Genomic DNA, 43,687 nt, shown 5'->3' on the forward strand with positions numbered 1-43,687 from the left:
CCGTGCAGCGCGTTGCCTTCCGCCGGGCGGTTGATGGGCATGAAGTGGTCCACGCCACCGACGCGGATGCGCCCATCCTCCAGCCGGTTGGTCCACGGCGCCATGATGAAGGCGCCGTGGAAGCCGTTATTCGGATCGGCGCCGTCCGGGATGCGCCGCAGCACATCCCGCCCCGCCAGGGTCAGCGACCGGAAGGCGACGCCGCGCTCCGGCAGCAGTTCCGCCCGCCAGTCACCTGCCTGAAGGATCATCAGTCGAGGTCGAACTGGTCGCGGGGGGAGAAGCCGCCCTTCCGCGTATAGCCGTCGGAGGTATAGCTGCCGCCCTGGTAGCGTTCCTCCACCGGGTCGTCGGAGACGATGTGCCCGACCTCCGCGCGGTAATCCTCCGCGCTGTCCTGTGGCGCCCAGCCGATACGGTCGCGGTGATCCTTGCCCCAATAGGTCTCGGGGTTGCGGGAGGCGCCCCAGATCACGGCATGGCCCACACGCTCCGCCCCGATGATCGCCTTCATCATGCGCGCGAGGTCGGCATAGCTCAGCCAGGTGGAGAGCATCCGCCGGTTGACCGGCTTCGGGAAGCAGGAACCGATGCGGACATTGACGTTCTCCACGCCATGCTTGTCCCAGTACATCCGCCCCATCAGCTCCCCATAGGCCTTGGACAGGCCGTAGAAGCCATCCGGCCGGAAGGCGCAGTCGAGGTCGAGGCGCTCCGCATTGCCGGAGGGCCGGTTGTGGAAGCCGATGGAGTGGTTGGAGGAGGCGAACATCACCCGCGCCCCTTCCCGCCGCGCGGCTTCATAGATGTGGTGCAGGCCGCGCAGGTTCGGGCCCAGCACCACCTCATAGGGCTGCTCATTGGCGATGCCGCCGTAATGCAGGATGGTGCCGCAGCCCTCCGCGACCTGCAGGATGCGCAGCCCCTCATTCAGGTCGATGCGGGTGAAGGTGCAGTTGGCGGGCAGCGGGTCCGGGAAGGGCGCGATGTCCGTCAGGCGCAGCGTGTGCCCGGCATCGGAGAGTTCCTTCGCCAGCATGCGGCCAAGGTTGCCGGAAGCGCCGGTCAGCAGGATGGGCTTGGTCATCTGATCTGATTCCTCAGTCCGCGAAGTCGGTCACGGGCGCACCTTGATCCAGGCCGTCCCCCCGGAACAGCCCACCCAGCGTCGGATGCGCGGCGATGGTCGCCTCATCCTTCCCCCGGCTCAGGCTGGTGACGAAGACGGTGCGCAGATCGGGCCCGGTGAAGCAGGGCATGGTGGGCGCGGGCACGGGGAAGGGCATGTGGCGCAGGATGCGCCCCTCGGCGGAGATCACGTTGATCCGCCCGGCGGAGACGCCCGCGGACCAGTAGTTACCCGCCGCATCCATCGCCGCGCCATCCGGCCGGCCGGTCGCCTCATCGAGGGTCATCACCCGCCGCCATCCGCCGATGGCGCCCGTGGCGGCGTCGAAATCCGCGATGTCCAGCACCGCGCGGCGACTGTCGGAATGCCAGATGCGCGTGCCGTCCGGGCTCCAGGCGAGGCCGTTGGAGACCACCAGCCCATCCCGCCGACGCTCCACCACGCCATCGGGGCGGACACGCCAGAGGATGCCTGTCGCCTCCTTCTCCGGCCGGTCATCCATGCTGCCGACCCAGAAGCAGCCATCCGGCCCCACCTTGCCGTCATTCAGGCGGTTATGGGTGGGCTCATCGGGCATTGAGGCAAAGGGCGTGATGGCGCCTGTCTCGGGGTCCAGCCGGATGACGCCGGCGCGCTGCGCCACCAGAAGGGTGCCGGACCGGCACAGCGCCAGGCTGCCGCAGACCTCCGGCACCGGGATGCGGCGCGTGGCCCCATCCCGGGGGTCGAAGCGGATCACCGCGCGGGCGGTGATGTCCACCATCCAGATCACGCCGCGGCGGGCGTCCCAGACGGGGCTTTCGCCAACCTCCGCGCGGAGGTCGGCGGCCAAGGTGAAGGCCATGGCTATCCTTCGTAGCCCAGCAGCAGCCGCGGCAGGGTCAGCGACACGGCGGGCCAATAGGTGGTCAACATCAGCGCGGCGAGGATGGCGCCGTAGAAGGGCCAGATCGTCTTCATCACGGCCTCGATCGGGATCTTCCCGATGGCGCAGCCCACGAAGAGCACCGCGCCCACCGGCGGCGTGGTCAGGCCGAGGCCGAGATTCATCATCATGATCATGCCGAACTGGACCGGATCGATGCCGATCGCCACCACCACCGGCAGGAAGATCGGCGTCGTGATCAGGATCAGCGCCGCCATGTCCATCACGCAGCCCAGCAGCAGCAGGGCCAGGTTGATCATCAGCATGATGACGACGGGGTTGCTGCTGATCGCCAGCATCCCATCCGTCAGGATGTCCGGCAGGCGGTACAGCGCGAGCAGATAGGCGAAGGCCGTCGCGGTGCCGACCAGCAGGAACACCACGGCGGAGGTGCGGACGGCGGCAGCCACCGCGACCTTGAAATTCTCCCAGGTCAGGTTGCGATAGACGACGATGGTAACCAGCAGCGCCCAAATGGTGCCGAAGGCGGCACTCTCCGTCACCGTGAAGATGCCGGACAGCACGCCGCCCAGGATGATGATGGCGGTGAACAGGCCGGGCAGCGCGTCGATGAACTTCAGGAACAGGTGCTTGAAGCCCGCCCAGGGCTCCGCCGGATAGCCGCGCCGCACCGCCATCACATAGGCGGCGATGGCCAGGAAGCCGCACATCATCAGCCCCGGCACGATGCCCGCGATGAACAGCGCGGTGACGGAAATGCCGCCCCCCGCCGCCAGGCTGTAGAGGATCATGTTGTGGCTGGGCGGGATCAGGATGCCGGCGATGGATGACGTCACGGTCAGCGACACCGCGTAATCCACCCCATACCCCTTGGCCTTCATGGCCGGGATCAGGATGACGCCGGTGGCCGAGGTATCCGCGACCGCGGAGCCCGAGATGCCTCCGAACAGCATGGAAGTCGAGACATCGACCATGCCGAGCCCGCCCCGCATCCAGCCCACCGCCGCCGAAGCCAGCGCCACCAGCCGCCGCGCGATGCCGCCATGCAGCATCAATTCACCGGCGAAGACGAAGAAGGGAATGGCCAGCAGGGCGAAGATGCTCATCCCGCTCGCCATCTGCTGGAAGGCGACGGCGGGGTTGATGCCCTCATACATGAAGCCGACAAGCGCCGCGATGCCGAGCACGAAGGCCACCGGCACGCCGGCGATGACGCCGAGGACGAAGACCGCGAAGATCAGGAACAGGCCGAATTCCACGCGGGGCTACTCCAGGAAGGCCGCGGCAACGCCGCGCTGTTCGGGACCATCCTTGCTGAGGATGTCGAGCAGCACCTGCTCGATGGCGAAAAGGGTGACGAGCGCGCCGCAGACCTGCAGCGGCACATAGGTCCAGCCCTGGCTGATGCCGAGCAGCGGGATCTTGAAGGCCCAGACCATGTCGACGAGTTCCTGGGAATACCAGGCCATGGCGAAGCCGAAGACGCCGACCGCACTGTCGCAGGCAATGGCGATCACGCGCTGCGCGCCCATCGGCAGCGCCTCCCGGAACCCCAGAACCGAGAGGTGGAATCGCTCCCGCACCCCCACCGCCGCGACAGGCAGCGCGATGCAGAGGATGGCGAGCGTCGCGCCACGCTCGATCCAGGTCGGCGTATCATTCAGCACGTAGCGGCCGAAGACCATCCACCCCATCATCGCCACCAGGCCCACCAGCGCGATGCCGGCCACCACGACCACGATGCGGGAGAAGAAGTCGAGGGCGCGCGAGAACATCGCCATGGGCGCGTTTCCTGGCTGGGGGGAAGGCAACAAAAAGGGGCGCCCGAAGGCGCCCCTGGCAGGCGATCAGCGAAGCTCGCGGATCTGGCGCACCATGTTGGACAGGCGCGGATTGCTGCCCGTGTACTTCTCATACACCGGGGCCATCAGCGCCGACCACGGGGAACGATCCGTGATCTCGATCACCGTCGCGCCGGCGGCCACGACGCGCTGGCGGGACTGCACCTCGCGCTCCGCCCAGAGCTGCCGCTGAAGCGTCGCAGCCTCCCGCGCCGCGTCGCGCAGGATGTTGCGCTCCGCCTCGTTCAGCCGCTGCCAGCGCTGGCGGGACACGGCCAGCACCTCCGGCACGTTGCTGTGCTCGGTCGTGGAATAGAAGCGCGCGACCTCGAAGTGGCGGGTGCTTTCATAGGACGGCCAGTTGTTCTCCGCGCCGTCGATCACGCCGGATTGCAGGCTGGTGAAGACCTCGCCGAAGGGCAGCGGCGTCGGGTTCGCGCCCAGCGCGCGCATCAGGTCGATCCAGAGGTCGGAGGTCTGCACGCGGATCTTCATGCCGCGCAGATCGGCGGGCGTGCGCACCGGCCGCGTCGTATAGATACTGCGCGCCCCCGCATCGAACCAGGACAGCGCGATGATGCCGATCGCCTCCAGGTCCCGGGCGATCTCCTGCCCCGCCACGCCGTCGATCGCGGCATGGCTATGCGCCACATCACGGAACAGGAAGGGCAGCGTCACCACGTTGGTGGAGGGCGCCAGGTTGTTGAACGGGCTCAGGTTGAAATTGGCGAAGTCGATGGAGCCCAGCCGCATCTGCTGGATGGCCTCATCCTGCTGGCCCAGCTGCGCGCTGTGATAGGTGCGCATGCGGATGCGGTTGTTGGTCCGCTGTCCCACCAGCTCCCCGAACCGATCCAGGCCGCGGCCATTGGGATAATCGGCGGCATGGATGTTCCAGCCGCGCCATTCCTGGGCGCTGCCCGCGCTGGGGGCGAAGGGCAGCAGCACGGCGGCCGCCACGGCCACAGCGCGCAAAGCAGTCTTGAGGATCATTTCGTCCCGTCTCCTTCCCGTCCCCGGCGGATGCTCCAACGGCTTATATGACATCATACAACCAGCGGGCAGCGGCTTGTCAAATGCGGCACCTGCGGCCTGGCCGGGGAACGGAACCCGCCGCCGCGCGCTGTCCTGCGATGGGCGCCCGCGGTGGGCGGAGGATGGCAGCATGGACCGGGAAGACGAGATCGAGGAAGCGGAGGAGAACGAGGTGCCGCTGGTGCCCGCCGCCGCCGTGGGCTTTCTCCTGTACCCCTGGGCTGTCCAGCTCATCCTGGCCGTCCCGCCGGCGAATGACCAGGGCGAGGCCAAGCCGCCCCGCTGAGGGTTGCGCCGCGCCCCCGTCCTGCGCAGCATCCCGCGTCACTTCCGCGGGATTCCGTCAGCATGCCCTTCCCCACCATCGCCGAGGCCGCCACTTCCCTCGCCGCCGGGCGCACCACGTCGCGGGCCCTGGTGGAGGAGGCGCTGGCCCGAATCGCGGATCCCCAGGGGGAGGGCGAGCGGGCCTTCATGGTGGTCCAGGCCGACCGGGCCCTCGCCGCCGCCGATGCCATGGATGCGCTGCGCCAGGCCGGCCGCGCCCCCAGCCCCTATGCCGGCATCCCGATCAGCATCAAGGATCTGTATGACGAGGCCGGGCAGGTCACGCGTGGCGGCTCCGTCGCGCTGGATCGCGCGGCACCGGCCACTGCCACCGCGCCCTCCGTCGCCAGGCTGCAGCGCGCGGGCTTCGTGGTGCTGGGCCGTACCACCATGGTGGAATTCGCCTTCTCCGGCCTAGGCGTGAACCCGCATCACGGCACGCCGCGCAGCCCCTGGGACCGCGCGACGGGGCGACTGCCGGGCGGGTCGTCCTCCGGCGCCGCGGTCGCCACCGCGGATGGCATGGGCTTCGCGGGCCTGGGGTCCGATACCGGCGGGTCCTGCCGCATCCCGGCGGCCCTATGCGGCATCGTCGGCTGGAAGCCGACGGCGAAGCGCGTGACGCTGGAGGGGACGCTGCCGCTCTCCTTCTCCCTCGACAGCCTCGGGCCCCTCGCCCGCAGCGTCGAATGCTGCGCCATCATCGATGGCTTCATGGCGGGCGCGGAATCGGCGCCGCCCATCGCGCCGCTATCCGTCGCGGGGCTGCGCCTTGGCGTGCTGCAGGGCTATGTGACGGGGGATTGGGATGCGGGGGTGACGGCGGCGTTCGAACGCGCGCTCTCCGCCCTGTCGGCCGCCGGGGCGCATGTCTCGCCGCTCGATGTGCCGGAGCTTGCCGACATCCCGAAGGCCAATGCCCGCGGCACCTTCGCGGCCAGCGAGGCCTATGCCTGGCACCGCGACCTGATCGAGCAGGAGGGCCATCGCTACGACCCGCGCATCCTCGGTCGCATCAAGGGTGGTGCGAAGATGATCGCGGCGGACTACATCCTGCTGATGCAGGAACGCGCGCGCATCATCGCGGCCTTCGCGGCGCGGACCGCGGGCTTCGATGCAGTGGTGATGCCGACCTGCCCGCTGATCCCCCCCGCCATCGCGGCGGTGGAGGACGAGGCCGAGTATGGCCGCATCAACATGCTGCTGCTGCGGAACACCACGGTCGGCAACTTCCTCGATCGTTGCGGCATTTCCATTCCCTGTCACCGGCCAGGCGAGGCGCCGGTGGGCTTCATGCTGATGGGGGAACACATGGGTGATGCGAAGCTGTTCAGCGTGGCGAAGGCGGTGGAGGCGGTGTTGGGATCTTGAACCCGAACCCTCGTTTCGGCGCGCTTGGCGCCGGTGCCACGGCGCGTGAGGGTGGCGAGGCCGTTGCCACGCTGCTGGCGGAGAAGGGCGTGACGGTGGAGCGCATCGCCAGCCGCCGCGCCGCCAGCCCTGCCGGCTTCTGGTATGACCAGCCCGCGACGGAGTTCGTGCTGCTGGTGGCCGGGGAGGCTGCGCTGGCCTTCGATGATGGCAGCGAGCGGAAGATGGTGGCCGGCGACTGGGCCGTGCTGCCCGCCCATTGCCGCCACCGCGTCGCCTGGACCAGCGAGGCAGCGCTGTGGCTGGCCGTGCATCTGCCGGGTTGATTGAAGACGGTCCAGGGCTGGTTCGGCCCTGGCGGTAGGGGTCTGGGGAAGGCAGCACCTTCCCCAGCATCACTCGATCAACGTCGATGCCTGGCCTTCCAGCGCCGCCGGCTGCTCATCCTTCAGCCCCACCCCGGTCAGCCCCAGCCGCCTGGCCGCCGCCACCAGCCACAGCAGCTTCGCCGCCGCATTGGCTGGCGAAATCCCGCCCGGCCGGATGTTGCTGATGCAGTTGCGTTCCGCGTCGTTGCGCCCGGCCCGCGGCGCATGGGTCAGATAGATGCCCATGCTGTCGAGGGATGAGAGCCCCGGCCTTTCCCCGATCAGCACCGCGACCATGGCCGCCCCCAGTGCCTGGCCGATATCGTCGCCGATCGCGACCCGCGCCTGCGTCGCGATGACCGGCGGCGCCACATCCCACCCCGCGCGCTGCAACCCCGGCACCAGCGCTGCCAGCAGCGGCGCCGTTTGCGCCTGTACGCCGCTGGCGCAGAGCCCATCCGCCACCACGATCGCGAAGCATCCCGGCCGCGGTGCCAGTTGCGTGCCCTCCGCCAGGCACCGCCCGAGATCCGGCCGCAGCAGGTAGCTGCGCCGGTCCCGCGCCGCGGAGGCAACGACCTGGGCACCCGGCAGCGCCGTCTGCAAGGCTGGCACGTCCAGCGCCGACCACACCGCATCGCGCGCCTGGGCATGGGCTTCCTGGAAATCGAGATGCGCCGCCGTCGGCAGCGCGTGTCCCACCCGCCCGAGCCCCACCCGTGCGCTGGTGAAGCGCCGCAGGTCCCGCCACAGCGTCGGCGCCGTCACAGCAGCCCCGCCACGATCATCGGCGCGGGCAGCGCATCCGGCGTGCGCTCCGCCAGCCCCATGCGTTCCAGCCAGGCGGCGAATTCGGGCGCGGGCTTCTTGCCCAGCGCGGCGCGGGCATAGAGCCCGTCATGGAAGGAGGTGGATTGGTAGGCCAGCATCGTGTCGTCCGCCCCCGGCACGCCCATCACATAGGTCACGCCCGCGACGCCCAGCAGGGTCAGCAGCGCATCCATGTCGTCCTGGTCGGCCTCGGCATGGTTGGTGTAGCAGACGTCGACACCCATCGGCAGGCCGAGCAGTTTTCCGGCGCAGTGATCCTCCAGCCCGGCGCGGATGATCTGCTTGCCGTCATAGAGGTATTCGGGGCCGATGAAGCCCACGACCGAGTTCACCAGCAGCGGCCGGAATTCCCGCGCCACCGCATAGGCCCGCACTTCCAGCGTCTGCTGGTCCACGCCGTGATGGGCGTTGGCGGAGAGCGCGCTGCCCTGGCCGGTCTCGAAATACATCACGTTGTCGCCGACCGTGCCCCGCTTCAGCGCCAGCGCCGCCTCATGCGCTTCCCGCAGCAGGGACAGCGACACGCCGAAGGAGGTGTTGAGCCCCTGCGTCCCCCCGATGGACTGGAACACCAGATCCACCGGCGCACCGCGCTCCATCGCCAGCATGGTCGTCGTCACATGCGCCAGCACGCAGCTTTGCGTCGGGATGGCATAGCGGTCGCGCACCGCATCCAGCAGGCCCAGCACGCGGCGGAGATTGTCGACGTTGTCGGTGGCGGGGTTCACGCCGATCACAGCATCGCCGGCGCCGAGCAGCAGCCCGTCCAGCACCTGCGCGGCGATGCCCTTGGGGTCATCCACCGGGTCGTTCGGCTGCAACCGGATCGACAGCGTCCCCGGCAGCCCCAGCGTGTTCCGGAACCGCGTGGTGACACGGCACTTCGCCGCGATGGCAACCAAATCCTGCAGCCGGCAGATTTTCGTCAGCCCCGCCACCATCTCCGGCGTCAGGCCTGGCGCCAGGGCGCTGATCGCGGCCCCGTCCGCCTCCGCCAGCAGCCAGTCGCGGAAGCCGCCGACCGTCAGATGCGCGACCGGCGCGAAGGCCGCCGCGTCGTGCCGGTCCAGGATCAGCCGCGTGACCTCGTCATCCTCATACGGGACCACCTCTTCGCTGAGAAAATGCTTCAGCGGCAGATCGGCCAGCGCCCGTTGCGCCGCCACCCGCTGCGCCGATGACTCGGCCGCGACCCCGGCCAGCGCATCGCCGGACCGGAAGGGCGTTGCGCAGGCCAGCAGCGCCCGCAGATCGGGAAACACATGCCGCGTGCCGCCAACGATCTGCGCGAATCCCATGCCGCCCCCTGTGCCCTGAACCACGGCGATCACATGGCATCACCCCGCCCGACTTGCCAACATCTTTGCCGCGCCCGATCCTGCCCCCACGACGGAGGAACATCATGGATCGCGACGCGCTGGAAATGCGCCCCGATGCGGCGGCCGATTGGCCCGACCGCATCTACGCCGTGCTCAAGGCCCAGGGCATCACCCAGGTCGCCCTGGTGCCGGATGCCGGGCACTCCCGCCTCATCAAACGCTGCATCGCGGATAATGAGATCACTGTCGTCACCCTGACGACGGAGGAGGAAGGCATCGCGCTCCTCTCCGGCGCCTGGATGGGCGGCGTGAAGGGCGTGCTGCTGATGCAATCCTCCGGCGTCGGCAACTGCATCAACATGCTGTCCCTGCCCATCCTGCACCGCACGCCGATGCCGATGATCGTGACGATGCGTGGCGACTATGGGGAGTTCAACCCAGCCCAGATCCCCATGGGCAACGCCACCCAGACGGTGCTGGAAGCCATGGGCACGCTGGTGCGCCGCGCCGATGTGCCGGAGGATGTGGAAGCCTGCGTGGACGCCACCATCCGCATGGCCTTCAACACCTACCGCCCGACCGCGACACTGCTCGGCCAGCGCCTGATCGGCGCCAAGACCTTCGGGAAGGATTGAGGCCCATGCTCGCACCTTCCGGCAAGCTCGACCGCCGCGCCGTCGTCAACGCCCTGCTGGCGGATCGCGGCGACCTCCTCGTCATCGCCGGCCTCGGCGCCCCCGCCTGGGACATCACGGCGGCCGGCGACTGCCCCACCAACATGCCGCTCTGGGGCGGCATGGGCGGTGCGGCCGTGATGGGCCTCGGGCTCGCCCTCGCCCAGCCGACGCGCCGAGTGCTGGTCATCACCGGGGACGGGGAGGCGCTGATGGGCCTCGGCGCGCTCGCCACCATCGCGACGAAACAGCCGCCCAACCTCTCCATCGTCGTGCTCGACAACGAACACTACGGCGAGACCGGGGGGCAGGAGACGGCGACGAAACACGGCGTGGATTTGGCCGCCATCGCCCGCGGCGCGGGGATCGCCAACGCCAGCACCATCACGACCCCGGACGGCATCGCGCCACTGCGGGAGGCGATCCACACCGCCACAGGGCCGACGCTTGCGGTCATCAAGATCGATGCGGCGAACCTGCCGCTGAAACTGCCGCCGCGGGAGGGCGCCTACCTCGCGGCCAGGTTCCGGGAAGCGATCCTGGGGCCGGCGGCCCATCATCAACTGTAAGCGTCGACCCCCTCACCCAACCCTCTCCCCCGTCCGGGGGAGAGGGCTTTTCAAATGAGACCCATCAATGCCGCACGTCATTTGCGTACGACCCATCCACGAAGCGGCCATCGAGAAGATGCGCGCAACCGAAGGCGTCACCGTCGAGATCCTGATGGACATCTCCCCTGAAAGCCTGGCCCGCAACCTGCCGAAGGCGGATGCCCTGATCGTCCGCACCATCCGCATCGACCGGCCCTTCCTCGCCCACTGCACGAACCTCCGCCTCCTCGCCCGCCACGGCGTGGGCTACGACGCGGTGGATGTGCCGGCCCTCACCGAACGCGGCATCCCGCTCACCATCACGCCCGAAGCCAACGCGGTATCGGTGGCCGAGCACGCGCTGATGCTGATGCTGGCCTGCGCGCGGCAACTCTCCGGCTACGATGCGAACCTGCGCCAGGCGAAGCCCGTCTGGGGCGGGCAGGCGAACCTCCCCACCTTCGACCTGGCCGGCAAGACCGTGCTGGTGGTGGGCTTCGGGCGCATCGGCACGCGCGTCGCGAAACTCTGCGCGGCCTTCGGGATGAAGGTCCTGGTCCGCGACCCGAACATCGGCAAGGGCAGCATCCGCGGCCTCGGCTTCACGCCCGTGGACGACGTGATGGAAGCGGCGGCGGAAGCCGACATCGTCACCATCCACTGCCCCTCCGACGCCTCCACCCGCCACATGGTCAACGCGCCTTTCCTGGCCCGCATGAAGAAGGGTGCCGTCTTCATCAACACCGCCCGCGGCACGCTGGTCGATGAGACCGCGCTGGATGCCGCACTCCGCGCCGGCCATCTCGGCGCCGCGGGCATCGACGTCTTCCACGACGAACCCGTGGAGACCGCGATCCCGCTGCTGACCGCCCCCAATCTGATCTTCACGCCGCACGTCGCCGCCAGCACGGCGGAAGGTCTGGCGCGGATGGCGATGGACGCAGCGGAAGCCTGCCTGGCCTGCTTTGATGGCACGCTCGACCCCGATATCGTCGTGAACAAGGAAGTCCTCGCGCGCCGCAACTGAAACAGGGGAACTGACGCCATGCGCCGCCTGCTGATCGCCCTGCTGCTGGCTGCGACCCCGGCTCTCGCCGAACCGGCGCGCGCGCCGCGCCAGATGGTCGCCACCGCCAGCCCGCATGCAACGGAAGCGGCGCTCACGATCCTCCGCGCCGGCGGCACGGCAGTGGACGCCGCCATCGCCGCCCAGGCCGCGCTGTCAGTCGCGGAGCCGCACGCCAGCGGGCTGCTCGGCGGCGCCTTCGTCCTGGTCTGGGACGAGGGCCAGCGGCGGCTGCGCTATTACGAGGGCATCGCCAGCGCCCCCGCCGCCAGCGCGGATCGCCTGGCGGCCGGCGGCATCGGCCCCGCCACCGTCGCGCGATCCGGCCGCGCCGTTGCCGTCCCCGGCGCCATCGCCGCCCTCGCTTTGGCCCGCGAAGCCCATGGACGCCTGCACTGGGCCGAACTCATCGCCCCCGCAATCGCCCTGGCCGAGAACGGCTTCCCCCTGCCGCCCTACCTGGCCCAGGTCATCCGCACCCGCGCCCCCGAACTCCGCCGCATCCCCGCGCTGCGTGCGTTGTATTTCGATGCCGCCGGCGAACCCCTCGCGCCCGGCGCCCCTTTCCGCAATCCGGACCAGGCGGAGGCGCTGCGCCTCCTCGCCGTCCAGGGTCCGGCCGCCATCCATGGCGGGCCGATCGGGGAGGCGCTGGTCGCCGCCACACAGGCGCACCCCGTGCCAGGCTGGACCACGATGGAGGATCTCCGCGCCTATCGCGCGGTGGAACGCGATCCGGTCTGCATGGTGGCCTTCGCGCACCAGATCTGCACTGCCTCCCCGCCTTCCTCCGGCGGCGTCGCCGTATTGCAGACGCTGGGGATCGCGGAGCGCCTCGGCATCGCGCGTGCCGAGCGGAACAGCGCGGAGGCCGCGCATCTGTTCCTGGAGGCCAGCCGCCTGGCGACCGCCGATCGCCGCCGCTGGATCGGCGATCCCGATCGCGTCGCGGTGCCACTGCGCGGCCTGGTGGACGCAGGCTACCTCGATGACCGCGCGGCGCTGGCCAGCGCTGATCGCGCCATGACGAATGTCACGCCCGGCACGCCGGCAGATCAGCGCGGCACCCTGCCGGGGGAGAGCGATCCCTGGGCGGAGGCCGCGACGACGCAGATCGTGATCGTCGATGCGCGCGGCAACGCCGTCTCCCTCACCACCACCAACAACCTCAATTTCGGGGCGGAACTGGCGGCGATGGGTGTCACGCTGAACAACGGCATGACGAATTTCGCGACCAGTCCCGGCACGGCGGAGGCGCCCGCGCAGAATCGCCTGGAACCCGGCAAGCGTCCCGTCACGACGATGGCGCCGACCATGGTGATGGGCGCGGATGGCAGGCCGGTGATCGTGCTCGGCGCCGGGGGTGGTGCGCGCATCCCGGATGCCGTGGCGGCCGCGCTGATCGACCTTCTGGCCCATGGCGCGAATGCCGAGGCCGCCACCGCCCGCCCGCGCATCGGCGCGCAGAATGGCGTGGAGGAGTTGGAACGCGGCACGCCGCTTGAGGCTTTGGCACCGGCCCTCACGGCACTCGGCCATGCGCCGCGCGTGGTGGTGATGAACACGGGCATGCAGATCATCCGCCGCCTGGCCGACGGCACGCTGGAAGGCGCCGCCGACCCCCGCCGCGACGGCATCGCCGCAGGCGACTGATGACGGTCCAGGGCCGGTTCGGCCCTGGCAAAGGGGGTACGGGGGAAACGGCGTTTCCCCCGGGCAGCCTACTCGAACTTGATGTTAGCCTGCCGGATCAGCCCGGCGTACTTCGCCGCATCCCGCCGCAGCAGTGCCGCCGCATCGGCGCTGGTCCCCCCGCCCGGGATGAACCCCGCATCCATCACGCGCTGCCGCAGCGCGGGATCGGACAGTGCCTTGTTCACCGCCGCCACCCAACGCTGTGCGATCGCATCCGGCAGGTTGGGCGGCCCCATCACCATGTACCAGACGGCGGAATCGAAGCCCGGAAAACCGTGTTCCGCGACCGTCGGCACGTCCGGCAGCGTCGGCACCCGGTCCGGCAGCGTGGTCGCCAGCGCGCGCACGCGGCCGGCGCGGATATGCGGCAGGTAGGTCGGCAGCGTGTCGATGGCGATGTCGATGCGCCCGGCCAGGATCTCATTCACCGCCTGGCCCGTGCCGCGGAACGGGATGTGCTGCATCGAAAGCCCCGCCGCGAAGCTCAGCAGTTCACTCGCCAGGTGCTGCTGCGTCGCGATGCCGGAGGAAGCGTAGTTCAGCTTCCCCGGATTGGCCTTCGCGTGATCCAGGAACTGGCGGAAATTCTGCGCGGGCGAGGTCAACGGCACCACCGCCACCAGCGGCACCGTGCCCGCCAGCACCACCGCGGTCTGGTCGTTGATGATGTCGAAGGGCGGAGGGCTCATCGTCGGCGGCACCACGGCGCTGGCGCTGACCGTCGTCATCAGCATCTGGTAGCCATCGGGCCGCCCGCGGGCGTTCTGCGTGGCGGCGATGGTGCCCGATCCGCCCGCGCGGTTCTCGATCGCGATGGGCTGGCCGAATTCCTCGCTCAGGGCCGGTTGCAGCAGCCGCGCGATGATGTCCGTGCCGCCGCCGGGCGCGAAGCCCACCAGCATGGAGACGGGGCGCGCGGGATAGGGGGCCTGCGCGAATCCGGATATCGGCAGCGCGGGCGCGGCAGCCGCGCCCATGACCATGCGTCTGGTGAGCATCGGTTCCTCCAACTTTTGTTGGAGGAAGCATGCCGCCCGCCTAGTTCCCCGTCCAGTTCGGCGCGCGCTTGTTGAGGAAGGCGTCCATCCCCTCCCGGAAATCCTGGCTGCCGAAGCAGAGCTCCACCAGATCGTCCCCCTGGATCGTCCCCGCCGCCAGGCGCAGGCGCTTCAGGGCGAATTTCGTCGCCGTCAGCGTCCGCGGCGCCATGCCCGCCACCGTTTCCGCCAGCGCCATGGCGCGTTCCACCACGGCCTCGTGCGAGGGCAGGATTTCCGAGATCAGCCCCGCCGCCAGCGCCTCCGGCGCCTCCATCAACCTGGCCGTGAAGATCAGCTCCTTCAGCTTCGCCGGCCCGATCAGCGTCGCGAAGCGGGAGACGTTGGAGGTGCTCAGGCAATTCCCCAGCGTCCGCGCCACCGGCACCCCGAACTTGGCATTGGCGGAAGCGATGCGCAGGTCGCACACCGCCGCGATGCCGAGGCCCCCGCCCGTGCAGGCGCCCGCGATGGCGGCGATCACCGGCTTCGGGCAGTCCTCCACCGCCGACAGCACGCGGTCGATCCGCTTTTCGTATTCCAGCCCATCCTGGCCCGATTTGAACGCCTTGAACTGGCTGATGTCCGTGCCGGCCGCGAAGGCCTTGCCGCCGGCGCCGGTGATGACCCAGGCGCGGATGGCGGGGTCCTTGGTCACGACCTCCGCCTGTTCCACCAGGCCCTCATACATCGCGAAGGTCATGGCGTTGCGCTGGTCGGGCCGGTTCAGCGTGGTCCAGGCGATGCGGCCGCGGGTCTCGTGCAGGATGTCGGGCATGGTGGGTTTCCTCTCGCTTTGTGACCGTTTGAGAATGGCGGCGGCTGAGGGTTCGCGAGGGATTTTTCGTTCTGGGAAGAAAGCGGGCGCCGCCGATGCTGGTTGCATCGGCAAGCCCGCTGACGCCCCCAGGGCGGAAAAGCCCAGCGAAACCGACCCGCCGCTGTTCTCAAATGGTCACTCGCCCCTCTTGTGCCGGCAAGCGCCCCGGGGCGACAAGGTGGCGACCAGCACAAGGACCCCCACGCATGCGCATCGTCAGCGTGAAGCAGGGCACGGCGCCGATCGCGAGCGCCATCGCCAATGCCTATATCGACTTCTCCAAGATGACCGCCTCCATCGTCGCCGTGACGGTGGAGGGCGAGGGCGGCAAGATCGCCACCGGCTACGGCTTCAACAGCAATGGCCGCTATGCCCAGCCCGGCCTGCTGGCGGAACGCTTCATACCCCGGCTGCTGGAGGCGACGGAAGCGCAGATCACGCGCCCCGACGGCAAGCTTTCCCCCGCCGGCGCCTGGAACGCCGTGATGAAGAACGAGAAGCCCGGCGGCCATGGCGAACGCAGCGTGGCGGTCGGCGTGCTGGACATGGCCCTGTGGGATGCGGCGGCGAAGCTGGAAGGCGTGCCGCTGTGGCGGCTGCTGGCGGACCGCTTCAACAACGGCGTCGCGGACCAGGCCGCCTGGGTCTATGCCGCCGGCGGCTACTACTACCCCGGCAAGGGCGTGGACCAGTTGATCGAGGAGATGAAGCGCTACCTCGGCATGGGTTATTCCACCGTCAAGATGAAGATCGGCGGCGCCCCCGGCACGCCCCTGAAGGAAGCCCTGGCCGAGGACATGGCCCGGATCGAGGCCGTGGTGAAGCTCCTGGGCGGGGATGGCTCCAAGCTCGCGGTCGACGTCAACGGCCGCTTCGGCCTCCACGCCGCCCTGACCTATGCCGCGGCGCTCGCCCCCATGGGCCTGCGCTGGTACGAGGAACCGCTGGACCCGCTGGACTATTCCACCCACGCGACGCTGGCGGAACACTACGCCCCGCCCATCGCGACGGGCGAGAACCTGTTCTCGATGCAGGATGCGCGCAACCTGATCCGCCATGGCGGCCTGCGGCCGGACCGGGATATTCTCCAGTTCGACCCGGCGCTCTCCTACGGCCTGGTCGAATATCTCCGCACGCTGGACATGCTGGCACTCCATGGCTGGTCCCGCCGCCGCTGCGTGCCCCATGGCGGGCACCAATTCGCGCTGAACATCGCGGTGGGCCTCGGCCTCGGCGGCAATGAAAGCTACCCGGAGGTCTTTCATCCCTTCGGCGGCTTCGCTGACGATGTGCCCGTGGTGGACAGCAAGGTCGCCATGCCGACCATCCCAGGCATCGGGTTCGAGGCGAAGAACGAGCTTTTTTCAGTATTCAAGACACTGGCGTGATTCGAAAAGCCCTCTCCCCCTGGAAGGGGGAGAGGGTTGGGTGCGGGGGTCGCGCTCCCCGATTGCCTCAGCGCGCCAGCACGCTGGCGCGCCTCACCGCGCCAGCCACCCCGGTGCCCGCGCCTCCGCATCCGATGGCAAGGGCCCGCGCGGGTCCTCGATGAAGGCGAGGATGTCGCGCACCACCTCCTCCCGGTTCCGGCCCGCCAGCAGCAGGTGGAACCCCCCGGCATAGACGCCGATGCGCAGCCCCGTCTCCGCCGGCACGCTGGCCACCGCGGCGCGGGTCATGCGGGGCGGCACGATCATGTCGCGCTCCCCATACAGCAGCAGCGCTGGTGCCCCCCCGCAGCACCGCGGCAACGCCGCCACGGCCTTGTCCATCAGATCCATCAGGCCGAGCGCCGAATCCACCCGGGTCACGCGGATCACGAGGGGATCGCGCCCCAGCCTTCGCAGCGCGGCCTCATTGTCGCTCGCCACCACCCCGCCGACGCCGCCCTGCACGGGCAGGGCGGGGATGGTGCGCTCAGCCAGCCAGATGCCGCCCCGCATCAGGGGGTTCATGAGCTCCCGGTTCCACAGCGCCGGCGCCAGCAGGACATAGCCACGCACCGGCGGCGCGGGGTCCATGCCCGCGGCCAGGATGGAGACCGCGGCCCCCATGCTCTCCCCCATCAAGAACAGCGGCAGGCCCGGATGGCGTTCGGCCAGCAGGCGGGCGGCGGCGGCGGCGTCAGCGGCCATCGTCTCCGCCCCCGCCCAGTAGCCACGATTGGGCGCGCGGCCGAAGCCCCGCTGGTCATAGGCATAGACCAGCATGCCGGCCTGCTTCAGGGCTTCCAGGCTGTCGGTCAGGAAATTGCCGCTGTGGTCGTTGAAGCCGTGCAGGGCCAGGATCACGGCGCGGGGCGCGCCCTCCGGCGGGAAGACCCGCATCGGCAGGCGGGCGCCATCGGCCGCGACCACCGCCGCTGCCTCCAGCCGCGGCAGCGCCACCGGCGGCCCCGCCGGCATCACCACCGGCGTGCAGGCCGCCGCCAGCAGCAGCGCGCAGGCGGCCAGCAGCGCCCGGATCACGCCGGCGCCTGTTCCCGGGTCAGCCGCAGGAAGGTCGCGTTCAGATCGGCCTCCTTCGTGGACAGATCCTGGATGGCGAGGCCCGCGCACCGCACCGCGTCCAGGATATCCTCGACGCGCGTCTCCCGCGCGCGGTAGCGGATTTCCAACCGCCTCGGCCCGTCCAGCCGCGCCTCGAACCCCGCCAGGCCCGGCGGCACCGCGCCCAGATCCGCCGCCACCGTCACCGTGATGGTCTTGTCGTCCAGCCGGGCGATCAAGTCCCGCGTCGGCTCATTCGCGATCAGCCTTCCCTGGCCGATGATGGCGATGCGGTCGCAGAGGCTCTCGGCTTCTTCCAGGTAATGGGTGGTCAGCACGATGGTGGTGCCGGCCCGGTTCAGCCCCTGCACCATGCGCCAGAGCTGTTCCCGCAACTCGATATCCACCCCCGCCGTCGGCTCATCCAGCACCAGCACGGGCGGCGCATGGACCATGGCCTTGGCCACCAGCAGGCGCCGCCGCATGCCGCCGGACAGGCTGCGCGCATAGGCATCCGCCTTGTCCGCCAGGCCCACGGCATCCAGGATTTCCATGGTCCGCCGCCGCGCCTTCGGCACGCCATAGAGGCCGGCCTGCATCTCCATCGCCTCCCGCGGCGTGAAGAAGGGGTCGAGGTTCAATTCCTGCGGCACCACGCCGATCCGCTGGCGGAGCCCGATCGGGTCCCGATCGAGGTCGATCCCCCAGACCGAGGCCGTGCCGCCGGTCTTCTGCACCAGCCCGGCCAGGATGCCGATCAGCGTGGATTTCCCCGCCCCATTCGGTCCCAGCAGCCCGAAGAAGGACCCGCGGGGGACCACCAGATCCACGCCCTTCAGCGCCTCCTTCCCCGGCGCGCCCTTGCTGCCGGCATAGGTCTTGCGGAGGCCCGCGATCTCGATGGCGTGGGGAGGCGTCATGCCCCAAGCGGTAGCGCGACGGCCGCCGGGGGTCCACCACACCGCCCCGGGCTGGCCGATCCGCCCCCCAGCCCCTATCTTCCGGGCCTCAGCTTTGGGGACCGCCATGCGCGACCAGCGAATGACCGGCTATGCGCCGGTCGCCCTGCCGGGGGTGACGCCGGAGGATACCATCATCGTCCACAGCCGCGTCGTCGGCTGCGATGGCGGCGGCGGCGCGCTCGGCCATCCGCTGGTCTATCTCCGGATCGAGGACAAGCAGGTCACCTGCCCCTACTGCTCCCGCACCCATGTCCTGGCCGAGGGCGCCGGCGACGACCACGGGCACTGATCGGCCCGTGTCAGGGGGGGAAACAACACCGGCCGCAGACCCGGTCGCGCCCGTCGCGCCGGGCCAGAAGCGGCTGATCCTGGTCGATGGCTCGGGCTACATCTTCCGCGCCTACCACGCCTTGCCGCCGATGACGCGGCCGGACGGCATCCATGTGAATGCCGTCTTCGGCTTCACCCAGATGCTGTCCCAGTTCCTCGCCCGCAACTCCGCCACCCACATCGCGGTCGTCTTCGACACCGCGCGCACCACCTTCCGCAACGACTTCTTCCCCGACTACAAGGCCCACCGCCCCGAACCCCCGCCCGAACTCGTCCCGCAATTCGCCCTGATCCGGGAAGCCACCGAAGCCCTTGGCGTCTGCCAGGCGGAGCTTTCGGGCTTCGAGGCCGATGACCTCATCGCCGCCTATGCCAAGGCCTTCGTGGCGGAGGGGGGCACCGTCGCCATCGTCTCCTCCGACAAGGACCTGATGCAGCTGGTCCGGCCGGGCGTGGAGATGCTGGACCCGATCAAGCAGAAGCCGATCCGGGAGCCCGAGGTCTTCGAGAAGTTCGGCGTGACGCCGGACAAGGTCGTGGAAGTCCAGGCCCTGGCCGGCGACAGCACGGACAATGTCCCAGGCGTCCCCGGCATCGGCATCAAGACCGCCGCGCAACTGATCAACGAATACGGCGACCTCGAAACCCTTCTCGCCAACACGGCCAAGATCAAGCAGCCGAAGCGGCGCGAAGCGCTGGAGCAGAATGCCGAGAAGGCGCGCATCAGCCGACGCCTGGTGATGCTGGACGCCGATGCGCCCCTGCCCTGCCCCATCCCGAAGATGGAAGTCCGCCCACCCTCCCCGGCGGTGCTGGAGAAATTCCTGCGCGACAACGGCTTCCGCAGCCTGCTGGCGCGCCTCGGCCTGGGCGATGCGAGTGCCGTGGTGCGGAACATCCCCCGCCCCGCCTCCCCCGACGCGCCCGAACCCACCCCCCAGCCCGGCGCCGCCCCCTTCGGGCCCTATGAGACCGTCACCACCATCGAGGCGCTCCGCGCCTGGATCGCGGAGGCCCGCAGCGCGGGGGTGATGGGCTTCGACACGGAAACCGACAGCCTGGATGCGCTGAAGGCGCAGCTTGTCGGCCTGTCCATCGCCACCGCCCCCGGCCGCGCCTGCTACGTGCCGCTGCGGCATGAGGGCAGCGGCGACCTGATGGGCACCGGCACGCCGGAGCAGATCGACCACGACCTGGCGATGGCCGAACTGAAGCCCCTGCTGCAGGACCCCTCCGTCCTCAAGGTGCTGCACAACGCCAAATACGATTTGGAAGTACTCTGCCGCGACAGCAACGGCGCCATCGCCGTGACGCCGGTCGATGACACCATGCTGATGTCCTACGCGCTGCGCTGCGGCGCGCATGGCCACGGCATGGACGAGTTGGCGCTCAAGCACCTCGCCCACACGCCCATCACCTTCGACAGCGTCACCGGCACGGGCCGCAACCGCATCACCTTCGCCAAGGTGGCGCTCGACAAGGCCACGGCCTATGCAGCGGAGGATGCGGACGTCACGCTCCGCCTCTGGCACACGCTCAAGCCCGAACTCCGCACCGCCCGCGCGCTGACCCTCTACGAACAGGTGGAGCGCCGCATGGTCGCGGTGCTGCGCGACATGGAGATCGCGGGCATCCGCATCGATGCCGGCGAACTCGCCCGCATCGGCGCGGATTTCACCGAAAAGCTGGCGCTCTACGAGAAGCAGATCCACGAACTCGCCGGCCGCCCCTTCAATGTCGGCTCACCCAAGCAATTGGGAGAAATCCTGTTCGACGAGATGAAGCTGCCCGGCGGCAAGCGCAGCAAGCTGACCGGCGCCTGGGGCACGGATGCGAGTGTGCTGGAGGAGTTGGCCCAGCAGCAGATCCCGCTGGCGCGGCGCGTGCTGGACTGGCGCCAGATCCAGAAGCTGAAATCCACCTATGTGGATGCGCTGGCCCAGCGGCTCGACGCCAACAGCCGCGTCCATACCGACTTCGCGATGGCCGTCACATCCACCGGCCGCCTGTCCTCGACCGAGCCCAATCTGCAGAACATCCCGGTCAGGACCGAGGAAGGCCAGCGCATCCGCCGCGCCTTCGTGGCCGACCCCGGCCATGTGCTGATGGCGGCCGACTACAGCCAGATCGAGCTCCGCATCCTGGCCCATGTCGCCGATGTGCCGGCGCTGAAGGAAGCCTTCGCGACAGGGCAGGACATCCATTCCCGCACGGCCTCCGACATCTTCCGCATCCCGCCCGACAAGGTGGACAAGGAAGCCCGCCGCCGCGCCAAGACCATCAATTTCGGCATCATCTACGGCATGTCCGCCTTCGGCCTGGCCGCCCGCCTCGGCATCGGCCCCGGGGAGGCCCGCGGCATCATCGATGCCTATTTCGCCCAATACCCCGGCATCCGGAACTGCATGGAAAAGCTGAAGGAGGATGCGCGCACCACCGGCTACGTGATGACGCCCTTCGGCCGCAAGCTCTGGATCGCCGACATTGCCAGCAAGGACCCCGTCCGCCGCGGTGGCGCCGAACGCGCGGCCATCAACGCCCCCTTCCAGGGCGGCGCCGCGGAGGTCATCAAGCGCGCCATGGTCCGCCTGCCGCTGGCCCTGCGCGAAGCCAACCTCTCCGCCCGCATGCTCCTCCAGGTGCATGACGAACTCGTCTTCGAAGTCCCCGACGCCGAAATCGAGGCCACCGCCGCCCTGGTCCGCCGGATCATGGAAAACGTCGCCGACCTGGCCGTGCCGCTGGCCGTTGAGGTCGGCCACGGCCTGTCCTGGGCGGAAGCCCATTGATGAGCACCACCGCCGACGCCGTCCCCCCCACCGCCTGGACCCCCACCGAACGCCGCACCCTGCTGGCCATCGGCGTCGCGCACGCCGTCAGCCACCTGCACATCATGGTCTTCCCGCCGCTCTTCCCCCTGCTGCGGGAAAGGCTCGACGTCACCTTCGTCGAGCTCGGCCTGGCGATGACCATCTTCAGCCTGGTCTCCGCCTTCACCCAGGCGCCCGTGGGCTTCATGGTGGACCGCATGGGCCCGCGCCGCGTGCTGACGGCGGGGCTGGTGCTGGGCGGCTGTGCCTTCACCGTCTTCGGCCTGACCGGCAGCTACGCCTTCATGCTGGTGGCGGCCGCCATGGCGGGCCTGGCCAACGCCGTCTACCACCCCGCGGACTACGCCATCCTCAATGGCGGCATCGGCGGCGCGCGCATGGGCCGCGCCTTCTCCCTCCATACCTTCGCCGGCTACCTCGGCGGCGCCGTCGCGCCCACGCTGATGATCGGCCTGGCGGCGGCCTTCGGCGTGCAGGGCGCCGTCGCGGCCGCGGGCATCATCGCCATCGGCGTCGCGCTGTTTGTCTGGACGGCCTGCCCCGTGGACCAGCCCGTCCGCCGCGTGAAAGCCGAAGCCGGGCAGCCCAGCCGCGTGCTCAGCCCCGCCGTCATCGGGCTGACGGGCTTCTTCATCCTCATCGCGCTGTCCATCGGCGGCGTGAACGGCTTCGTCGTCGCGGCCCTCGTCACCGGCAACGGCCTCTCCCTCACCCTCGCCTCCACGGCGCTCACCTTCTTCCTCGTGGGCTCGGCGCTCGGCGTGCTGCTTGGCGGCTGGATCGCGGATCGCTCAACCCGCCACGGCCTTGTCGCCGCCGCGGGGTTCGGCGCCGGCGCGGTTATCACCGCGACCCTCGGCCTGTTCTCCGTCCCGACCCTGCTGATCCCCGTGCTGATGGGCGCGTCGGGCATCCTGACGGGCCTCTGCATGCCATCGCGGGACATGATGGTCCGCGCCGCCGCCCCCCCCGGCCAGGCCGGCGCCGTCTTCGGCGTGGTCTCCACCGGCTTCAACATCGGCGGCGTCATCGCGCCCATCCTGTTTGCCTGGCTGATGGACAGCGGCCACCCCCAGGCCGTCTTCCTGCTGGGCGCCGCCTTCATGGCCACCACCGCGATCGCCGCCGGGGTGCAGGGGCTGCGGCGCTGACGGCCCTGGGGAATGGGCTCCGCCCCTTCCCCAGACCCCTACCCCGCGAAGGGGCAGCGGCCCCTTCGAACCCCCTTCTATCGATGGGTGAGGGGAGGGGCTTGGCGGTCCCGCAGGACAAACGCGCGTTCCGTGCCCCTCCCCTCACCCATCGATGCAAAGCCAGGGGTCCAGGGGCCCGCTGGCCCCTGGCGGGGTGAGGTCTGGAGAGGGGCCGGCGGCCCTTCTCCAGGAACCACCAGCGCTACACCCCATACTCCAGCAGGTGCTCACGGCGGACGACGCTCAGCGCCGCTTCATGCGTCGCTTCCAGCAGCACGGGCGGTGCCATGCCGGCCAGGCGGGCTTCCTCCCACCGGGCGGCGCAGAGGCACCACCGGTCGCCGGGTTTCAGCCCCGCAAAACCGTATTCGGGCCGGGGGGTGGAGAGGTCGTTGCCGCGCGACGCGCTGAAGGCCAGGAATTCCGCAGTGACTTCGGCGCAGACGACATGCAGGCCGAGATCCTGCGGCCCGGTGTTGCAGCAGCCGTCGCGGAGGAACCCCGTCAGCGGCGCGACGGAGCAAGGCAGCAACGTGCCGCCGAGCACGTTCCGCGCGGGTTCGGGCCGCTGGGGTTGCCGACGTGGCGTGGTGTCATCGAGGGGCATGATCGTACCTGCTGGCGGCGGCTTCGGCAGTCACCTTGGCATGACCCGCCGCATCGCAAGAAGCGGGGCCTGGTTGTCAGAACCCGGTCGTCACTCGCAGGCCATGGCGCCGGGGACGGGGCGGAAGGCGAAGCGGCTCCAGTCCGGCACCATTCGTGCCAGTTCGGCTTCCATGTCGCGCTGCTGATCGATGGTGAGGGGCGGGCGGTTGCCAAGCTGCGCGCAGGATTGGGGATCGCCCTGGACCGATCGTTGAAGCGCCTGGCCCAGGCGCTGCCGTGCCGCCGCCAGCGCGGCGCTGCCGAAAAGCTCCTCGAAGCGTCGCTCACCCGCATCGGCGTGAAGGCGCAGGGTCTCGGCCATGGATGAATCGGCGCGGCACGCGCGGGTCATGGCCTCTCCCCACCGCGTCAATCCGACCATGAGGTCGTAGCAGCCCTCGGCTTCGCGCGGCACCTGCGCCGTTGCCGCGGACGTCGCCGCCAGGCCGAGGGCGAGCGCGGCGGCGGCAGCCCGCTTCCTCACCATGGCGGCGACCCTCACATCCCGGGACGAGAGGGTCGCGCCACAGGGTCAGGCCGCGGCCTTGATCGCGGCCGCCTTCACGTCATCGCCGACGGCGCCGGCGAAGGTCTCGAAGTTCTTCTCGAACAGGGAGACGAGGTGCTTCGCCTGCTTGTCGTAGGCGGCCTTGTCGGCCCAGCTGTCGCGCGGGTTCAGCACGTTGTCGGGAATGCCTGGCACGGCCTTCGGGATCATCAGGCCGAAGAAGGGGTCACGCACGAATTCGACCTTGGCGAGCGACCCGTCCAGCGCCGCGCGCAGCAGCGCCCGGGTGTGCTGGATGCTCATCCGCTTGCCCGTGCCATAGGCGCCGCCGGTCCAGCCGGTGTTCACCAGCCAGACATCGGCGCCGTCGCGGCCGATGCGCTCGGCCAGCATCCGGCCGTACACCTCGGGGTGGCGCGGCAGGAAGGGGGCGCCGAAGCAGGTGGAGAAGGTCGCCTGCGGTTCCTTGCCCAGGCCCTTTTCCGTGCCGGCGACGCGCGCGGTGTAGCCGGACATGAAGTGGTACATGGCCTGCGCGGCCGACAGCTTGGCGATCGGCGGCAGCACGCCGAAGGCATCCGCCGTCAGCATCACCACATTCTTCGGCTTGCCCGCCTGGCCGCCCGTCACGATGTTCGGGATGAACTCGATCGGGTAGCAGGAACGCGTGTTCTCGGTGTAGCGGTTGTCGTCCAGGTCGAGCACGCCGTGCTCATCGCCATGGACATTCTCCAGCACCGCGCCGAAGCGGTGGGATGCGTCCCAGATCTGCGGCTCGGCTTCCTTGGACAGCTTGATGACCTTGGCGTAGCAGCCGCCTTCGAAGTTGAAGACGCCGGTGTCCGACCAGCCATGCTCGTCGTCGCCGATCAGGCTGCGCTCGGGGTCGCTGCTCAGCGTGGTCTTGCCCGTGCCGGACAGGCCGAAGAACAGCGCCGTGTCGCCGCCCTTGCCGAGGTTGGCGGAGCAATGCATCGGCAGCACGCCGCGTTCCGGCAGCAGCCAGTTCATGACGGTGAAGATCGACTTCTTGATCTCACCGGCATAGCTCGTGCCCGCGATGCAGATCGTGCGCTTGGCAAAGGATAGCGCGATCAGGGTGGAGGTGCGGCAGCCATCCTCGGCCGGGCTCGCCTCGTATTCCGGGGCGTGCAGGATGAAGAAGTCGGGCTCGAAGGTCTTCAGCTCCTCCGCCGTCGGGCGGATGAACATGTTGCGCGCGAACAGCGCGTGCCAGGCATTCGTCGTCACCAGGCGCACCTTGATGCGGTGGCCGGTATCGGCGCCGGCGAACAGGTCCTGCGTGAAGAGCTCATCGCGCGCGCCGAGCCAGTTGCGCACCTTGGCGGAGAAGCCTGCAAACTTCTCGACCGGCAGGGGCTGGTTGATCTTGCCCCACCAGATCGCGTCATGCACTTCCGGGTCGTCCACGACGAACTTGTCCTGGACGGAACGGCCGGTGTGCTGGCCGGTGATCGCCATGAAGGCGCCATCCGCCGAAAGCCGCCCCTCGCCCCGCCGCAGCGCATGGGCGTAGAGCCCCGCCGCCGTCAGATTGGCGTAAACAAGGGCCGAGCCGGCTACGCCGGTCCCGGAGAGGGCGGTTGCGTCGGACGTCATCAGGAACCTCCAGAGGGGATGGCCGATGGATGGTCCGGCCACGGTCGCGGGCGCTGTTTTGGGCGCTGAGCGCGGCAAGATTAGGGCGGGTAAGCTGCCATAATCAAGATAACTGGATGGTTACTTGTTGCACCTTCTGTTTACAAATCTCGCACTGGTTGAGACGCCGCCGCCCGCCCTGCCCGTGCGGCCTTGATCAGCCCCGCCCGGACGCCATCCGCATCCCCGACCGGCGCGGCCCAGGCGTGGCGCAGCACCGCCTCGCCGCAAGCGAGGTCGCAGCCATCCGTGTCCACCGCCGCCAGGCGCCATGCCTGGCCGGGCGCCTGGCCGTGCAGCCCCTCCGCCATCGCCGCCAGGGCATCGGCGTGGTCGCTGTTCACATGGCCGATGATCTCCGATTCGGCCGCCGCAAGCGCCTCGACCGCCGCCGGGTCCGGCAGCAATTCGGCCCGCTTCAACCGCGTCGCGCGGGCAAAGCCGCCCACCAGCAGCGCCGCCTGAGGCCGCAGCCGCCATAGCGAAAAGTCCCCGAAATCGGCGTAAAGCGCGGCGTAGGGGTGGCGCGCCAGCCAGCGAGCCTTGAGCGCGGGCACCTCCGCCTCCGGCACCGGCTCCGCCATCCCGGTCAGCGTCACGCGCGGCGCCGTCTGGGGGTTCACGCTTTCCGGCGCGCCCATGAACATCAGGGCGCAGCGCCCTTCCTGCCGCAGGTGGCGCGTGTGTTCGGACAGGGACGACAGCAGCATCAGGATGGAGAGGTCGCCGGCCGCCGCCGGCGTCGCCAGCGCGGCGAAGGGCTGCCCCTCCGTCACCGTGCTCAGGGTGGCGGAAGCCGCCGCCCGCACCAGTTTCCGGGCCTCGAAGCCGAAGCTTTCCGTTCCCATCGCAGCCTGACCCGCCTTTGCCACAATTGGCCGCCACAATCCCCCCACCGCGCGACCGCCGCGCCCGAGGAGCCTGACCCGTGCCGCACACCATCGCCCTGGTGGACGACGACCGCAACATCCTGACCAGCGTCTCCATGACGCTGGAGCAGGAGGGTTTCACCGTCCGCACCTATACGGATGGCGAAAGCGCCCTGCAGGGGCTGATGGCCCGCCCTGTGGACCTGGCCGTCCTCGACATCAAGATGCCGCGCATGGATGGGATGGAGCTGTTGCAGCGCCTCCGCCAGCGCAGCGCCATGCCGGTCATCTTCCTGACCAGCAAGGATGACGAGCTGGATGAGTTGATGGGCCTGCGGCTGGGCGCCGACGACTACATCACCAAGCCCTTCAGCCAGCGCCTGCTGCTGGAACGCATCCGCGCGCTGCTGCGCCGGAACGAGGCCGGGCGCGCGGAAGGCAGCGGCACCCCCGCCGGCGGCATCATCGCCCGCGGCGACCTGGTGCTGGATGAGACCAAGCACACCTGCATCTGGAAGGGCGGCCAGGTGCAGCTGACCGTCACGGAATTCCTGCTGGTCAAGGCGCTGGCCGTCCGCCCCGGCATGGTCAAGAACCGCGACCAGCTGATCGATGGCGCCTACGGCGAGAACATCTATGTCGACGACCGCACCATCGACAGCCACGTCAAGCGCGTGCGCAAGAAGTTCCGCGCCGTGGACCCGGACTTCTCGATGATCGAGACGCTGTACGGGCTGGGGTATCGCTACAAGGAAGCGTGAGGCGGGGTCACTGGAGATGTGGGGAAGGCTCTGCCTTCCCCATGCCCCATCCGCCAGGGGCGAACCGCCCCTGGACCGTCTTCAGGCTACCGCAGCGGCAGCGCGTAGACCAAGCCGCCATTGGTCCAGAGGTTGTTCGGCCCGCGCGGCAAATTCACCGGCGTCTGAGGCCCGAAATGCCGGTCATACAGCTCCCCGTAATTCCCGATCGCGCGCACGACGTTGTAGGCCCAGGCGGGATCGATCTTGAGGGACTGCCCCAGTTCCGGCGTTACGCCCAGCAGGCGCCGCGTGTTCGGGTTCACGCTGGCGCGGCGCTGTTCCTCCGCATTCGCGCGCGTGATGCCCTGCTCCTCCGCCTCGATCACGGCGTAGGTGTACCAGCGCACCAGGTCGAACCATTCCTCGTCGCCCCGGCGGAGATAGGCGCCATAGGGTTCCTTGCTGAAGCGCTCCGACAGGATGGTCCAGTCCGCCGGCCGCGGCATCGATGAACGGACGCCCGCGAGCTGCGAGGCATCCGTCCCGAAGGCATCGCAGCGCCCGGCCTGCAGCGCCTCCGATGCCTGGTCGGTCCGTTCGAACACCACCGGCCGGAAGGGCACGTTGATGCTGCGGAAATAGTCCGCCGTCACCTGTTCGTTCGTCGTGCCCTGGATCAGGCAGATCGTCGCGCCGTTCAGCTCCGCCACGCGGGACACGCCGAGCGTGTTGCGCACCATGAAGCCGTGCCCGTCATAGAAATACGTCACGGCATGCCGCAGGCCGAGCGTGGTGTCCCGCAGCATGGTCTGGGTGGAGGTGCGGAACAGCACGTCGATCTCCCCCGATCCCAGCGCCGTGAAACGCGTGGAGGAGGACAGCCCGACGAAGCGCACCTTGCTGGCATCGTTGAAGATCGCGACAGCCAGGCCGCGGCAGAGATCCGCATCCATGCCCTGCCAGACACCGCGGCTGTCCGGCAGCGCGAAGCCGGCGACGCCGGTATGGATGCCGCAGACCAGCGTCCCCCGCGCGCGGACGGCATCAAGGGTGGGTCCCGCTACAGCGGGTGTGACGATGGCAGCGCATGCGGCAACAGCCGCGGCCGCGAGGCCTCGGAACCATGACATGATTGTTCTCCCTGTTCGACAGCGGCGGGATCGTCTCGCCGCCGGATACAGGGAGTCAATGACCTATCGTGACGGCGGCCGCCCCGCGAAGGCATCGCCCAGCAGCGCGCGGATGCCTTCCCGCGTCAGCGGCCGCGGATTGGGATAGGGGCTCCCCGCCGCGATCGCCGCCGCGCCGTCCAGATCGGATTCGGAAAGGCCCAGCGCCGCCAGGCTCATCGGCGCACCGATGCGGGACGCCAGGTCCCACAGCCCCCGCGCCGCATCCTCCGCCCCGATCGCCCGCGCCACGCGCGCCATCGCATCGCGGGCCGCCGGCGCGTTGAATCCCGTGGCATGCGGCAGCATCACCGAATGCGTCTCCGCATGGGGCAGGCCGAAGCTGCCGCCCAGCACGTGGCAGATCTTGTGGTGCAGCGCGATGGAAACGGCGCCGAGGCACGCCCCCGCCAGGAAGGCCCCCTGCAGCGCATCCGACCGCGCCGCCGCATCCCCCGCCACGCAGCGCGGCAAGGCCCCGGCGAGCAGCCGCAGCGATTCCTCCGCCATCAGCGACGTCACGGGATTGGCGTCCACGGCATAGAGCGCCTCCACCGCATGGGCCATCGCGTTCAGCCCCGATGTCGCGGTCAGCGCCGGCGGCATGGAAAGCGTGAGGTCGACGTCATAGACGGCAACCTCCGGCAGCACCGCGGCATCGCGGATGGCGATCTTGCGCGCACCCTCGGTCTGGCCCAGCAGCGGCGTCATCTCCGACCCCGCATAGGTCGTGGGCACCGCGATCTGCGGCAGGCCCGTGCGCAGCGCCAAGGCCTTGCCGAGCCCGATCGCGGACCCGCCGCCCAGCGCCACCAGGCAATCGCCGTCCAGCGCGCGCAATTCCGCCAGCGCCGCTTCCGTCACATCCACGGGCGTATGCATCGCCGCGGTCGCGATCACACCCGCGCCGCGATCGCCGAGCATCGCCAGGGTCGCCGCGCCCCGCCGCGCCTGCGTCGGCGTCACCACCACCACCGCGCGCCGCGCGCCCAGCCGGGCAACTTCCTCCGCCAGCGCCGCCAGCGTGCCGGTGCCGAAGACGACACGCCCAGGCGCCGCGTTCCATGTGAAGCGATTCACGCCGCCTTCTCCTTGCCCGCATCCACGATGCGCCCATCCTCCATGGACACGATCCGGTCCGCGATGTCGAGGATGCGCGGATCATGCGTCACCAGCAGGATCGGCACGCCGCGGGATTTCGCGAGGTTGCGCAGCAGCTTCACCACCTCCTGCCCGCTCGCCCTGTCGAGCGCCGCCGTCGGTTCATCCGCCAGCACCAGGCCAGGATCGGCCGCCAGCGCCCGCGCCACCGAAACGCGCTGCCGCTGCCCGCCGGAGAGCTGGGAGGGCAGCTTGTCCACGTGATCCGAGAGGCCCACGGCGCCCAGCAGTTCCGCCGCCCGCTTCATCCGCGCGGATTCGGCCATGGCGCCATCCTGTTCCAGCGCCATCGCGACATTCTGCCGCGCCGTCAGGAAACCCAGCAGGTTGTGGTTCTGGAAGATGAAGCCGATGCGCCGGCGCAGCTTCACGCGCGTGCCCTCGCTCGCGCCGCGCAGTTCCTCTCCCAGCACCTGCGCGCTGCCTTCCTGCATGGCGCGCAGCGCGCCGATCAGGGTCAGCAGCGTCGTCTTGCCGCTGCCCGAGGGCCCCGTCAGCAGCACGATCTCCCCGGGCTGCACCGCCAGCGTCACGTCCCGCAGCACCAGGCGCTTCAGCTCTCCCTCGCCATAGGCGTAGTTGAGGCCACGCAGATCGACGGGGATCGGCGAACGCAGCGTCTCCATCAGAACATGTCCGCGGGGTTGGCGTCCCGCAGCTTGCGCATCGCCAGCAGGCCCGCCACGGCGCACATGGTGAAGATCATCAGGAACACCGATGTCGCGCGCGACACATCCATCGCCAGCGGCAGGAAGGTCGCGGCCCCCACCACGTCATACAGGAAGGCGGAGAGGAGAAAGCCCGGGATGAAGCCGCCGATCGCCAGGATCAGCGACGCGCCCAGCACCACACGGCCGAGGTAGAAATTCGAATACCCCATCGCCTTCAGCGTCGCATATTCCTTGAGGTGGCCTGCGATATCGCTGAACAGGATCTGGTAGACGATCACCATCCCGACGACCAATCCCATCAGGCTGCCGAAGGCGAAGATGAAGCCGATCGGCGTCGCCTCCTCCCAGTATTTCCGCTCATGCGCGTTCAACTCGGCCTGCGTCATCACCATCGCATCCGCCGGCAGGATGTCCCGCAATTGCCGCTGCACGGCGAGCACGTCTGAACCCGGTCGCAGCTTGATGGCGACAAGGTCGATGGCCGCGACCTGGCGTTCCTTCACGACCCGTCGAAAGTTCACGTCGGACAGCACGAGGTTGCCGTCGGCACCGAAGCTGGGCCCGATCTCGATCAGCCCCACGACATCCACCTGCCGGTTGCCGACCTCCACCGCGAAGGGCCCGCGCTCCGCCAGCAGCCGCGGCACGGCGCCGAATTCGGGGCGGGACCGGCTGTCGAAGGCCACCGTGTCGGCGCGCTTCAGCTGCTCCACCAGCGGCGCCAGGCCGGGGAAGTCCAGCACCCCCGCATCGGTATCCACGCCGATCAGCTGGATCGCGCGGCGCGTGCCGTTCTCCGGGTTCCGCCATGTCGCCTGCGCCAGGTAGACCGGCACGGCGCGCTCCACCTCCGGCAGGGCCAGCACCTGGTAGGCCCGGCCGCGCGGCAGCGGTTCCGGCTTGAAGCTTGCCGTCGTCAGCGGGTGGATCAGGAACAGGTCGCCCCGCATGGCGCCGATCAGCGCGGTGGCGCTGTCGAACAGCGCAGCGCGGAAGCCCAGCTGCATGAAGACCAGCACGCAGGCGAACATCACGCCGGCGATGGCGGAGGCGAAGCGCGCCTTCTCGCTCCGCAACTGCCGCCAGGCGAGGCGCAGCGCCAGCAGCGTCGCGGCCGCGAAGCCCGGCGCCCGGCGCGGCGCGACGGAGGGCGTGCCCGCCGGCGTCGCCAGTTCCGGCGCCCAGGGAAGCAGCGGGGGCAGCTGGTCGTTCACGGCCGTATCGCCACCTGCACCTGCATGTTGGACCGCCGCGCCAGCGCCGCCACGCCATCGGCACCCAACGCGAGGCGCACCTCCACCGTCCGCGCATCCACCGCCGCCACCGGGTCCGTCCCCGCCTGCGTCGTGCGCCGCACCTGCCAGCCGATCTCCCGCACCACCGCCGCGAAGCGCCGCGCCTCCCCCGGCACAAGCACTTCCGCCGCCGCACCGGGGCGGAGCCGCGCGAGGTCCGTCTCGAACACATCGGCCACGACATCGATGGCCGAGAGGTCCGCCATCTCCAGCACCCCATCGGTCGGCACGCGTTCGCCGGCGCGCGCGATCACGCGCAGCACCGTGCCCGCGATTGGTGCCCGCAGCCGGGCCATCGCGGCTTCCGCCCGGGCCCGCGCCACCGCCGCCTCGGCCGCCGCGAATTCGGCCTCGGCCAGCGCCAGGTCTTCCGGGCGCGGGCTCAGCAGCGTCTCCAGCGTGGCCTGCGCCTCCGCGCGCTCCGCCCGGGCGCGGTTGGCGGCGAAGCGGGCGCGTTCCGCCGTCGCCTCCGCTCCGGCGCCGCTGCGCTCCAGCCGTTCCGCACGCTCCGCATCCCGGCGGGCGGAGGCCTCGGCGCTGGTCACCGCCTCGATCCGCGCGCGCTGGGCCGCGATCTCCGATGGCCTGCCGGCGGCGCGGGTGCGGTCCAGCCTGGCGCGGGCCTGCGCCAGCTGCGCCTCCGCCTGCGCCAATGCGGCATCCTTCAGCCCCGCATCATGGAATTCCGCCACCACCTGGCCGGCGGCGACCACATCGCCCTCCGCCACCAGCAGCCGGTCGATCCGCGCGCCTTCCTGGCTGTTCCCAGGCGCGAGGCGCCGGATGCGCGAGGCGGGCTCCACCCGCCCCAGCGCGCCGACACCAGCGGGCCCGGCCGGTGCGGCCGGCGCCACCACGGGCGCGGGCGCCGCGCCGGGCTGCATCGCCTGGAACCCCGCCGCCAGCGCGGCCACCACCGCCACGCCGCCCAGCAGCAGTTTCGTGCGGCGCGTCATGGCGCGGCCTCCAGCAGCCGTTCAAGCGCGCCCCGCATGGCGCGCAAATCATCGGGGCCAAAGGTGTAGAGGCCGAAGACGTGGGACATGAACAGCCCGTCCGTCGCCGCCATGATGGCGAGGCCCGCGCCCGGCGCCAGGCCATCTTCCGCCACCGCGATGCGCATGCGGTCGAACACCGCGCGCACGGGGTCGAGCAGCGCGCGGTCATGGTGGAAGGCCGCCAGGAAGACCGCCGCCGCGCGGTCCTGGTGTTCGCAGGCCATCTCATCGAAGGCCCAGGCCAGCATCGCCCGCGCCACGCGGCCGGGGCCTTCCGCCTGCGCCGCCACGGTCGCGTCGAAATCGGCGGTGATGCTGTCCGCCAGCCGCCCCAGCATCCCGGCCAGCAGCGCCTCCTTGGAGGCGAAGTGATACAGCAGCCCGCCCTTGGACACGCCGGCATCCCGCGCCACCGCTTCCAGCGTCATCGCCGGCACCCCGCGCGCCTGCACGATCGCCTCCGCGGCGTCGAGGACACGGGTGCGCGCATCGGGCGGCGGCTGCGTGGTCACGGAGGGAGCATGATTCATGCCCCTCAACTAAACCGGCCGGACGGTCTGTCAAGACCCAACCGTCCAGCCGGTACAGTTCGGTCAGGCGACCAGGCGATCCGCCCGTGCCGGCAGGTAGGCGTCGGTATAGAGTTCCGCCGCCGAGGGCCTGCGGGGGAAGCGATAGACCCGCTCCAGGATGCCGAGCCCGGCCTCCAGCCGCGCCGGCACCACCGCCGACAGGCCGTTCGCCTTCACGTGATCGGTCATGATCATCTCATCCACCACGATCCGGCTGCGCGCGGTCTCCAGCGCCAGGTCGGACAGCGGCTCCGCCTCCTTCACCGTCGTCGCCGCCGCCGCGGGGTCGCGCACCATCAGCTGCACGCCGCGGCTGATGCCCCGCACGATGCCGCGGACGATGTCGGGGTTGGCCTCCGCATAGCGCCGCGTGGTGATGACGCCGTTCGAGTACAGCGGCACGCCAAAGTCCCGGTAGCGCATGATGTTCTGCTGCGCCCGCGCCACGCCCAACCCTTCCAGGCTGATGACGGCGGAGCTGACGAAGCCCGTGATCGCATCCGCCTGGCCCCGCACCAGCATCGGCTCCCGCAATTCAGGGGAGACGCTGATCCAGTTGACCTTGCTGGCATCGAAGCCCGCCGCTTCGGCAAACACGGGAAAGATCTGTCGCCCCGCATCGCCCTCCGGCGCCGCCAGCCGCCGGCCCTCCAGATCCTTCGGCTCCCGGATGGGCCCGCCGGCGCGGGAGACGCAGACCAGCGGCAGACCGTCGAAGGTCATCATCACGCAGATCATGCCGATGGACGGATTCTCCGCCGCGAAGCGCGCCATGGAGGAGAAGTCGCCGAAGCCGATGTCATAGGCGCCACCGGCGATGTCGACGGGCACGCGGCCCGATCCGAAGCCGCGGTTGACGCGCGCATCGATCCCTTCCTCCCGGAAATAGCCCAGGCGGTGCGCGGCGATGGCGAAGGCGGAGGCGCCGGAGAAGGCCCAGTCCAGCGTGAAGCGCGTGCTGCGCATCTGCGCCCGCGCATGCAGCGCGGGCAGCGACAGCCCGGCGCCGAGGCCGGCGATGAGGGTGGCGCGACGGGTGATCATCGGGGTCATCTCCTCAGGCGGCCTTGGAGGGAACGGCGATGGCGGGGTCGGAATAGCGCTCCACGATCTCGCGCAGCTTCTTGCGCGCCATGTTGTTCGCCTTGTCCGCAGGCATGCCGGCTTCCGGCGTCTCCCACGGCATGATCGGCACATCGGGGCGCGTGGATTCCAGGATGAAGCGGTCCTCCGACGTCACCTTGCGGTCATGCGCGATGGCGGCGGCGGCGGGCACCTGTTCCTCGGTGTCGTTCCTCATGCAGAACTGCGTGAAGATGATCTTCCGGTCCGCCAGCGGCGTGCCGGCGGTGAAGATGATGTGCTGCACCCCGTTCGGGAACTTGATGTGCAGCCGGCGCGCGCAGGGCGCCCACCAGGTCGCGGTGCGGTCGCGCACCGTCGTCTCCTCCTTGATCCCCGTGTAGTCCTGGCCGACCTGCCGGTTCGCCACCGGCACGATGGAGCGGGAGATGATGCCGAACTCCGTCTCCTCCACATCCTCGGCGGGCGGGACGGGGTTCTTGATGTCGCCCTGCGTCTCCCGGTGCACGAAGGCGACATGGGCGAGGTCGAAGAAATTATCGGCGAGGCGGAACAGCGACATGTCCCATTCCTCGTGGAAGCAGTCGATGAAGCGGAACCCCTCCGCGCCGAATTCCGGCAGATGGGGGATGTCCATCAGCGGCTCCTCCACCGCGACCCACACATACTCGTAGCGCACAGCCACGTGGTACTTCTTCACGAAGGCCCGGGCCGCGATCTCCGGCGTCAGGCCGGGGCGCTGCGGGATGCTGGTGCAGTGGCCGTCGGCGCCGAAGGCCCAGCCGTGATAGGGGCAGCGGATCGAATCCCCGATGATCTCCCCCAGAGAGAGCTTGGCCGCGCGGTGGCAGCATTCATCGCGAAGGGCGGAGACGGTGCCATCCGCCGCCTGCCAGATCACCATGTCCTCGCCGAACAGGCTGAAGGGCTGCGGCCCCGCCTTCAGCTTCGCGACCGGCATCGCGACGTACCAGAATTTCCGGAATACCGGGGCGTCCCCGACTTTCATGCGATCTCTCCGTCCTTCAGGCGGGACGGCGGGATGCAAGCGGCGCGCCAGCGCAGCAGGGCCCGATCGGGCCCCTGCTGCACCAGGAAGCGGCAATCAGGCCGGGATCGGCACCCGCTGCGCCAGCGGGTCGAGCAGGCTCTCGATCTCCGCCGATTCCTCCCATTGCAGCGTCACCGTCACCACGGTCACGCGGCTGCGGAACTGCGCGGGGATGCGGACGAAATCCTTCTTCGTCGTCACCAGCAGGGCGCGCGCGGCCTCGGCCTGCGCCAGCAGGTCCTGGATCTCCCCGGCATCGTACTGGTAGTGGTCGCCGAAGGATTCGCGCCCCGCCAGCACGGCGCCGGATTCCTGGAGCGTGGCGAAGAATTTGCGCGGGTTGGCGATGCCGCAGAAGGCGAAGACGGGCTGGCCGCGCAGCATCGCCGCTTCCGGCCCCGCCGCCAGCTTCGCCCGCAGCACGCGCATCCCGGGCGGCAGTTGCGCCAGCGCGCCCGTCTCATCCTCCCCGATCAGCACGGCGGCCTGGCAGCGCGCGGCGGCGGCGGCCACGGGTTCGCGCAGCGGCCCGGCCGGGATGATCTGCCCGTTGCCGAAGCCGAAGCCCCCATCGATGATCAGCAGGGACAGGTCCTTGGCGAGCCCCGGATTCTGCAGCCCGTCATCCATCACGATGGCGCGGGCATTGCCCTCGATCGCGGCCTTGGCGCCCAGTGCGCGGTCGGCGGAGACCCAGGTGGGGCGCACATCCGCCAGCAGCAGCGCCTCATCCCCCACCAGCGTGCTGTCATGCGTCGCGGGATCGACGCGCAGCGGCCCCTTGGTGGTGCCGCCATAGCCCCGCAGCAGGAAATGCGCGGCCACGCCGCGATCCGCCAGCCGCCGCCCGATATCGAGGGCGACCGTCGTCTTCCCCGCGCCGCCCGCCGTGGCATTGCCGCAGCAGATCACCGGCACCGGCGCCTGCCAGCCCGGCCGCGCCATGCGCCGCGCCGTCGCCTGGGCATAGAGTGCCGAAAATGGGGCGAGCAGCAGGGGCATCACGCCACCGCCGCCCGCCCAGAAGGCGGGTGCTCGCATCGTGCCTAACCGTTCCTCGACCCTTGTTGGTGCCCTTGCGGGCGCTACGCGACGGGGGCCCGGGGGCGGGACGCCCGCCATGGCCATTCAGCACTCGACCGGCCGGCCACGCCCCCGAGGCGGCCTGGGGTCAGGCCGGGGGCAGCAGATCGACCAGCGCCTCCGCCACCCGGCCCGGCAGCCCGGCATGCGCATCGGCAATCCCGGAGGCGGCGGTTATCATCGCCTGCGCCCGGGCCCCATCGGATAGCACGCCCGCCACTTCCTCCGCCAGCGCCCCGCCCGGCCCGCCCCCGGGCGCCGCCAGCGCCACACGGATCGCGCCGCCCGCGGCCAGCAGCCGGTCCACCGATTCCTCGAAATTCTGGGTATGCGGGCCGAACAGGATGGGGCAGCCGAGGCGCGCCGCCTCCAGCGGGTTCTGCCCGCCATGCGGCACCAGGCTGCCGCCGATCAGCGCCACCCGCGCCACCCGGTAGAACAGGCCGAGCTCCCCCAGCGTATCCGCGACATAGACCGAAACCCCCGGCCCCGGCGCCCCGCCACCCGTCCGCCGCGCCACCGCGCCCGTCACAAGCGCACCGGCTTGCGCCGCAACGCTCTCCCCCCGCTCCGGGTGCCGCGGCACCAGCACCGTCAGCAGGTCAGGGAAGCGCGGCAGCAGCGCCTGGTGCGCGGCGACCACCTGCGCCTCCTCCCCCGGATGGGTGGAGGCGGCGAGGAACACCGGCCGCGCGCCGAGCAGCGCCCGCAGCCGCGCCAGCGCCGCCGCATCCGCCGGCAGCGGCGCCGCCGCGGCCTTGAGGTCCCCCCAGCACAGCGCCCCCGGCGCGCCCAGCGCGGCCAGCCTGGCCCGGTCCCCTTCCGACCGCGCCAGCACCAGGCGGAAGCCGCCCAGCGCCTCCCCCGCCAGCGCCGGCGCGCGCCGCCAGCGGGCGAAGGAACGCCCGCTCATCCGCCCATTGACCAGCGCCATGGGCAGGCCCCGCCTGCGGGCGGCGGCCAGCAGGTTCGGCCACAACTCGCTTTCCACGAAGGCCGCCGCATCCGGGCGCCAGCCATCGAGGAACCTGGCCACCCAGCCCGGCACGTCGAGCGGCATGAACCGATGCTCCACCCGCGCCGCCATCGCCGGCGCCAGGCGCCGTCCCAGCATCTCCGCCCCCGTCACCGTGCCGGTCGTGACCAGGAAGCGCAGCCCAGCATCGCGCGCGGCCATCGCCTCCAGCACCGGCAGGGCGGACACCGTCTCCCCCACGCTGGCCGCATGCAGCCAGAACAGGCGGCCGGCGGGCCGCGCCGCGCCGCCGCCGCGCCGTTCCTCGACCCGGCCGGGAATCTCCTTGCCGATGCGCAGACGCCGGCGGAAATGCAGCGCGAGGAAGGGCGCGATCATCCGCGCCCCCACCGCCCAGGCGCGTCCCGCGAGACTCATGGCCCCGCCTCCGGCAGGAGGCTCATCGCGCTTCCTCCGGCAGGAGGCTCATATCGCGGGCTCGGCCGGGATGCCGCAGGCCGCATCCGCCGCCGCGCAGGCCGCATCCAGCGCGGCCTCGATCGCCGGCAGCGCCGCCGCCGCGCCATCCCGCGGCACCTCGATCAGCGGCCCGCAGGCCAGCACGCCGCGGCCGAAGGGCAGCGGGAACATCATCCGGTCCCAGGACCCCAGCCGCCGATGCGCGGAGGACGCCGCCCCCAGCGGCACCACCGCCGCGCCGGACAGCGCCGCAAGCTGCGCCACCCCCGGCGCCGCACGCCGCCGCGGCCCACGCGGCCCGTCCGGCGTGATGAGGATGGGGTCGCCCCCCTTCAGCGTCCGCAGCAGCCCGGCCAGCGCCATGGCTCCGCCGCGGCGGGAGGACCCATAGACCATCTCCACCCCGAAGCGCCGCACGGCATCCCCGATGAAGCGGCCGTCGCGATGCTGGCTGACCAGGACCCTCGGCGTGACGCGCAGCGCCGCGGGTTCCGCCGCCCCCGCCAGGGCGCGCAGCGGCGGGACCATCGGCAGGCGCTCATGCCAGAAGGCGATCACCAGCGGCTCCCCGGCCGCGATCCGCGCCAGGGCCGGCCCGGCGCCCACCAGTTCCCAGCGGGAGGTCCTGACCACCAGCACCAGATACAGCCCCACCAGCCGCGCCAGCACCGCCTGGGTGGCGGGATGCCGGATCAGCTTGCGCATGGGGGTGCAGCGTCGGGGCCGCGCAATCTTGTCGCCATCAAGGCATCCGCGTAGCACGGCGAGACGGCGTTAGGGAATTGAGCCCCCCTCAAGCCCCATGGCACGCCCAGTGGCACGCCACACGGCCGGCACCAGGCTGTCCCGGAACCGCCGTGCGCAGGCGTCCCAGGAAAACCCCGCCGCATGGGCCCGGCAGGCCGCCCGGTCCGCGCCCAGCGCCGCCAGGCAGGCGGCGCGCAGGTCCTGATCCAGCGCGCCCACCGGCGCATCCCCGATCACATCCAGCGGCCCCGTCACCGGATAGGCCGCGACCGGCGTGCCGCTCGCCAGCGCCTCCAGCAGCACCAGGCCGAAGGTATCGGTGCGCGACGGGAAGACGAAGACATCCGCCGCGGCATAGGACCGCGCCAGCCGCCCATTCTCCCGCCACCCCGCGAAATGCGCGTCGGGGAAGCGCCGCATCAGCGCCGCGCGCTGCGGCCCATCCCCCACCACGACCTTGCTGCCCGGCAGGTCGAGGGCGAGGAACGCCTCCAGGCTCTTCTCCACCGCCACGCGCCCGGCCACCAGGAAGATCGGCCGCGGCAGCCCCTCCCACGGCTCGGGCTCGCCCCGCGCATCGGGGTTGAACCTGTCGAGGTCCACGCCCCGCGACCACGGCACGACAGGGGCAAAACCCCGCCCCTGCAACTCCGCCGCCAGCGACGGCGTGGCGCAGAGGACGCCCGATGACGGCCGATGGAAATGGCGCATCAGCGCCCAGGACCAAGCCTTCGGGATGCGCGTACGCGCATGGAGGTAGTCCGGGAATTTGGTGTGGAAGGAGGAGGTGAAGCGCCATCCCCGCTTCCGGCAGATCGCCCGCATCGCCCAGCCCAGCGGCCCCTCGGTCGCGATGTGCAGCGCGTCCGGCCGGAATTCATCGACCAGCCGCGCCAGGCGCCGCCGCGGCGCGATGGCCAGGCGGATCTCGGCATAGCCCGGCATCGGCGCGGTGACGAACCGGTCCGGCCCGATCACCGCGACCTCGTCGCCGCCGGCGCGCAGCACCGCGACCACCGCCTGCAGCGTGCGCACCACGCCATTCACCTGCGGCAGCCAGGCGTCGGAGACGATGAGGATGCGCCGCTTCCCCACGGCAAGCCCCGGCGTGCCCGGCATCGCGAAGGCCCCCATGCCCCAGACCCGGTCCGTGTCCAATGCCGTCAGGCGGCCTGCGGCTCGGGCGTGGCCTCGCCACGGAAGAAGCTCAGCCGGTTCTCCCGCGCCCAGTCCACCAGCTCGAACCGTCCATCGGCGTGTTCCACCAGCGCGGTGCAGCTTTCCACCCAGTCGCCATCATTCATGTAGAGGATGCCCTGAACATCCCGCATCTCCGCGTGGTGGATGTGGCCGCAGACCACGCCATCCAGCCCGCGCCGCCGCGCTTCCTGCGCCAGCGCCACCTCGAACCGATCGATCGCGGCGACCGCGCCCTTCACCTGGCGCTTCAGCCATTGCGAGAGCGACCAGTAGGGATAGCCGAAGCGCCGTCGGAGCGCGTTGAACCAGCGGTTCATTCCCAGCGCCGCGTCATAGGCCCAGTCGCCGAGATGGGCGATGAACTTGGCGTAGCGCACGACGCTGTCGAATTCATCGCCATGGATCACCAGCAGGCGCCGCCCATCCGCCGTGCGGTGCACCGCTTCCTGCGCCAGGCGGATGCCGGCGAATTCCAGCCCGGTCCAGGCGCGGAACATCTCGTCATGATTGCCGGGGATGTAGGTGACATCCGTTCCCGCCCGCGCCATGCGCAGCACCAGTCGGATCACCTCGTCATGATCGGCATCCCAGTACCAGGATTTGCGCAGCCGCCATCCATCGATGATGTCGCCGACCAGATAGAGTTTCTCGCATTCCACGGACCGCAGGAACTGCGCGGCGAAATCCGCGCGGCATCCGCGCGTGCCGAGGTGCAGATCCGAGAGGAACACCGTCCGATAGCGCCGCTTCGTCTCGGTTCCGGTCATGCGTCAGCGCCTCGCGATCTTCCGTGTCGTGCCGGCAGATCAACGCCAGCGCATCGCGCAACGCGCCGATCGGCCCGCCGTTGCGCGACCGCGCTGTAACGCGCCCGCACGGGGCGTGACGTGAATCTTGCATGAAGGCACACGCAGGACCTGCGGTGGGGTGATGCGGCGCGCGCATGTCACGCGCCCGTCAACGCAAGGACCGCGAATCGTCACGCTTGCGCGCGAAAAGTCCCCATGCTCGTCATCTTCAACCCCACCGCGGGCGCGGGCCGCCGGCGGCGCCTGTCGCGCGCCATCGACTGGCTGTGCCGCGAAGGCCTGCCGCCCGATGTCGCGGAAACGCGCGCGCCCGGCGATGCCCGGCTGATCGCGGCGGAAGCCGCCGCGCGCGGAAGGCGCGTGATCGTCGCGGCGGGCGGGGACGGCACCATCGCGGAAGTCGCCGCCGGCATCGCGGGCAGCGATGCCACGCTCGGCATCCTGCCGCTCGGCACCGCGAATGTGCTGGCCTGGGAACTCGGCGTGCCGCTGGTGCCGGAGGAAGCGGCCGCACTGCTCGCCACCGCCCGGCCCCGCCCGATCTGGCCGGGCGTGATCACCGACGAAGCCGGCGGGCAGCGGCTGTTCGTGCAGATGGCGGGCGCGGGATTCGACGCGGCCGTCGTGCACGGGCTGGACCTGCGGCTGAAGCGGCGCCTCGGCCGCGCCGCCTATGTGCTGCAGGCGCTGCGGGAAGTCGCGCGCCACCCCTTCACGCCGATCGAGGCCGTGCTGGACGGCATGCCGCACCGCGCCACCAGCGTCATCGTCACCAAGGGGCGGCTCTATGCCGGACGCCATCTACTCGCCCCCGCCGCGCGGCCCGCCGCGCCGGGCTTCCAGGTCGCGCTGCTGGCCGCCACCGGGCCCGCCGGCGTGGTCGGCGCCGCCCTCGCCCTGCCGCTCGGCCTGCTGCCGCGCCTGGGGCTACTCAGGCTGATGCCCGCCAGCCGCGTCAGCCTGGCCGGCAGTGGCGTCGCGCTCCAGGCGGATGGGGACCCGGCGGGCTGCCTCCCCGCCCGGATCGAGGACGCGCCCGCGCCCATCCCCATCCTGCTGCCCTGACCCGTTCAGCCTTCCTTCAGCGGGAAGGCGATAGCGTCACCGGTCAATCGCCGCCGGGAACAGCGCCACGCCATGCCGAAGGAGGTCCGCCACATCCTGTTCACGCCGGAGGAATTGCTGCGCGCGATCATGGAGCAGGCGATGCAGGGCCGCCCCACGCCCGCGCAGACCCCGGACAGCTTCACGCTGGAACTCGCCGCCGATCCGCGCGGCGATGTCGTGGCCCGCATCGTCCGCCGCCGCGCCGGCGGAAGATCCACCATGTCCTGGGAAGTCTCGCGCCAGGAACTGCACCAGGTGCTGCTGACCCTGTGCCGCGGCGCGCGCATCCCTCTGCCGGTGCGGGGCGACAAGCGCCTCGGCCTCGCCGGCGCCAATCTGTGCCTGACCGTCGTGACGGGCGCCCATCCTGGCCCGCCGATGGTCGGCGATGGCAGCATCCGCTACGCCGACCCTGAACTGGCGCCCTTCATGCCCGTGCCGGTGTAGCGCCGAAACCCGCGCGCCTGTCTCAGACCGCGCGTTCGCGGGAGAGGGCGATCATCGCCGCGCTCAACCCCGCGCCCAGCGACACCACCCCGAACCCGGCCGCGGTGGCGATGCCCATCAGGCCGAACCCCATGGCCGGCACCAGCGCCAGCGCCACGGTGGACATGCCGGCCAGGGCGGTGAAGCCGGCCAGGAGGCAAAGGGCGATCAACACGGCAGCACCTCCTCGGGAAGGGGCGGGCCCGGGGAACGGTCCCCGGGGGTAAAGACGGCGGGGGGCAAAGATGGCGATGGATTGTCGTATACGCCTTTTTTCCGCCACGTTCCAACCACGAAAAAGGGAGGCCCCGAAGGCGCCTCCCCGTCCCGGAAACCGTTGTCGCCTTGGCAGCCTCAAATATCACCCCGCCGCGGCGGGAAGGCGCAGCTGCTCGGCCGGCGGCAGGAACTGCGGCATGTAGAAATCCTCCGCCGCCAGCGTCGCGCTGATGTTGAAGGCCGCGCGGATGGTCTCGATGGAGGCCTGGACGCGGGGCATCGGCAGGTTGCCGAAGCCGCCGGACAGCACCTCCGGCGTCCGCACGAATTCGAAATTCGCCGCCAGGCGTTCCTTCTCCAGCGCCACCGGCGCCGTCGCGTCCCGCCGCACCAGCGCCGCGATCGCGGCATCGGGGTCGCGCAGCGCGTCCAGGTGCCCACGGATGATGGCGCGGATCATGCCCGTCACGATGCGCGGGTTGGCGTCCGCGTAGCTTTTGCGCACCTGCAGCCCGGTGGAGAGCAGCGCCACGCCAAAGCTGGAATAGCGCATCACCACGATATCGGCGCGCGGCACGCCCAGCGCCAGCAGGCTGAACACGCCCGATGTCTCGAACCCCGTGATGGCGTCCGCGTCGCCGCGCGCCAGCATCGGCTCCCGCAGCTGCGGCGTGACGGTGATCCAGTTGATCCGCGCGGTATCGATGCTGGTGGCGCGGGCGAAGGCCGGGAAGAACTGGCGGCCGCCATCCGTCTCCGGCGCCGCGATTCGCTTGCCTTCAAGGTCCTTCGGCGCGCGGATGTTGGTGCGTCGCAGCGTGATGGCGGACAACGGGCTGCCCTGGGCCAGCACGAAGGGGCAGATCACATCGGTGCCGGGCTGGGTCAGCCGCAGGCGGATGGTGGCGGAGATGTCGCCGACGCCGAATTCATAGGCGCCGGTGGCGATCTTCACCGGCACGTCGCCCGCGCCGAAGCCGCGGTCGATGGTGACGGCGAGCCCTTCGTCCCGGTAGTAGCCCCGCTCCAGCGCCAGCAGGTAGGGCGCCTGCGGCCCCTGGAAGGCCCAGTCCAGCGAGAAGCGGATGGGTGTCAGCGCGCCCTGCGCATCCGCGATCCGGGGGGTGGCGAGCAGGCCGCCGGCGGCGGCCAGCAGCGTGCGTCGGGTGGTGGTCATGATCCGCCTCTCCTGCGCGGCCGGTTGGTGGCCGTTGGTTATGAGGATGGCGAAGCAATGGGCGTGCCGGTTGCCGCAGGGGGAGCGCTGCTCCCCCTGCACCCCCTCGCCAAGGGCCAGCTGGCCCTTGGAACCCAGGCCATTGACGATGGTCCAGGGGGGTCTCCCCCCTGGCGGTAGGGGTGTGGGGAAGGCAGCGCCTT

45 protein-coding genes (1 of these 45 running past the window's edge) are annotated in these 43,687 nt (G+C 70.4%); 14 read left to right on the plus strand and 31 right to left on the minus strand.

What is annotated here, in order from left to right:
• From ACTIE5_RS11715 to ACTIE5_RS11740, 6 genes are all read right to left on the minus strand, one after another.
• Positions 1 to 251: the start of an aldose epimerase gene (locus ACTIE5_RS11715; RefSeq protein WP_439549881.1), read on the minus strand. The gene continues 589 nt to the left of window position 1, outside the view; 251 of the gene's 840 nt are visible here — the first part of the coding sequence; its start codon is at positions 249 to 251; its stop codon lies off the left edge, out of view.
• On the minus strand, positions 251 to 1,087 hold the full coding sequence (locus tag ACTIE5_RS11720; protein WP_439549882.1) for an NAD-dependent epimerase/dehydratase family protein: 837 nt from the start codon (positions 1,085 to 1,087) through the stop codon (positions 251 to 253). The genes ACTIE5_RS11715 and ACTIE5_RS11720 overlap by 1 nt, the downstream gene beginning before the upstream one ends.
• A gap of 13 nt (positions 1,088 to 1,100) precedes the next feature.
• Complete coding sequence (locus tag ACTIE5_RS11725; RefSeq protein WP_439549883.1) at positions 1,101 to 1,973, minus strand: SMP-30/gluconolactonase/LRE family protein; 873 nt, start codon at positions 1,971 to 1,973, stop codon at positions 1,101 to 1,103.
• Positions 1,974 to 1,975: 2 nt separating this feature from the next.
• Positions 1,976 to 3,274, minus strand: coding sequence for a TRAP transporter large permease (locus ACTIE5_RS11730; protein ID WP_439549884.1), 1,299 nt, complete (start codon positions 3,272 to 3,274; stop codon positions 1,976 to 1,978).
• Between the two features lie 6 nt (positions 3,275 to 3,280).
• On the minus strand, positions 3,281 to 3,796 hold the full coding sequence (locus tag ACTIE5_RS11735) for a TRAP transporter small permease (protein WP_439549885.1): 516 nt from the start codon (positions 3,794 to 3,796) through the stop codon (positions 3,281 to 3,283).
• Positions 3,797 to 3,862: 66 nt separating this feature from the next.
• The gene (locus ACTIE5_RS11740; RefSeq protein WP_439549886.1) at positions 3,863 to 4,849 is read right to left on the minus strand and encodes a TRAP transporter substrate-binding protein; all 987 of its coding nucleotides are present in this window, start codon (positions 4,847 to 4,849) and stop codon (positions 3,863 to 3,865) included.
• Between the two features lie 172 nt (positions 4,850 to 5,021).
• On the opposite strand from ACTIE5_RS11740, the gene ACTIE5_RS11745 reads away from it, so the two are divergent.
• The 3 genes from ACTIE5_RS11745 (at position 5,022) to ACTIE5_RS11755 (ending at position 6,915) form a co-directional block, all read left to right on the plus strand.
• Entirely contained in the window at positions 5,022 to 5,177 is a 156-nt protein-coding gene (locus ACTIE5_RS11745) for a hypothetical protein (RefSeq protein WP_439549887.1), read from the plus strand.
• Positions 5,178 to 5,239: 62 nt separating this feature from the next.
• Positions 5,240 to 6,589, plus strand: a complete 1,350-nt coding sequence (locus ACTIE5_RS11750; RefSeq protein WP_439549888.1) for an amidase — start codon at positions 5,240 to 5,242, stop codon at positions 6,587 to 6,589.
• The gene (locus tag ACTIE5_RS11755; protein WP_439549889.1) at positions 6,586 to 6,915 is read left to right on the plus strand and encodes a cupin domain-containing protein; all 330 of its coding nucleotides are present in this window, start codon (positions 6,586 to 6,588) and stop codon (positions 6,913 to 6,915) included. Before ACTIE5_RS11750 ends, ACTIE5_RS11755 begins: the two co-directional genes overlap by 4 nt.
• A gap of 69 nt (positions 6,916 to 6,984) precedes the next feature.
• Here ACTIE5_RS11755 and eutC read toward each other — a convergent pair whose 3' ends face one another.
• A complete protein-coding gene (gene eutC / locus ACTIE5_RS11760) occupies positions 6,985 to 7,725 on the minus strand; it encodes an ethanolamine ammonia-lyase subunit EutC (RefSeq protein WP_439549890.1) in 741 nt (246 codons plus the stop codon).
• Complete coding sequence (locus tag ACTIE5_RS11765) at positions 7,722 to 9,086, minus strand: ethanolamine ammonia-lyase subunit EutB (protein WP_439549891.1); 1,365 nt, start codon at positions 9,084 to 9,086, stop codon at positions 7,722 to 7,724. The genes eutC and ACTIE5_RS11765 overlap by 4 nt, the downstream gene beginning before the upstream one ends.
• A 104-nt stretch (positions 9,087 to 9,190) precedes the next feature.
• Here ACTIE5_RS11765 and ACTIE5_RS11770 point away from each other — a divergent pair, with 104 nt between their 5' ends.
• From ACTIE5_RS11770 to ACTIE5_RS11785, 4 genes are all read left to right on the plus strand, one after another.
• A complete protein-coding gene (locus ACTIE5_RS11770) occupies positions 9,191 to 9,742 on the plus strand; it encodes a phosphonopyruvate decarboxylase (protein WP_439549892.1) in 552 nt (183 codons plus the stop codon).
• A 5-nt stretch (positions 9,743 to 9,747) separates the two neighbouring features.
• Entirely contained in the window at positions 9,748 to 10,350 is a 603-nt protein-coding gene (locus ACTIE5_RS11775; protein ID WP_439549893.1) for a thiamine pyrophosphate-dependent enzyme, read from the plus strand.
• 67 nt (positions 10,351 to 10,417) lie between these two features.
• Positions 10,418 to 11,398 carry a hydroxyacid dehydrogenase gene (locus tag ACTIE5_RS11780; protein ID WP_439549894.1) on the plus strand — a complete coding sequence of 327 codons (981 nt, stop codon included), beginning with the start codon at positions 10,418 to 10,420 and terminating at the stop codon, positions 11,396 to 11,398.
• 18 nt (positions 11,399 to 11,416) lie between these two features.
• Entirely contained in the window at positions 11,417 to 13,090 is a 1,674-nt protein-coding gene (locus ACTIE5_RS11785; RefSeq protein WP_439549895.1) for a gamma-glutamyltransferase family protein, read from the plus strand.
• 68 nt (positions 13,091 to 13,158) lie between these two features.
• Here the strand turns inward: ACTIE5_RS11785 and ACTIE5_RS11790 are convergent, their stop codons facing one another.
• Complete coding sequence (locus tag ACTIE5_RS11790; RefSeq protein ID WP_439549896.1) at positions 13,159 to 14,130, minus strand: Bug family tripartite tricarboxylate transporter substrate binding protein; 972 nt, start codon at positions 14,128 to 14,130, stop codon at positions 13,159 to 13,161.
• Between the two features lie 40 nt (positions 14,131 to 14,170).
• Entirely contained in the window at positions 14,171 to 14,947 is a 777-nt protein-coding gene (locus ACTIE5_RS11795) for an enoyl-CoA hydratase/isomerase family protein (RefSeq protein ID WP_439549897.1), read from the minus strand.
• Positions 14,948 to 15,195: 248 nt separating this feature from the next.
• Between ACTIE5_RS11795 and ACTIE5_RS11800 the strand changes: the two genes are divergently transcribed.
• The gene (locus ACTIE5_RS11800; protein WP_439549898.1) at positions 15,196 to 16,377 is read left to right on the plus strand and encodes an enolase C-terminal domain-like protein; all 1,182 of its coding nucleotides are present in this window, start codon (positions 15,196 to 15,198) and stop codon (positions 16,375 to 16,377) included.
• A gap of 93 nt (positions 16,378 to 16,470) precedes the next feature.
• Here ACTIE5_RS11800 and ACTIE5_RS11805 read toward each other — a convergent pair whose 3' ends face one another.
• Entirely contained in the window at positions 16,471 to 17,457 is a 987-nt protein-coding gene (locus ACTIE5_RS11805) for an alpha/beta fold hydrolase (RefSeq protein WP_439549899.1), read from the minus strand.
• The gene (locus ACTIE5_RS11810) at positions 17,454 to 18,398 is read right to left on the minus strand and encodes an ABC transporter ATP-binding protein (protein WP_439549900.1); all 945 of its coding nucleotides are present in this window, start codon (positions 18,396 to 18,398) and stop codon (positions 17,454 to 17,456) included. Before ACTIE5_RS11810 ends, ACTIE5_RS11805 begins: the two co-directional genes overlap by 4 nt.
• Before the next feature lie 106 nt (positions 18,399 to 18,504).
• Between ACTIE5_RS11810 and ACTIE5_RS11815 the strand changes: the two genes are divergently transcribed.
• The 3 genes from ACTIE5_RS11815 to ACTIE5_RS11825 are packed head-to-tail and all read left to right on the plus strand — an operon-like array spanning position 18,505 to position 22,752.
• The gene (locus ACTIE5_RS11815) at positions 18,505 to 18,729 is read left to right on the plus strand and encodes a zinc-finger domain-containing protein (RefSeq protein WP_439549901.1); all 225 of its coding nucleotides are present in this window, start codon (positions 18,505 to 18,507) and stop codon (positions 18,727 to 18,729) included.
• Positions 18,689 to 21,559, plus strand: a complete 2,871-nt coding sequence (gene polA, locus ACTIE5_RS11820; RefSeq protein ID WP_439549902.1) for a DNA polymerase I — start codon at positions 18,689 to 18,691, stop codon at positions 21,557 to 21,559. The genes ACTIE5_RS11815 and polA overlap by 41 nt, the downstream gene beginning before the upstream one ends.
• Positions 21,559 to 22,752 (plus strand): MFS transporter, encoded by a 1,194-nt coding sequence (locus ACTIE5_RS11825; RefSeq protein WP_439549903.1) that lies wholly within the window; start codon positions 21,559 to 21,561, stop codon positions 22,750 to 22,752. The genes polA and ACTIE5_RS11825 overlap by 1 nt, the downstream gene beginning before the upstream one ends.
• Before the next feature lie 244 nt (positions 22,753 to 22,996).
• Here the strand turns inward: ACTIE5_RS11825 and ACTIE5_RS11830 are convergent, their stop codons facing one another.
• The 4 genes from ACTIE5_RS11830 to ACTIE5_RS11845 form a co-directional block, all read right to left on the minus strand.
• Complete coding sequence (locus ACTIE5_RS11830) at positions 22,997 to 23,401, minus strand: DUF2237 family protein (protein ID WP_439549904.1); 405 nt, start codon at positions 23,399 to 23,401, stop codon at positions 22,997 to 22,999.
• A gap of 90 nt (positions 23,402 to 23,491) precedes the next feature.
• On the minus strand, positions 23,492 to 23,929 hold the full coding sequence (locus ACTIE5_RS11835; RefSeq protein WP_439549905.1) for a hypothetical protein: 438 nt from the start codon (positions 23,927 to 23,929) through the stop codon (positions 23,492 to 23,494).
• Positions 23,930 to 23,974: 45 nt separating this feature from the next.
• Positions 23,975 to 25,570 carry a phosphoenolpyruvate carboxykinase gene (locus tag ACTIE5_RS11840; RefSeq protein ID WP_439549906.1) on the minus strand — a complete coding sequence of 532 codons (1,596 nt, stop codon included), beginning with the start codon at positions 25,568 to 25,570 and terminating at the stop codon, positions 23,975 to 23,977.
• 140 nt (positions 25,571 to 25,710) lie between these two features.
• Positions 25,711 to 26,457 carry a HugZ family protein gene (locus ACTIE5_RS11845; protein WP_439549907.1) on the minus strand — a complete coding sequence of 249 codons (747 nt, stop codon included), beginning with the start codon at positions 26,455 to 26,457 and terminating at the stop codon, positions 25,711 to 25,713.
• Between the two features lie 137 nt (positions 26,458 to 26,594).
• Between ACTIE5_RS11845 and ACTIE5_RS11850 the strand changes: the two genes are divergently transcribed.
• On the plus strand, positions 26,595 to 27,239 hold the full coding sequence (locus tag ACTIE5_RS11850) for a response regulator (RefSeq protein WP_439549944.1): 645 nt from the start codon (positions 26,595 to 26,597) through the stop codon (positions 27,237 to 27,239).
• Positions 27,240 to 27,325: 86 nt separating this feature from the next.
• On the opposite strand, the gene ACTIE5_RS11855 is transcribed toward ACTIE5_RS11850, so the two are convergent.
• From ACTIE5_RS11855 to ACTIE5_RS11915, 13 genes are all read right to left on the minus strand, one after another.
• Positions 27,326 to 28,351 carry an amino acid ABC transporter substrate-binding protein gene (locus ACTIE5_RS11855; protein ID WP_439549908.1) on the minus strand — a complete coding sequence of 342 codons (1,026 nt, stop codon included), beginning with the start codon at positions 28,349 to 28,351 and terminating at the stop codon, positions 27,326 to 27,328.
• Positions 28,352 to 28,414: 63 nt separating this feature from the next.
• Positions 28,415 to 29,470, minus strand: a complete 1,056-nt coding sequence (locus tag ACTIE5_RS11860; protein ID WP_439549909.1) for a maleylacetate reductase — start codon at positions 29,468 to 29,470, stop codon at positions 28,415 to 28,417.
• The gene (locus ACTIE5_RS11865) at positions 29,467 to 30,177 is read right to left on the minus strand and encodes an ATP-binding cassette domain-containing protein (protein WP_439549910.1); all 711 of its coding nucleotides are present in this window, start codon (positions 30,175 to 30,177) and stop codon (positions 29,467 to 29,469) included. Before ACTIE5_RS11865 ends, ACTIE5_RS11860 begins: the two co-directional genes overlap by 4 nt.
• Entirely contained in the window at positions 30,177 to 31,436 is a 1,260-nt protein-coding gene (gene devC, locus ACTIE5_RS11870) for an ABC transporter permease DevC (RefSeq protein WP_439549911.1), read from the minus strand. The genes ACTIE5_RS11865 and devC overlap by 1 nt, the downstream gene beginning before the upstream one ends.
• The gene (locus ACTIE5_RS11875) at positions 31,433 to 32,473 is read right to left on the minus strand and encodes an efflux RND transporter periplasmic adaptor subunit (protein WP_439549912.1); all 1,041 of its coding nucleotides are present in this window, start codon (positions 32,471 to 32,473) and stop codon (positions 31,433 to 31,435) included. The genes devC and ACTIE5_RS11875 overlap by 4 nt, the downstream gene beginning before the upstream one ends.
• Positions 32,470 to 33,027 carry a TetR/AcrR family transcriptional regulator gene (locus ACTIE5_RS11880; RefSeq protein ID WP_439549913.1) on the minus strand — a complete coding sequence of 186 codons (558 nt, stop codon included), beginning with the start codon at positions 33,025 to 33,027 and terminating at the stop codon, positions 32,470 to 32,472. The genes ACTIE5_RS11875 and ACTIE5_RS11880 overlap by 4 nt, the downstream gene beginning before the upstream one ends.
• A gap of 81 nt (positions 33,028 to 33,108) precedes the next feature.
• On the minus strand, positions 33,109 to 34,131 hold the full coding sequence (locus ACTIE5_RS11885) for an ABC transporter substrate-binding protein (protein WP_439549914.1): 1,023 nt from the start codon (positions 34,129 to 34,131) through the stop codon (positions 33,109 to 33,111).
• A 13-nt stretch (positions 34,132 to 34,144) separates the two neighbouring features.
• Positions 34,145 to 35,179, minus strand: a complete 1,035-nt coding sequence (locus tag ACTIE5_RS11890) for a Rieske 2Fe-2S domain-containing protein (protein WP_439549915.1) — start codon at positions 35,177 to 35,179, stop codon at positions 34,145 to 34,147.
• A 96-nt stretch (positions 35,180 to 35,275) separates the two neighbouring features.
• On the minus strand, positions 35,276 to 36,262 hold the full coding sequence (lpxK, locus tag ACTIE5_RS11895; RefSeq protein WP_439549916.1) for a tetraacyldisaccharide 4'-kinase: 987 nt from the start codon (positions 36,260 to 36,262) through the stop codon (positions 35,276 to 35,278).
• A gap of 130 nt (positions 36,263 to 36,392) precedes the next feature.
• Entirely contained in the window at positions 36,393 to 37,697 is a 1,305-nt protein-coding gene (locus ACTIE5_RS11900) for a 3-deoxy-D-manno-octulosonic acid transferase (protein WP_439549917.1), read from the minus strand.
• Between the two features lie 48 nt (positions 37,698 to 37,745).
• Positions 37,746 to 38,444, minus strand: coding sequence for a lysophospholipid acyltransferase family protein (locus ACTIE5_RS11905; RefSeq protein ID WP_439549918.1), 699 nt, complete (start codon positions 38,442 to 38,444; stop codon positions 37,746 to 37,748).
• A 69-nt stretch (positions 38,445 to 38,513) separates the two neighbouring features.
• Positions 38,514 to 39,620 (minus strand): glycosyltransferase family 4 protein, encoded by a 1,107-nt coding sequence (locus tag ACTIE5_RS11910; protein ID WP_439549919.1) that lies wholly within the window; start codon positions 39,618 to 39,620, stop codon positions 38,514 to 38,516.
• A 29-nt stretch (positions 39,621 to 39,649) separates the two neighbouring features.
• On the minus strand, positions 39,650 to 40,453 hold the full coding sequence (locus tag ACTIE5_RS11915) for a UDP-2,3-diacylglucosamine diphosphatase (RefSeq protein ID WP_439549920.1): 804 nt from the start codon (positions 40,451 to 40,453) through the stop codon (positions 39,650 to 39,652).
• A gap of 237 nt (positions 40,454 to 40,690) precedes the next feature.
• Here ACTIE5_RS11915 and ACTIE5_RS11920 point away from each other — a divergent pair, with 237 nt between their 5' ends.
• Positions 40,691 to 41,560, plus strand: a complete 870-nt coding sequence (locus ACTIE5_RS11920; protein WP_439549921.1) for a diacylglycerol/lipid kinase family protein — start codon at positions 40,691 to 40,693, stop codon at positions 41,558 to 41,560.
• A 72-nt stretch (positions 41,561 to 41,632) separates the two neighbouring features.
• Positions 41,633 to 42,049, plus strand: a complete 417-nt coding sequence (locus ACTIE5_RS11925; protein ID WP_439549922.1) for a hypothetical protein — start codon at positions 41,633 to 41,635, stop codon at positions 42,047 to 42,049.
• Positions 42,050 to 42,071: 22 nt separating this feature from the next.
• On the opposite strand, the gene ACTIE5_RS11930 is transcribed toward ACTIE5_RS11925, so the two are convergent.
• Positions 42,072 to 42,263 (minus strand): hypothetical protein, encoded by a 192-nt coding sequence (locus tag ACTIE5_RS11930; RefSeq protein WP_439549923.1) that lies wholly within the window; start codon positions 42,261 to 42,263, stop codon positions 42,072 to 42,074.
• Positions 42,264 to 42,449: 186 nt separating this feature from the next.
• A complete protein-coding gene (locus ACTIE5_RS11935; RefSeq protein ID WP_439549924.1) occupies positions 42,450 to 43,484 on the minus strand; it encodes an ABC transporter substrate-binding protein in 1,035 nt (344 codons plus the stop codon).
• Positions 43,485 to 43,687 lie beyond the last annotated feature (203 nt).

It is taken from the genome of Falsiroseomonas sp. (assembly GCF_051859025.1).
Classification (GTDB): domain Bacteria; phylum Pseudomonadota; class Alphaproteobacteria; order Acetobacterales; family Acetobacteraceae; genus Falsiroseomonas.

What these genes read in the sequence shown, in the direction of transcription:
- ACTIE5_RS11720 (WP_439549882.1), bottom strand. Translation starts at nt 1,087, where the DNA reads ATGACCAAGCCCATCCTGCTGACCGGCGCTTCCGGCAACCTTGGCCGC.
- ACTIE5_RS11835 (WP_439549905.1), bottom strand. Translation starts at nt 23,929, where the DNA reads ATGGTGAGGAAGCGGGCTGCCGCCGCCGCGCTCGCCCTCGGCCTGGCG.
- ACTIE5_RS11850 (WP_439549944.1), top strand. Translation starts at nt 26,595, where the DNA reads ATGACGCTGGAGCAGGAGGGTTTCACCGTCCGCACCTATACGGATGGC.
- lpxK (WP_439549916.1), bottom strand. Translation starts at nt 36,262, where the DNA reads ATGCGAGCACCCGCCTTCTGGGCGGGCGGCGGTGGCGTGATGCCCCTG.
- ACTIE5_RS11840 (WP_439549906.1), bottom strand. Translation starts at nt 25,570, where the DNA reads ATGACGTCCGACGCAACCGCCCTCTCCGGGACCGGCGTAGCCGGCTCG.
- ACTIE5_RS11885 (WP_439549914.1), bottom strand. Translation starts at nt 34,131, where the DNA reads ATGATCACCCGTCGCGCCACCCTCATCGCCGGCCTCGGCGCCGGGCTG.
- ACTIE5_RS11900 (WP_439549917.1), bottom strand. Translation starts at nt 37,697, where the DNA reads ATGAGTCTCGCGGGACGCGCCTGGGCGGTGGGGGCGCGGATGATCGCG.
- ACTIE5_RS11815 (WP_439549901.1), top strand. Translation starts at nt 18,505, where the DNA reads ATGCGCGACCAGCGAATGACCGGCTATGCGCCGGTCGCCCTGCCGGGG.
- ACTIE5_RS11865 (WP_439549910.1), bottom strand. Translation starts at nt 30,177, where the DNA reads ATGGAGACGCTGCGTTCGCCGATCCCCGTCGATCTGCGTGGCCTCAAC.
- ACTIE5_RS11770 (WP_439549892.1), top strand. Translation starts at nt 9,191, where the DNA reads ATGGATCGCGACGCGCTGGAAATGCGCCCCGATGCGGCGGCCGATTGG.
- ACTIE5_RS11775 (WP_439549893.1), top strand. Translation starts at nt 9,748, where the DNA reads ATGCTCGCACCTTCCGGCAAGCTCGACCGCCGCGCCGTCGTCAACGCC.
- ACTIE5_RS11890 (WP_439549915.1), bottom strand. Translation starts at nt 35,179, where the DNA reads ATGAAAGTCGGGGACGCCCCGGTATTCCGGAAATTCTGGTACGTCGCG.
- ACTIE5_RS11810 (WP_439549900.1), bottom strand. Translation starts at nt 18,398, where the DNA reads ATGACGCCTCCCCACGCCATCGAGATCGCGGGCCTCCGCAAGACCTAT.
- ACTIE5_RS11740 (WP_439549886.1), bottom strand. Translation starts at nt 4,849, where the DNA reads ATGATCCTCAAGACTGCTTTGCGCGCTGTGGCCGTGGCGGCCGCCGTG.
- ACTIE5_RS11800 (WP_439549898.1), top strand. Translation starts at nt 15,196, where the DNA reads ATGCGCATCGTCAGCGTGAAGCAGGGCACGGCGCCGATCGCGAGCGCC.
- ACTIE5_RS11920 (WP_439549921.1), top strand. Translation starts at nt 40,691, where the DNA reads ATGCTCGTCATCTTCAACCCCACCGCGGGCGCGGGCCGCCGGCGGCGC.
- ACTIE5_RS11795 (WP_439549897.1), bottom strand. Translation starts at nt 14,947, where the DNA reads ATGCCCGACATCCTGCACGAGACCCGCGGCCGCATCGCCTGGACCACG.
- ACTIE5_RS11735 (WP_439549885.1), bottom strand. Translation starts at nt 3,796, where the DNA reads ATGGCGATGTTCTCGCGCGCCCTCGACTTCTTCTCCCGCATCGTGGTC.
- ACTIE5_RS11910 (WP_439549919.1), bottom strand. Translation starts at nt 39,620, where the DNA reads ATGGGGGCCTTCGCGATGCCGGGCACGCCGGGGCTTGCCGTGGGGAAG.
- ACTIE5_RS11780 (WP_439549894.1), top strand. Translation starts at nt 10,418, where the DNA reads ATGCCGCACGTCATTTGCGTACGACCCATCCACGAAGCGGCCATCGAG.
- ACTIE5_RS11750 (WP_439549888.1), top strand. Translation starts at nt 5,240, where the DNA reads ATGCCCTTCCCCACCATCGCCGAGGCCGCCACTTCCCTCGCCGCCGGG.
- ACTIE5_RS11855 (WP_439549908.1), bottom strand. Translation starts at nt 28,351, where the DNA reads ATGTCATGGTTCCGAGGCCTCGCGGCCGCGGCTGTTGCCGCATGCGCT.
- polA (WP_439549902.1), top strand. Translation starts at nt 18,689, where the DNA reads ATGTCCTGGCCGAGGGCGCCGGCGACGACCACGGGCACTGATCGGCCC.
- ACTIE5_RS11905 (WP_439549918.1), bottom strand. Translation starts at nt 38,444, where the DNA reads ATGCGCAAGCTGATCCGGCATCCCGCCACCCAGGCGGTGCTGGCGCGG.
- ACTIE5_RS11915 (WP_439549920.1), bottom strand. Translation starts at nt 40,453, where the DNA reads ATGACCGGAACCGAGACGAAGCGGCGCTATCGGACGGTGTTCCTCTCG.
- ACTIE5_RS11790 (WP_439549896.1), bottom strand. Translation starts at nt 14,130, where the DNA reads ATGCTCACCAGACGCATGGTCATGGGCGCGGCTGCCGCGCCCGCGCTG.
- ACTIE5_RS11830 (WP_439549904.1), bottom strand. Translation starts at nt 23,401, where the DNA reads ATGCCCCTCGATGACACCACGCCACGTCGGCAACCCCAGCGGCCCGAA.
- ACTIE5_RS11875 (WP_439549912.1), bottom strand. Translation starts at nt 32,473, where the DNA reads ATGACGCGCCGCACGAAACTGCTGCTGGGCGGCGTGGCGGTGGTGGCC.
- ACTIE5_RS11935 (WP_439549924.1), bottom strand. Translation starts at nt 43,484, where the DNA reads ATGACCACCACCCGACGCACGCTGCTGGCCGCCGCCGGCGGCCTGCTC.
- ACTIE5_RS11785 (WP_439549895.1), top strand. Translation starts at nt 11,417, where the DNA reads ATGCGCCGCCTGCTGATCGCCCTGCTGCTGGCTGCGACCCCGGCTCTC.
- ACTIE5_RS11745 (WP_439549887.1), top strand. Translation starts at nt 5,022, where the DNA reads ATGGACCGGGAAGACGAGATCGAGGAAGCGGAGGAGAACGAGGTGCCG.
- ACTIE5_RS11925 (WP_439549922.1), top strand. Translation starts at nt 41,633, where the DNA reads ATGCCGAAGGAGGTCCGCCACATCCTGTTCACGCCGGAGGAATTGCTG.
- ACTIE5_RS11825 (WP_439549903.1), top strand. Translation starts at nt 21,559, where the DNA reads ATGAGCACCACCGCCGACGCCGTCCCCCCCACCGCCTGGACCCCCACC.
- ACTIE5_RS11725 (WP_439549883.1), bottom strand. Translation starts at nt 1,973, where the DNA reads ATGGCCTTCACCTTGGCCGCCGACCTCCGCGCGGAGGTTGGCGAAAGC.
- ACTIE5_RS11845 (WP_439549907.1), bottom strand. Translation starts at nt 26,457, where the DNA reads ATGGGAACGGAAAGCTTCGGCTTCGAGGCCCGGAAACTGGTGCGGGCG.
- ACTIE5_RS11765 (WP_439549891.1), bottom strand. Translation starts at nt 9,086, where the DNA reads ATGGGATTCGCGCAGATCGTTGGCGGCACGCGGCATGTGTTTCCCGAT.